The 53687-nt window shown below is 74.8% G+C and carries 57 protein-coding genes (2 of these 57 cut by a window edge); 25 read left to right on the forward strand and 32 right to left on the reverse strand.

What is annotated here, in order from left to right; genetic code table 11:
• On the reverse strand, window positions 1–579 hold the start of the coding sequence (locus tag BDZ31_RS02290) for an ABC transporter substrate-binding protein (protein WP_183338574.1). 828 nt of this gene lie to the left of the window's left edge; 579 of the gene's 1407 nt are visible here — the first part of the coding sequence; the start codon lies at window positions 577–579; the stop codon falls past the left edge of the window.
• A 199-nt stretch (window positions 580–778) separates the two neighbouring features.
• On the opposite strand from BDZ31_RS02290, the gene BDZ31_RS02295 reads away from it, so the two are divergent.
• The gene (locus BDZ31_RS02295) at window positions 779–1546 is read left to right on the forward strand and encodes an MBL fold metallo-hydrolase (protein WP_183338576.1); all 768 of its coding nucleotides are present in this window, start codon (window positions 779–781) and stop codon (window positions 1544–1546) included.
• Window positions 1543–2643 carry a pyridoxal-phosphate dependent enzyme gene (locus BDZ31_RS02300; RefSeq protein ID WP_183338578.1) on the forward strand — a complete coding sequence of 367 codons (1101 nt, stop codon included), beginning with the start codon at window positions 1543–1545 and terminating at the stop codon, window positions 2641–2643. The genes BDZ31_RS02295 and BDZ31_RS02300 overlap by 4 nt, the downstream gene beginning before the upstream one ends.
• Window positions 2644–2770: 127 nt before the next feature.
• Here the strand turns inward: BDZ31_RS02300 and BDZ31_RS02305 are convergent, their stop codons facing one another.
• A complete protein-coding gene (locus BDZ31_RS02305) occupies window positions 2771–3769 on the reverse strand; it encodes a Gfo/Idh/MocA family protein (protein ID WP_183338580.1) in 999 nt (332 codons plus the stop codon).
• A gap of 107 nt (window positions 3770–3876) precedes the next feature.
• Between BDZ31_RS02305 and BDZ31_RS02310 the strand changes: the two genes are divergently transcribed.
• A complete protein-coding gene (locus BDZ31_RS02310; protein WP_183338582.1) occupies window positions 3877–4776 on the forward strand; it encodes a hypothetical protein in 900 nt (299 codons plus the stop codon).
• Here BDZ31_RS02310 and BDZ31_RS02315 read toward each other — a convergent pair.
• The 3 genes from BDZ31_RS02315 to BDZ31_RS02325 form a co-directional block, all read right to left on the reverse strand.
• On the reverse strand, window positions 4762–5769 hold the full coding sequence (locus BDZ31_RS02315) for a M48 family metallopeptidase (RefSeq protein ID WP_183338584.1): 1008 nt from the start codon (window positions 5767–5769) through the stop codon (window positions 4762–4764). The genes BDZ31_RS02310 and BDZ31_RS02315 overlap by 15 nt on opposite strands.
• A gap of 66 nt (window positions 5770–5835) precedes the next feature.
• The gene (locus tag BDZ31_RS02320) at window positions 5836–6261 is read right to left on the reverse strand and encodes a VOC family protein (RefSeq protein ID WP_183338586.1); all 426 of its coding nucleotides are present in this window, start codon (window positions 6259–6261) and stop codon (window positions 5836–5838) included.
• 10 nt (window positions 6262–6271) lie between these two features.
• Entirely contained in the window at window positions 6272–6877 is a 606-nt protein-coding gene (locus BDZ31_RS02325; RefSeq protein WP_183338588.1) for an HXXEE domain-containing protein, read from the reverse strand.
• 203 nt (window positions 6878–7080) lie between these two features.
• Between BDZ31_RS02325 and BDZ31_RS02330 the strand changes: the two genes are divergently transcribed.
• Window positions 7081–7848 carry a class I SAM-dependent DNA methyltransferase gene (locus tag BDZ31_RS02330; protein WP_183338590.1) on the forward strand — a complete coding sequence of 256 codons (768 nt, stop codon included), beginning with the start codon at window positions 7081–7083 and terminating at the stop codon, window positions 7846–7848.
• Window positions 7826–8398 carry a gamma-glutamylcyclotransferase gene (locus tag BDZ31_RS02335; protein ID WP_183338592.1) on the forward strand — a complete coding sequence of 191 codons (573 nt, stop codon included), beginning with the start codon at window positions 7826–7828 and terminating at the stop codon, window positions 8396–8398. Before BDZ31_RS02330 ends, BDZ31_RS02335 begins: the two co-directional genes overlap by 23 nt.
• A gap of 7 nt (window positions 8399–8405) precedes the next feature.
• Here BDZ31_RS02335 and BDZ31_RS02340 read toward each other — a convergent pair whose 3' ends face one another.
• On the reverse strand, window positions 8406–8948 hold the full coding sequence (locus BDZ31_RS02340; RefSeq protein WP_183338594.1) for an NUDIX domain-containing protein: 543 nt from the start codon (window positions 8946–8948) through the stop codon (window positions 8406–8408).
• A gap of 54 nt (window positions 8949–9002) precedes the next feature.
• On the opposite strand from BDZ31_RS02340, the gene nudC reads away from it, so the two are divergent.
• Window positions 9003–9935, forward strand: a complete 933-nt coding sequence (gene nudC / locus BDZ31_RS02345) for an NAD(+) diphosphatase (protein WP_183338596.1) — start codon at window positions 9003–9005, stop codon at window positions 9933–9935.
• 120 nt (window positions 9936–10055) lie between these two features.
• On the opposite strand, the gene hemQ is transcribed toward nudC, so the two are convergent.
• Window positions 10056–10760, reverse strand: a complete 705-nt coding sequence (gene hemQ / locus BDZ31_RS02350; protein ID WP_183338598.1) for a hydrogen peroxide-dependent heme synthase — start codon at window positions 10758–10760, stop codon at window positions 10056–10058.
• 326 nt (window positions 10761–11086) lie between these two features.
• Here hemQ and BDZ31_RS02355 point away from each other — a divergent pair, with 326 nt between their 5' ends.
• A complete protein-coding gene (locus BDZ31_RS02355) occupies window positions 11087–12802 on the forward strand; it encodes a hypothetical protein (RefSeq protein ID WP_183338600.1) in 1716 nt (571 codons plus the stop codon).
• 185 nt (window positions 12803–12987) lie between these two features.
• A complete protein-coding gene (locus tag BDZ31_RS02360; RefSeq protein ID WP_183338602.1) occupies window positions 12988–13395 on the forward strand; it encodes an FHA domain-containing protein in 408 nt (135 codons plus the stop codon).
• Between the two features lie 9 nt (window positions 13396–13404).
• On the opposite strand, the gene BDZ31_RS02365 is transcribed toward BDZ31_RS02360, so the two are convergent.
• The 3 genes from BDZ31_RS02365 to BDZ31_RS02375 form a co-directional block, all read right to left on the reverse strand.
• A complete protein-coding gene (locus BDZ31_RS02365) occupies window positions 13405–13749 on the reverse strand; it encodes a cupredoxin domain-containing protein (RefSeq protein ID WP_183338604.1) in 345 nt (114 codons plus the stop codon).
• Window positions 13750–13822: 73 nt separating this feature from the next.
• Window positions 13823–14593: a hypothetical protein gene (locus BDZ31_RS02370; RefSeq protein ID WP_183338606.1), complete on the reverse strand. Its 771-nt coding sequence runs from the start codon at window positions 14591–14593 to the stop codon at window positions 13823–13825.
• A 10-nt stretch (window positions 14594–14603) separates the two neighbouring features.
• The gene (locus BDZ31_RS02375; RefSeq protein WP_183338608.1) at window positions 14604–15140 is read right to left on the reverse strand and encodes an RNA polymerase sigma factor; all 537 of its coding nucleotides are present in this window, start codon (window positions 15138–15140) and stop codon (window positions 14604–14606) included.
• 109 nt (window positions 15141–15249) lie between these two features.
• Here BDZ31_RS02375 and BDZ31_RS02380 point away from each other — a divergent pair, with 109 nt between their 5' ends.
• The 5 genes from BDZ31_RS02380 to BDZ31_RS02400 all read left to right on the forward strand — a co-directional run bounded on the left by BDZ31_RS02380 (window position 15250) and on the right by BDZ31_RS02400 (window position 18472).
• Window positions 15250–15831 carry a COG4315 family predicted lipoprotein gene (locus BDZ31_RS02380; protein WP_183338610.1) on the forward strand — a complete coding sequence of 194 codons (582 nt, stop codon included), beginning with the start codon at window positions 15250–15252 and terminating at the stop codon, window positions 15829–15831.
• Between the two features lie 82 nt (window positions 15832–15913).
• Window positions 15914–16570 (forward strand): hypothetical protein, encoded by a 657-nt coding sequence (locus BDZ31_RS02385; RefSeq protein WP_183338612.1) that lies wholly within the window; start codon window positions 15914–15916, stop codon window positions 16568–16570.
• A 73-nt stretch (window positions 16571–16643) separates the two neighbouring features.
• Entirely contained in the window at window positions 16644–17351 is a 708-nt protein-coding gene (locus BDZ31_RS25760) for an iron dependent repressor, metal binding and dimerization domain protein (protein WP_183338614.1), read from the forward strand.
• Between the two features lie 134 nt (window positions 17352–17485).
• Window positions 17486–18088: a biotin transporter BioY gene (locus BDZ31_RS02395; protein WP_183338616.1), complete on the forward strand. Its 603-nt coding sequence runs from the start codon at window positions 17486–17488 to the stop codon at window positions 18086–18088.
• Window positions 18089–18220: 132 nt separating this feature from the next.
• A complete protein-coding gene (locus tag BDZ31_RS02400) occupies window positions 18221–18472 on the forward strand; it encodes a LapA family protein (protein WP_183338618.1) in 252 nt (83 codons plus the stop codon).
• A 7-nt stretch (window positions 18473–18479) separates the two neighbouring features.
• Here the strand turns inward: BDZ31_RS02400 and BDZ31_RS02405 are convergent, their stop codons facing one another.
• Entirely contained in the window at window positions 18480–18896 is a 417-nt protein-coding gene (locus BDZ31_RS02405) for a PIN domain-containing protein (RefSeq protein WP_183338620.1), read from the reverse strand.
• Window positions 18893–19159, reverse strand: a complete 267-nt coding sequence (locus tag BDZ31_RS02410) for a type II toxin-antitoxin system HicB family antitoxin (protein WP_183338622.1) — start codon at window positions 19157–19159, stop codon at window positions 18893–18895. Before BDZ31_RS02410 ends, BDZ31_RS02405 begins: the two co-directional genes overlap by 4 nt.
• Window positions 19160–19273: 114 nt before the next feature.
• Here BDZ31_RS02410 and arfB point away from each other — a divergent pair, with 114 nt between their 5' ends.
• From arfB to BDZ31_RS02440, 6 genes are all read left to right on the forward strand, one after another.
• Window positions 19274–19690, forward strand: coding sequence for an alternative ribosome rescue aminoacyl-tRNA hydrolase ArfB (gene arfB / locus BDZ31_RS02415; protein ID WP_246344387.1), 417 nt, complete (start codon window positions 19274–19276; stop codon window positions 19688–19690).
• Window positions 19691–19714: 24 nt separating this feature from the next.
• A complete protein-coding gene (locus tag BDZ31_RS02420) occupies window positions 19715–19960 on the forward strand; it encodes a hypothetical protein (protein WP_183338624.1) in 246 nt (81 codons plus the stop codon).
• Window positions 19888–20883, forward strand: a complete 996-nt coding sequence (locus BDZ31_RS02425) for a DNA glycosylase AlkZ-like family protein (RefSeq protein WP_183338626.1) — start codon at window positions 19888–19890, stop codon at window positions 20881–20883. Before BDZ31_RS02420 ends, BDZ31_RS02425 begins: the two co-directional genes overlap by 73 nt.
• Before the next feature lie 9 nt (window positions 20884–20892).
• The gene (locus BDZ31_RS02430; protein ID WP_183338628.1) at window positions 20893–21243 is read left to right on the forward strand and encodes a DoxX family protein; all 351 of its coding nucleotides are present in this window, start codon (window positions 20893–20895) and stop codon (window positions 21241–21243) included.
• A gap of 94 nt (window positions 21244–21337) precedes the next feature.
• On the forward strand, window positions 21338–22168 hold the full coding sequence (locus BDZ31_RS02435) for an SGNH/GDSL hydrolase family protein (RefSeq protein ID WP_183338630.1): 831 nt from the start codon (window positions 21338–21340) through the stop codon (window positions 22166–22168).
• 111 nt (window positions 22169–22279) lie between these two features.
• Window positions 22280–24571, forward strand: coding sequence for a putative bifunctional diguanylate cyclase/phosphodiesterase (locus BDZ31_RS02440; protein WP_183338632.1), 2292 nt, complete (start codon window positions 22280–22282; stop codon window positions 24569–24571).
• Window positions 24572–24580: 9 nt separating this feature from the next.
• Here the strand turns inward: BDZ31_RS02440 and BDZ31_RS02445 are convergent, their stop codons facing one another.
• The gene (locus BDZ31_RS02445) at window positions 24581–25507 is read right to left on the reverse strand and encodes a polysaccharide deacetylase family protein (protein ID WP_183338634.1); all 927 of its coding nucleotides are present in this window, start codon (window positions 25505–25507) and stop codon (window positions 24581–24583) included.
• A 47-nt stretch (window positions 25508–25554) separates the two neighbouring features.
• On the opposite strand from BDZ31_RS02445, the gene BDZ31_RS02450 reads away from it, so the two are divergent.
• On the forward strand, window positions 25555–26184 hold the full coding sequence (locus tag BDZ31_RS02450) for a protein-L-isoaspartate(D-aspartate) O-methyltransferase (RefSeq protein WP_183338636.1): 630 nt from the start codon (window positions 25555–25557) through the stop codon (window positions 26182–26184).
• Window positions 26185–26262: 78 nt separating this feature from the next.
• Here the strand turns inward: BDZ31_RS02450 and BDZ31_RS02455 are convergent, their stop codons facing one another.
• The gene (locus tag BDZ31_RS02455; RefSeq protein ID WP_183338638.1) at window positions 26263–27276 is read right to left on the reverse strand and encodes a LacI family DNA-binding transcriptional regulator; all 1014 of its coding nucleotides are present in this window, start codon (window positions 27274–27276) and stop codon (window positions 26263–26265) included.
• 130 nt (window positions 27277–27406) lie between these two features.
• Here BDZ31_RS02455 and hisD point away from each other — a divergent pair, with 130 nt between their 5' ends.
• Together hisD and BDZ31_RS02465 are read left to right on the forward strand one after the other, a co-directional pair.
• Complete coding sequence (gene hisD / locus BDZ31_RS02460) at window positions 27407–28768, forward strand: histidinol dehydrogenase (protein ID WP_183338640.1); 1362 nt, start codon at window positions 27407–27409, stop codon at window positions 28766–28768.
• Between the two features lie 68 nt (window positions 28769–28836).
• Complete coding sequence (locus BDZ31_RS02465; protein ID WP_183338642.1) at window positions 28837–31620, forward strand: PKD domain-containing protein; 2784 nt, start codon at window positions 28837–28839, stop codon at window positions 31618–31620.
• A gap of 134 nt (window positions 31621–31754) precedes the next feature.
• Here BDZ31_RS02465 and BDZ31_RS02470 read toward each other — a convergent pair whose 3' ends face one another.
• Genes BDZ31_RS02470 through BDZ31_RS02525 form a run of 12 tightly spaced genes read right to left on the reverse strand, consistent with a single transcriptional unit; the run spans window position 31755 to window position 43243 of the window.
• Window positions 31755–32096 (reverse strand): nuclear transport factor 2 family protein, encoded by a 342-nt coding sequence (locus BDZ31_RS02470; RefSeq protein ID WP_183338644.1) that lies wholly within the window; start codon window positions 32094–32096, stop codon window positions 31755–31757.
• The gene (locus BDZ31_RS02475) at window positions 32089–32859 is read right to left on the reverse strand and encodes an SDR family NAD(P)-dependent oxidoreductase (RefSeq protein ID WP_183338646.1); all 771 of its coding nucleotides are present in this window, start codon (window positions 32857–32859) and stop codon (window positions 32089–32091) included. Before BDZ31_RS02475 ends, BDZ31_RS02470 begins: the two co-directional genes overlap by 8 nt.
• A gap of 22 nt (window positions 32860–32881) precedes the next feature.
• Window positions 32882–33844, reverse strand: a complete 963-nt coding sequence (locus BDZ31_RS02480; RefSeq protein ID WP_183338648.1) for an MBL fold metallo-hydrolase — start codon at window positions 33842–33844, stop codon at window positions 32882–32884.
• Entirely contained in the window at window positions 33841–34674 is an 834-nt protein-coding gene (locus BDZ31_RS02485; RefSeq protein WP_183338650.1) for an SDR family NAD(P)-dependent oxidoreductase, read from the reverse strand. The genes BDZ31_RS02480 and BDZ31_RS02485 overlap by 4 nt, the downstream gene beginning before the upstream one ends.
• Complete coding sequence (locus BDZ31_RS25765; protein WP_221242789.1) at window positions 34659–35828, reverse strand: enolase C-terminal domain-like protein; 1170 nt, start codon at window positions 35826–35828, stop codon at window positions 34659–34661. Before BDZ31_RS25765 ends, BDZ31_RS02485 begins: the two co-directional genes overlap by 16 nt.
• Window positions 35825–36580: an SDR family NAD(P)-dependent oxidoreductase gene (locus tag BDZ31_RS02495; RefSeq protein ID WP_183338652.1), complete on the reverse strand. Its 756-nt coding sequence runs from the start codon at window positions 36578–36580 to the stop codon at window positions 35825–35827. The genes BDZ31_RS25765 and BDZ31_RS02495 overlap by 4 nt, the downstream gene beginning before the upstream one ends.
• Window positions 36577–37986, reverse strand: a complete 1410-nt coding sequence (locus tag BDZ31_RS02500) for a hypothetical protein (RefSeq protein ID WP_183338654.1) — start codon at window positions 37984–37986, stop codon at window positions 36577–36579. The genes BDZ31_RS02495 and BDZ31_RS02500 overlap by 4 nt, the downstream gene beginning before the upstream one ends.
• Window positions 37983–38852 (reverse strand): ATP-binding cassette domain-containing protein, encoded by an 870-nt coding sequence (locus BDZ31_RS02505; protein WP_183338656.1) that lies wholly within the window; start codon window positions 38850–38852, stop codon window positions 37983–37985. The genes BDZ31_RS02500 and BDZ31_RS02505 overlap by 4 nt, the downstream gene beginning before the upstream one ends.
• Window positions 38839–39831, reverse strand: coding sequence for an ABC transporter ATP-binding protein (locus tag BDZ31_RS02510; protein ID WP_183338658.1), 993 nt, complete (start codon window positions 39829–39831; stop codon window positions 38839–38841). The genes BDZ31_RS02505 and BDZ31_RS02510 overlap by 14 nt, the downstream gene beginning before the upstream one ends.
• Window positions 39828–40691 (reverse strand): ABC transporter permease subunit, encoded by an 864-nt coding sequence (locus tag BDZ31_RS02515; protein ID WP_183338660.1) that lies wholly within the window; start codon window positions 40689–40691, stop codon window positions 39828–39830. Before BDZ31_RS02515 ends, BDZ31_RS02510 begins: the two co-directional genes overlap by 4 nt.
• A complete protein-coding gene (locus tag BDZ31_RS02520; RefSeq protein WP_183338662.1) occupies window positions 40684–41649 on the reverse strand; it encodes an ABC transporter permease subunit in 966 nt (321 codons plus the stop codon). Before BDZ31_RS02520 ends, BDZ31_RS02515 begins: the two co-directional genes overlap by 8 nt.
• A gap of 4 nt (window positions 41650–41653) precedes the next feature.
• A complete protein-coding gene (locus tag BDZ31_RS02525; RefSeq protein ID WP_183338664.1) occupies window positions 41654–43243 on the reverse strand; it encodes an ABC transporter substrate-binding protein in 1590 nt (529 codons plus the stop codon).
• A 320-nt stretch (window positions 43244–43563) separates the two neighbouring features.
• Here BDZ31_RS02525 and BDZ31_RS02530 point away from each other — a divergent pair, with 320 nt between their 5' ends.
• Together BDZ31_RS02530 and BDZ31_RS02535 are read left to right on the forward strand one after the other, a co-directional pair.
• Window positions 43564–44562: a C-terminal binding protein gene (locus BDZ31_RS02530; protein ID WP_183338666.1), complete on the forward strand. Its 999-nt coding sequence runs from the start codon at window positions 43564–43566 to the stop codon at window positions 44560–44562.
• 93 nt (window positions 44563–44655) lie between these two features.
• Window positions 44656–45339, forward strand: coding sequence for a GntR family transcriptional regulator (locus BDZ31_RS02535; RefSeq protein ID WP_221242790.1), 684 nt, complete (start codon window positions 44656–44658; stop codon window positions 45337–45339).
• Between the two features lie 303 nt (window positions 45340–45642).
• On the opposite strand, the gene BDZ31_RS02540 is transcribed toward BDZ31_RS02535, so the two are convergent.
• Genes BDZ31_RS02540 through BDZ31_RS02560 form a run of 5 tightly spaced genes read right to left on the reverse strand, consistent with a single transcriptional unit; the run spans window position 45643 to window position 50135 of the window.
• Window positions 45643–48033 carry a heparinase II/III domain-containing protein gene (locus tag BDZ31_RS02540; RefSeq protein WP_281381531.1) on the reverse strand — a complete coding sequence of 797 codons (2391 nt, stop codon included), beginning with the start codon at window positions 48031–48033 and terminating at the stop codon, window positions 45643–45645.
• A gap of 21 nt (window positions 48034–48054) precedes the next feature.
• The gene (locus BDZ31_RS02545; RefSeq protein ID WP_183338671.1) at window positions 48055–48258 is read right to left on the reverse strand and encodes a hypothetical protein; all 204 of its coding nucleotides are present in this window, start codon (window positions 48256–48258) and stop codon (window positions 48055–48057) included.
• The gene (locus BDZ31_RS02550; protein ID WP_183338673.1) at window positions 48228–48887 is read right to left on the reverse strand and encodes a hypothetical protein; all 660 of its coding nucleotides are present in this window, start codon (window positions 48885–48887) and stop codon (window positions 48228–48230) included. The genes BDZ31_RS02545 and BDZ31_RS02550 overlap by 31 nt, the downstream gene beginning before the upstream one ends.
• A gap of 34 nt (window positions 48888–48921) precedes the next feature.
• The gene (locus BDZ31_RS02555) at window positions 48922–49794 is read right to left on the reverse strand and encodes a DNA-methyltransferase (protein WP_183338674.1); all 873 of its coding nucleotides are present in this window, start codon (window positions 49792–49794) and stop codon (window positions 48922–48924) included.
• 59 nt (window positions 49795–49853) lie between these two features.
• Window positions 49854–50135 carry a helix-turn-helix domain-containing protein gene (locus BDZ31_RS02560; protein WP_183338676.1) on the reverse strand — a complete coding sequence of 94 codons (282 nt, stop codon included), beginning with the start codon at window positions 50133–50135 and terminating at the stop codon, window positions 49854–49856.
• A gap of 231 nt (window positions 50136–50366) precedes the next feature.
• Here BDZ31_RS02560 and BDZ31_RS25770 point away from each other — a divergent pair, with 231 nt between their 5' ends.
• Complete coding sequence (locus BDZ31_RS25770) at window positions 50367–51839, forward strand: DUF5715 family protein (RefSeq protein ID WP_183338678.1); 1473 nt, start codon at window positions 50367–50369, stop codon at window positions 51837–51839.
• Window positions 51840–51842: 3 nt separating this feature from the next.
• On the opposite strand, the gene tkt is transcribed toward BDZ31_RS25770, so the two are convergent.
• Window positions 51843–53687, reverse strand: the 3' portion of a protein-coding gene (tkt, locus tag BDZ31_RS02570) for a transketolase (RefSeq protein ID WP_183338680.1). It continues 150 nt past the right edge of the window; only the last 1845 of its 1995 coding nucleotides appear in the window; its start codon lies beyond the right edge, outside the window; it ends in the stop codon at window positions 51843–51845.

Genomic DNA, 53687 nt, shown 5'->3' on the forward strand with positions numbered 1-53687 from the left:
TCTGAGCTGCGCGGCGTTGTACATCGGCAGGTGGACCGCCGAGAAGTACGGGACCGAGACGATCCGGCCGTCGGGCAGCTTGTGCCGCGCGGCGGAGGTCTCGAACATGTCGTCGAGCATCTCCTCGACGCCCGGGAGGTCGTTCAGCTCCTTCGCCCAGCCGGCGTCGACGAACTTCGTCGAGTTGTACGCGAAGTTGTAGTAGGCGTCGATCTCCTGACCGCCCTGGAGGCGCGTCTGGAGCGCCGGGCCGTAGCCGATGTTCGGGATCAGCGTCAGGTCGACTCTGTTGCCGTACTGCTTGGAGAAGGCGGCGAGGTTCGCTCTGATCTGGTCCGGATAGGCCTCCCACGCGGTCATCGCCAGCGCGCCCGCGTACGCCTCGCCGGAGCCGCCGGAGCCGCCGCTCGTGCCGGTCGAGCCCTCGTCGTCGCTGCTGCCGCAGGCGGCCAGCAGACCCATCGCCGGAAGCGCGACGCCGGCCGCCATCGCCCCGCGCAGCAGCGATGCGCGCGAGACCTTCAGGCCTTCCTCGTCGCCACCGCGCTCAGGCGCGCCGGCGTCCCGATCCTCGTGCATCCCTCATCCCTTTCCTTGGTCCTCGTCGCTCTTCCCGGGGGCCAGACTCAATTCACATACGTGAATCTGAGTTCCTGTATGCGTATTGTTACGGTGACGCCGCCGAGGAGTCAAGGGGTGAGAGCGAAATTTGTTCTCACTCGGGAATCGGCGTACTCATACTTGAACCCGATCGGGATGTCGAGATAGGGTCGCCGCCATGCACCACGCGCTGACCGCCTGCCCGGTCGCCGTCCACGAAGTGCCGACCTCGAAGTGCTTCTTCGGCCGCGACGACGACCGCGTGATCGACCTCTGGTTCTACGTCTGGCTCGTCCGCTCCGAGGACGGCGGGATCGGCCTGATCGACAGCGGCCTGCCGCCCGACGCCGACGACCTCGCCGCGCTGCGCACGACCGGCGTCTACCGCGACGTCGTCGGCCTCGCCGACGCGCTCGCCGCCCACGGCGTGGCGGCCGAGCAGGTCGACTGGTGCTGCGTCACGCAGCCGGTCACCTACCACTCGGGCGGCCTCGTCCCCGAGCTGCTGCCGCGCGCCGAGGTGTGGCTGTCGAAGGCCGGCATGACCGAGCTGCTGTGCGACCCGCCCGGCCACCCGCCGACCGAGTTCTTCTTCACCGCCCGCTCGTGGGCCTACCTGCGCGAGCTGGCGATCGAGGGACGGCTGCACGTCGTCGACGAGCCGACCGAGGTCGTCCCCGGCGTCGTCTTCGAGACGACCGGCGGCCACCATCCCGGCTCGGCGGGCGTCAGAGTCCGGACCCGCGACGAGGGCGTCGTCGGCATCCTCGAGACCGCCTTCCTGCAGGAGAACGTCGACGCCGAGATCCCGATCGGGATCGCCGAGCACGTCGCCGAGTGCCGCCGCGCGATCAGGCGCTGGAAGCGCGACTGCGACGTCGTCCTCGCCGACCACGACCCGTCGCTGGCGCGGCGATACGGCGGCGCCGCGGCGGCGGCGCGATGAGCGTCGCCGGCGCGCCCGGCGCGATCGGGCCCGAAGCGCTGGCCGAGCGGCTGGCCGCCTTCCCGCGCGCCGGCCTCGGGACCTTCCCGACGCCGCTGGAGCGGTGGGACCGGCTCGCCGGCCAGCTCGGCCTCGGCGACCGCCTGCTCGCCAAGCGCGAGGACCTCTCCGGGCTCGCCTTCGGCGGCAACAAGGTCCGCCAGCTCGACCTGCTGCTCGGCGACGCGCTCGCGCAGGGCGCCGACACGATCGTCCACGGCGGGGCGCTGCAGTCGAACTACTGCCGCATGCTCGCCGCCGCCTGCGCGCGGCTCGGGCTCGACTGCCAGCTCGTGCTCAGCCGCGCCTACGGCCAGCCCGACGACCAGGGCAACGTGCTGCTCGACCTGCTCGCCGGCGCGACGGTCCACACGATCGACGGCCCGCTCGGCGCCGACCACGAGGCGGTCAAGGCGCGGCTGGCCGAGCGCCTGCGGGAGCGCGGCCGGCGGCCGTACCTGATCACCTATCCGCGCTCGGAGACGCTCGGCACGGTCGCCTTCGTCGAGGCGGCGCTGGAGACGCTGGCGCAGTGCGACGACCCGGCCGGCCCGACCGGCGGGCGGCGGCCCGAGCTGCTGGTGACGGCCGCGGTCGGCTCGGCGCAGGCCGGCTACCTGCTCGGCTCGCGCGCGCTCGGCTGGGAGCTGCGCGTGCGCGGGATCGCGCCGCTCGGCGCCGAGTACCCGGTCGCCGAGACGATCGCGGCGGCCGCCGGCGCCGCCGCCGAGCTGCTCGGCCTGCCCCGCGCGCTCGTCGCGCGCGCCGACGTCGACAACAGCGCCGCGCACGTCGGCGGCGGCTACGCGGTGCCGACGCCGGAGGGGCTGGCCGCGATCCGCCGCGTCGCGCGCGCCGAGGGCGTCTTCCTCGACCCGGTCTACACCGGCAAGGCGATGGCGGCGCTGATCGCCGACGCGGAGGCCGGCGCGCTCGCGCGCGAGCACGAGCGCGTCCTCTTCCTCCACACCGGCGGCAACGTCGCGCTCTTCGCCTACGCGCCGCAGCTGCTCGACGACCTGCGCGCGGCTGACGGCGCGCTGCTGCGGCCGCTGTAGCGCAGGCGCCCGCCGGCGGCATCTCCTGCGGCGGCCGCCGCCGGCGCGGGCGCGGCGCCGACGCGGCCGCCGCCGCGCGCACGCCTGCAGCGGCGCCCGAGCTCCGGCGCGGCCGCCGCCGCACCCCCTACGGCGCCACGTCGACCGCGCTCCCCGTCCGCGCCGACTCCTTCACGGCGAGCGCGACGCGCAGCGCGCGGTGGCCGTCGCGGCCGGTGACGGAGGGGTCGCGGCCCTCGCGGATCGCGGCGACGAACTCGGCGACCTCGGCGCCGAGCCAGTCGTCGCGGCGCTGGCGCTGGGTGAAGGCCGAGCGCGCCGTCTGCGCCTCGACGTGGCTCCACGTCTCCAGCCGCACGTGGCCGCGCGTCCCCTGGATCACCAGCTCGACGACGCCGTCGCCGTCGTAGCCGGTCACGAACGACGCGGCGGAGGTGCCGACGGCGCCGTTGGCGAAGGTCAGCGTGACGGCGGCGGCGAGGTCGACGGCGCCGGAGGGGCCGACCTCGCGCTCGTGCAGCTCGGCCTGGACGCGCACGATCGGGCTGCCGAGCAGCCACGCGAGCCGGTCGAAGCTGTGGTGCATCTGGAGCTGGACGACGCCGCCGCCGGCGGCGCGGTCCCAGTACCAGGCGGGGCCGTTCGGAGCGCTGTCGACGATCTGGTCGGTCGCCAGCACGACGTCGCCGAGCTCGCCGGCCTCCAGCAGCCGCTTCGCGGTCGCCAGCTCGACGTGGAAGCGGTGGCTGAAGCCGACCATCAGCCGCACGCCGGCGCGCTCGACCGCGGCGAGGATCCGATCGCCCTCCTCGAGCGTGTTGCAGAGCGGCTTGTCGAGCAGCAGGTGGAGCCCGGCGTCGGCCGCGGCGCAGGCGGCGTCGGCGTGGAGATGGTGCGGCAGGCCGACGTACACGGCGTCGATCCCGCCGGCGGCGATCAGCTCCTCCCACGTCGCGAAGGCGGCCGCGCCGAACCGCTCGGCGAGGCGGGCGCGGCTGTCGGGGTTCGCGTCGGCGACCGCCCGCACCTCGACGCCCGCCAGCGCCGCGGCCGCGTCGGCGACCCGCTCGCCCATGATCCCGCCGCCGGCGATCCCGAGCCGGATCGCCTGCTCGCTCCCACCCATCTCACCACTCCATTTCCATATGTGAACATGCCGTCACGAGTGAGAACCGAGCGTAACGAACCTCAACATTTGACCGCAAAACGGAAAATTGATTAGGCTCGAACGCGATGAGACCCGCCTTCCTGGGAGAGCTGCTCGCCGACCCGGCCGAGTGGTCGCCGGCGCTGCTGCGCCTGATCGGCGACCCGGGCACCAGCCCGGCGGTCAGACGGGCGGCCGTGACCGGCCTCGGGCGCAGCGGCCTCAGCGCGCTCGTGCTGCAGCCGGCGCTGCTCTCCGACGAGGAGGCGCTCGCGCTGCACGCCTGGAAGATCGTCGCCGGGCTCGCCGACGCCGCCGAGCTGGGCGTGCTCGCGGCGCTGCCGCCGCACCGCTCGTCGTCGGTCGCCGCGCAGGCCCGCTTCGGCGTGGCGACGGTCGCCCACCGCCACGGCCTGCCCGGCTACGAGCTGATGCCGCCGCAGCACCTGCTCGCCGCCGCCGACGGATGCGCGACGGCGCCGATCGCGCTCGCGCCGGCCAGCGCTGCCGACGCGGTCGCGCTGGCGCGGCTCGACCGCGCCGACCTCCACGGCCTGCGGCCGTCGACGCGCGCGACGTGGCGGCTGGACTGCGCCGGCCGCTCGCTGCTGCTCGCGCTCGACCCGGCGCTCTCCGGCGACCCGCGCCGCCACCTCTCCGTCCCGCGCCTGCTCGGGGTCGTCGCGACGACCGACGCCGTCAACCGCCACGCCGCGGTCGAGCTGCTCGTGCTCGCCGACCCGACCGGCCCGGCCAACTTCGACGTCGCCGTCTGCCGTCGCGACGGACGGGTCGTCTGCGCCGGTCACGGCACCGTCTGCGGCGAGCGCGCCGGCGCCCCGGCGCCGCACGTGACGCTGCGGCGCGTCGCGCGCGCCGGCGCGACGCCGCTGGAGCTGCCGCTCACGCTCGACGACGGGCGGCTCGCCGCCACCGCCGCGGCGTGGGCCGGCCGCCGGCCGGCCCGCCGCTCACTCCTCCTCTGAGCCGCCGGCGCCGCCGATGTCCTCGCGCGCCTTGCGCAGCCAGTCGGCGATTCTCTGGCCGCCCTGGCCGAGCGTCTCGCCGGCGTCCTTGAAGGCGTCCCTGAAGCGGTCGCTGTAGAAGGAGACGGCGTCGCCGGCCTCGGCTCTGGGGCTGACCGGCTCCTCGCGTCGGACGTACTCGCCGCCGACGATCCGGTCGAACTCGCCGGAGCGGACCCACGTCATCAGCTCGCGGGTGCGCCGCACCGGCAGCGGGTGGGTCTGGTTGAGGTCGAGCATCAGCCGCGTCAGCCGCTCGAGCCCGTTGCCCGTCTCCGCGTACTCCATGCTCTGGGTCAGGAAGGCGTCGAGGTCGAGCTGCTCGACCATCGTCCCCGCCGCCATCGACAGCATCGTGCGGCAGACGGCGAGCGGGTCGCGCGTCACGAGCGCGGCGGCGCGGTCGCAGCTCAGCTCGGTCGCGCGGTACCACTCCAGCAGCGCCACCCGCACCGGCCGCAGCGGCAGCGGGACGGCGGCGTTGCTGAGCTGCAGCAGGATCAGCAGCGCGGTGCGGTAGAGCTGGTGGTCGGCGAGGATGTGGGCCGCCTCGTGGGCGAAGACGGCGCGCCGCTGGGAGGCGTCGAGCAGCTGCAGCAGCTCCGACTGGACGACGACGATCGGCCGCTTGGCGCCGATCGCGAAGGCGTTCGGCTGCGGGTACTGCGTGACGTAGAGCGGCGGGACCTCCGCGATGTCGAGCGTCGAGTACGCGAAGACGTGGTCGCTCCAGACCTCCGGCAGCTGCTGCTCGCCGAGCCGCACCGAGGCGCCGAGCGAGACCTGGCGCAGCGCCCGCTCGTAGCCGAGCTCGATCAGCGTCCTCACGACCTTGTCGAGGTACGGGACCGACGCCAGCGCCGCCGTCGCCGCCCGATCGGCCGGGTGCTGCCACGCACGCGGCGAGATGTCCTTCAGCTGGAAGCCCTTGACGGGTGCGTCGGAGGAGGTCATCCACGCACCTTATGTCCTCACCTCAAGCGGTCATAACCGGCAGGCCCGCCGCGCCCGCGGCCGGCGCTATCCCGCGGTCGACGGGTGCGGCGGGTCCTGCGGGGTCGGGAAGCTGCCGTCGATCAGCTCGACGCGGTAGCCGTCGGGATCGCTGACGAAGCAGATCCGCCCGACCTCCTCGCGGCCGCCGGGCGCGTACGGCGGCTTCTCGGGCTCGATCCCCGCTGCCGACAGCCGCGCCAGCAGGCCGTCGAGGTCGTCGACCGTCAGCGCGATGTGGTTGTAGCCGTCGCCGAGGTCGTAGGGCTCCTCGCGCCCGACGTTGACGGTCAGCTCGAGCGTGTCGGGGCCGCCGGGCAGGCCGAGGTAGACGTTGTAGGCGCTGTCGAAGTTGAGCCGGCCGCGCAGCTCGTAGCCGAGCAGCCCGTAGAAGCGCAGCGAGGCGTCGACGTCGCGGACGCGCACGCAGGTGTGGACGAAGGTGGTGGCCATGGCGATGAAGCTAGCGCCGCGCGAGCCGCGCGCGCATGGCGGCGAACGTCCCGACGGCGGAGGCGGCGCCGACCGCCAGGCCGACCGCGACCGGGCGCGCGCCGCCGCGAGGGTCGCGCGCGATCGCGGCGAGGCCGCCGACGCCGAGCGGCAGGAACAGCAGCGCCGAGGAGGCGGCGCCCGGGTTCCAGCGGCGGTCGCGCAGCGCGAGGCCGACGTGCATCAGGCCGTTGGCGACGTCGACCGCCAGCGCCGCGGCGCCGACCGTCGGCGTGCGCATCCCGCCGACCGCGGCGGCGCCGGTCAGGCCCCACCCGATCGCGACGTTGATGACGAGTCCGTCGCGACGCGTGATCGGGAACTCGTCGGCGCCGGAGCCGATCACCTCGCGGTTGAACCACGGCAGGAAGCCGCCGGGCAGGAACCACTCCTCGGTCTGGTGCCACAGCAGCGCGACCGGCGCGCTCCACAGCGCCCAGCGGTGGTCGACGCCCAGCTCACCGCGGCGGCCGGCGAGCGCGGCGGTCGCGAGCGGCGCCGCCGCCGCTGCGAGCCACGGCCAGCGGCCGTGCGTGCGATCGACGTCGAGCAGCGCGCTCATCTCGACGGGGAGCATGCACGATCGCACGTGCCCGCGCACCCCGAGTCGCGCGTGCGAACGCCTCCCGCACGCCGGTTCGCTACGGTCTTCGTGGCTCGTCGAACACGACCTCGCGTCCGCCGGCGAGCCACTCGTGCCGCGCAGCGCCGGCGACCCGGCGCCGCTCGCGGCGATCGGCCGCGTCGCGGCCGAGGGACTGCGGTTACCGAAGAGGAACGATGTCCACGCTCGACCACCAGGAGTACGTCATCCACATGCCCGCCGCCGGCGCGGACGGGCTCGACCAGCACGAGGAGTATTGCGAGGTGGAATGGGATGGCGAGCGCCGTCGCATCCGCTTCCACGACTACGACGAGATCTTCAAGGTCCCGGGCCTGTACGAGCGGCTGTTCGCCGACGCGCTCAGCTGCGACTCGCCGCGGGTCGTCGTCGACCTGCTGCACGACGCGCTGCGGCAGGAGGACGAGCGGCCGCAGGACCTGCAGGTGCTCGACTTCGGCGCCGGCAACGGCATGGTCGGAGCCGAGCTCGCGCGGATCGACAGCGGCGCGATCGTCGGCGTCGACCTGCTCGAGGCGGCGAAGGAGGCGGCCGAGCGCGATCGCCCCGGCGTCTACGACGCCTACCACGCGCTCGACATGACCGAGCTGGCCCCGAGCGCGCGCGAGGAGCTGGAGCAGCACGACTTCAACTGCCTCACCTGCGTCGCCGCGCTGGGCTTCGGGGACGTGCCGCCGGAGGCGTTCGCGAGCGCCTTCGAGCTGGTCGCCGACGAGGGCTGGGTCGCCTTCAACATCCGCGAGCGGTTCGTCGAGGAGGCCGACACGAGCGGCTTCTCGCGCACGTTGGCGACCGCCCTGGAGGAGGGGACGATCGTCGAGCACGCGCGCGTCACCTACACCCACCGCCTGTCGGTCTCCGGCGATCCGCTCCCCTACGTCGCCCTGGTGGGACGGAAGCAGGGTGAGCTCGAGCTCGTCGCCTGAGCAGTACGTCTTCGGCTACGGCTCGCTGGCGGCGGCGGCGGCCGCGACGGCGGTCGCGAACGGCGGCCACGTCGCCGAGCTGCGCGGCCACCGCCGCCGCTGGGGCGTCGCGATGGACAACGCCCGCGACCTGCCGGGCTACAAGTGGTACCGGCTGCGCGCGACCGGCGAGCGGCCGCAGGCGTTCGTCGCCTTCCTCGACGTCGTCCCTGGCGACGGCGCCGTCAACGGGCTCTGCCTGCCGGTGGACGCCGCGGCGCTGCGGCGGCTCGACGCGCGCGAGCGCAACTACGACCGCGTCGACGTGACCGAGCGGGTCGCCGGGGCCCGCGGTCGCGTCTGGACCTACGTCGGCAGCGCCGCCGGCCGCGCGCGGCTGGCGCGCGGGGTGCGCGAGCGGCGGACGCTCGTCAGCCAGGAGTACCTCGACGACGTGGAGCACGGCTTCCGCGCGCTCGGCGCCGATGCGCTCGCGGCCTACCGCGCCTCGACCGACCCGCCGCCGGCCGGCTGCGAGGTCGTCGCGCTGGAGCGGATCGACCTGCCGTAGCCGGCCGCTACGCGAAGCGGCCGAGCGCGATGCCCGCGAGCGCGAGCGCGGCGATCGTCTCGCCGTCGACGATCTCCCCGCCGGCGATCTTGCGCAGCACCTCGTCGAACGGGACGCGCAGCACGGCGGTGATCCCCTCGGCGTGGCGCTCGTCGCCCTCCGGCGCGGACGACAGGCCGGTCGCGAGGAAGACGAGCTCCGGCGCGTTCGCGATCCCGTTGAGCGCGTTCATCCGCCCGAGCGGGCGCCAATCCTCCGCGACCAGCCCGGTCTCCTCGCGCAGCTCGCGCTGGGCGGCGTGGAGCGGGTCCTCGCCGTCGGTCGCGCCCGCCGGGACCTCGAGCGAGCGCTCGCCGGTCGTGTAGCGCTCCTGCTCGACGAGCACGACCTCGTCGAGCGCCGACAGCGCGACGACGAAGACGGCCGGCTGGACCATCTCGACGACGCCGTAGATCCCCTGCTCGCCGTCGGGCCGCACGACGGCGTCCTCGCGGACGCGGATCCATCTGTTCTCGTAGACCGTGCGCGACCGCAGCGCCTTCCAGCTCACGCGCCCAGACTAACGCGGTCGCGCCCCGGCGGCCCGGTCTGCGACAGTCAGGGCATGCGCGCTCCGAACACCTTCGCCGGCTCGACCCTCGACCGCGCGGGAGGGCGCCGGACCGATGCCGGCTGGGTGCAGGAGCGGCTCGCCGACCCCGGCAGCCGCGCGCTGGCGCTGACGCGCGACGGCATCCTCGTGACCGGCGACCCGCCGGCGCTGGTGCGGATCGCGCTCGGCCAGATCCCGGGCGGCGCGCCCGAGCCGGCCGTGCTGCTCGGCGTCGGGCCCGACGGCGACGCGCTGTTCGCGGTCGACGTCGAGCATCTCCACGCCCGCCGGCCGCTGATCCCCGGCGCCCGCGCGCTCGGCCTGCGCGAGGTCGGCGCCCGGCTGCCGGCCGAGGAGGCCGGCCTGGCGGCGCAGGCGGCGGCCCTGCTCAACTGGCACCGCTCCCACCCCCACTGCTCCCGCTGCGGCGCGGTCACCGACGCCACCGCGGCCGGCCACCTGCGCTGCTGCCCGGTCTGCGGCGGCGAGCACCACCCGCGCACCGACCCGGTCGTGATCATGCTCGTGCTCGACGGCGACCGCGTGCTGCTCGGCCGGCAGGCGAGCTGGCCGGCCGGCCGCTACTCGGCGCTCGCCGGCTTCGTCGAGGGCGGCGAGTCGCTGGAGGAGGCGGTCGCGCGCGAGGTGATGGAGGAGGCCGGCGTCGCCGTGCGCGACGCCCGCTACGTCAGCAGCCAGCCGTGGCCGTTCCCGAGCTCGCTGATGCTCGGCTTCACCGCGCGCTACGCCGGCGGGGAGCCGGAGGTGCGCGACGGCGAGCTGGAGGACGTGCGCTGGTTCACCCGCGCGCAGGTCGCCGCGGCCGCCGCGCGCGAGGGCTCGGCCGACTGGGCGGCCCCGCCGGGCGACGCGGAGCTGCTGCTGCCGCCGCCGATCGCGATCGCCCGGCGCCTGCTCGACGGCTGGCTCGCCGACACCGCCTGACCCGCTCCGCTCCTACGGCAGGTCGGCCACCACCTCGGCCAGCGGCTTGCGGATCCGCGGGATCCGCTACGGCAGGTCGGCCACCACGTCGGCCAGCGGCTTGCGGATCCGCGGGATCCGCTACGGCAGGTCGGCCACCACCTCGGCGAGCGGCTTGCGGATCCCGGTGAAGAACGGCAGCTCCTCGCGCGTGTGGCGGCGGGCGTCGGCGGCGCGCAGGTGGCGCATCAGGTCGACGATGCGGGTCAGCTCGTCGGCCTCGAAGGCGAGCAGCCACTCGTAGTCGCCGAGCGCGAAGGCGCTGACCGTGTTCGCGCGCACGTCCGGGTACTCGCGGCCCATCATGCCGTGCTCGCGCAGCATCTCGGCCCGCTCCTGCGGCTCCAGCAGGTACCACTCGTACGAGCGCACGAACGGGTAGACGCAGACGTACTTGCGCGGCTCCTCGCCGGCGAGGAAGGCGGGGACGTGCCCCTTCGCGAACTCGGCCTCGCGGTGGACGCCGATGTTGGTCCAGTGGGCGTCGAGCGAGCGGCCCAGCTCGGTGTGGCGGAAGGCGACGAGCGCGTCCTGCAGCGCGTCGGCCGTCGGCCCGATCAGCCACAGCAGCAGGTCGGCCTCGGCGCGGAAGCCCTGCAGCGAGTAGCTGCCGCGCACGACGACGCCGGTCGCGACGAGCGCGGCGTCGGCCTCGGCGGCCGCGGCCGCGCGGCGCTCCTTGGGCAGGCGGCGCGCGGCGGGCGCGCTGAAGGCGGCGTAGAGCGTGTACAGGTTCTGATCGGTCGTCACGGTCGTCTCCAAGCGGGGTCTGAGCGGTCCGGCCATCGTAGGCGACCGCTCCCGCGTGCCGGTCGTGGCGCCGCGACGCGCCCGCCGGCGTCGAGATCCGAGCGCCGATCCGCCAGAACGGCGCGAGACGGGCCGCCGTTCCTACCCAAAGCCGTGCAGAAGCCGCAGTGCGCCTACAGGAAATCTGACCATGGCCGACAGTTCGATCGCTCAAGGGAATTCACGTCGTGCGCTGTGGGAGGCGCTGGCAGGGCATCGGGGCGGGCACGACCCGCCCTCGCCGTCGGGACGACGGCCGATGAAGGCGCGGACAGGGCCGCGTCCAGCTCCCCCATGCCGCACCCGGACAAGGAAGGCGGGAGATGGACCTCAACCTCTCGACGAGGCGGTCGCTCGGAGGGCGGCCGCTGATGCTCGCGCTGCTCGCGCTGCTGGCCGCGATCGTCGCCGCCGCGGCGACCGCTCCGGCGGCCTCGGCCGACGGCTTCAGCTGCCGCGGCAGCGCCCTGCGCGCCGAGGCGCTGGTCGCCGGCATCGGCGCCGACGCCGAGCCGGTCGTCGCCAACGCCGCGAACGACCCGTGCGCGGCGGAGGACAGAAGACTGGTGACGCTGCCGGCGACGCTCTCGACGCTGCTCGACGGCGGCGTCGCGGAGGCGTCGACGGCCGCCACCGCCGACGGCGGCGTGACCGCGCGCGGCGCGATCACCGGCGTCAGCCTGCTGAGACTGCTCGGCGGCGGCATCGGCGTCACCGCGACGGAGGCGACCGTCGGCTACCAGTGCGTCGCCGGCGATCCGGTCGCGCGCAGCGACGGCCGCGTCGTCGGGCTGTCGCTGTTCGGCCAGACGATCGCGGACACGAGCGAGCCGACGACGCTCGACCTGACCGTCGACGTGCTGCTCGCGCGCGTGCGGATCGGCGAGATCGCGCTCAACCAGACGACGACGACGGCCGACGCGGTGACGCGCACCGCCGTGCGCGTCAGCATCGATCCCAGACTCGACCTCGGGCTGCTCGGGCCGATCCTCAACCCGACGCTCAACGCGCTGCTCGGCAGACTGCTCGGCAGCGACATCGTGCTCGGCGAGGCGCGCGCCGGCATCGCCGGCAACCCGTGCCCGCCGGTGACGACGCCGCCGCCGACGCCGAGAACGCCGCTCGAGAACCCGATCGACACGACGATCGGAGCGCCGGTGATCGACGACGGCCCGCCGGCGAGAACGCCGCTGAGCACCGCGACGCTGCGCTACCACACGACCCAGAGCGACGTGACGCTCGAGTGCCGGATCGACGGCGGCGCCTGGGCGGCCTGCAACGGCCGCAGCGACTACCGCGGGCTGTCGCTCGGCGAGCACTGCTTCGAGGTGCGCGCCCGCCGCGGGGCCAACGTCGGCCCGGCGACGCGGTACTGCTGGACGGTCGTCGAGCTGCCGACCGGCTGCATAGCGACCTACCGCCACGGCTACTTCGTGAAGGCCGGCAACGCCGCGCTCGGCCGGCGCCAGGCGGTCTTCCACGCGACCTCGCGCGACGGCAAGCTGGTGCTGTCGACGAGATCGGCGCGCGGCGTGCTGCGGCAGGTCGTCTACCGCCTCAACGGCAAGGTCGTCGCGAAGCGAGCGCGCGCGACGATCCCGTTCGCGCAGCTCGACCGCGACGCGCAGCAGACGCTGTCGGTGCGCGTCCGCGGCAACGGGAAGGCGCGCACGATCACGCGCACCTTCCGCTACGTCAACTACGTCGCGCTCGACTGCGAGGGCCGCGAGGTCGTCGACGGGATCGCGCCGCGGACGGTGAAGGTCGGCGGGACGCGGGTGACGATCCGCCCGCAGGTCCCGAACGAGATCCGCGGCACGACGAAGCTGCGCTTCTTCGTGCAGCCCGCCAGACGCCACGCGCTGCGCGCCGTCTCCTTCTCGCTCGACGGCAGAGCGCGCCGCGAGCACGCCCGCAGCACGGTGATGACCGCGCCGCAGCTGAAGGCGAACGGCAGCCAGACGCTGACCGTGCGGCTGGCGCCGAAGCGGGGCGCCGTGAGGGTCGTGCGGATCACGTTCAGAACGGTCAGAACGTGAGCTGACCCGCGTCGGGCACCCCCGCGGATCGACGCCCCGGCCGGCTCGCCCGGCCGGGGCGTCGTGCGTTCGGGGCCGATGGCGCTGGCTTCGAAGCGCCGGTCCTTCACCAGAAGTTCATCGTTCTCCCGGCGATCTTCGGTTTCGTTGAGGTTCTCTTGAGGAAAGCGCGCTGAGGTGAAGCGATGACCACCACGCCGACGGAACACACGGTCGCGTTCGAGCCCACGGTGGCGATCGACCCGGTCGACGAGCTGGCGCACGGCGAACGCCCGGACGGCACCGGCGAGCCGCAGCCCGGCCGCTGGTTCGCGATCGAGGAGGACGGCGGCGTGCGCCTCGTCCCGCTCGAGCGCACGATCACCCACATCGGCCGCGGCTTCACCGCGGACCTCCAGCTCGAGGACGTCAGCGTCTCGCGCCGCCACGCGATCGTGACGCAGCGCAAAGGCGCGGTCCGCATCCTCGACGACCGCAGCTCCAACGGCACCTTCGTCAACGGACGGCAGGTGCAGGAGGCGCAGCTGCACGACGGCGACGTCGTCGTGATCGGCCGCGTCGTGATGCAGTACCGCGACGTCCCCGGCGAGTGAGCCGGGCGCTCACCGCCGCACGACGACCGTCCCGTCCATCCCGGGATGGAGCGTGCAGCGGTAGCGGAAGGTCCCGGCTCTGCGGAACGTGACGCCGTAGCTGCCGCTGCTGCGCGCCCCGGTCCCCCGGAAGGAGCGGCTGACGACGTTGTGGCGGATCCCGCCGTCGCGCCAGCGCCAGACGACGCGGTCGCCGCGCGCGATCGTCACCCGCGCGGGGTGGAAGGCGATGTCGCGCAGGGTGACCGTACGGGTCGCCGCCTGGGCGACGCCGCCGGGCAGCGTCGCGGCGCCGCCGGCCGCGGCCACGAGCGCGAGCGCGAGAAGGGGTCGGTTCCTGCGGCGTGCGGACATCGCTCCAGCTCCTCCGTCGACGGGGTCCTCGCCCGCACAGACGCCGGCCGGCCGCGATCCTTCCCGGCGCGGGTCAGGCCTCCCGCGGCGCCGCGAGGTCGAGCAGCGTCTCCTCGTCGACCCCTCTCCCGGCGACGACGCAGGTGCGCCCGTCGCGCAGCCACATCACCGCCTTCGTCCCGTCGTCGAGCTCGTAGACCCACATCGGCTCGCCGCCGCGCTCGACGTAGCGGCCGCCGATCGGCAGCCGCGGCGCCGCGGCGATCGCGTAGCCGACCCGCTCGCCGGCGTCGTTGGCGTAGACGACCGTCGTCACGTCGCGGTCGCCGACGCGGTCGCTGCGCGTGCCGGTCGCGCGCCAGCCGCCGGCCTCGGCGGAGGACCAGTCGGGGAAGGGGATGCCGTCGCCGGCGACGTCGAGCCGGCCGTTCGGCAGCGTCGCGGGCGCCGGCGCGGCCGGCCGCTTCAGCGCGACCTCGGCGACCTGCGGCACGGTCGGCGCGCCGGCCTCGCCGCCGGGGAGCGCGAGCACGAGCAGCAGCGCGACGACGGCGGCCGCCGCGAGCGCACCGCCGGCCCAGACGAGCGGACGGCGGCGCGACCGCCCGAGCGCATCGCCGGCCCAGGCGAGCGGACCGCCGAGCAACCGCCCGAGCGCACCGCCGGCCCACGCGAGCGGACCGCGGCGCGACCGCCCGCCCCGGCGCCCGGCGGCCTCGGCCGCGGCGACCGCCGCCGCGACCGACGAACGCAGCCGCTCGGGCGCCGGCGCGTCGAGCGCCCGCAGCCGCGCGACCAGCCGCGCGACGCGCTCGTCCTCTCTGTCGTTGCGTTCGCGCTCCATCGCGTCCTCGCTACCTCAGACTCCTCCGCTCCCCCGACCCTTCCCGGCGCCCCGGCGGGCCCGGCGCCTCGAGCGCCTGCGCGACCCGTCCGCGGGCGCGATGGAGCCGCGTCGTGATCGTCGCCTCGCGCGTGCCGAGCAGGTCGGCCGCCTCGCGGTAGGAGAGGCCGACGAGGTCGACCGCGACGAGCGCGAGCCGGAACTCCTCCGGCAGCGCGGCGATCGCGGCGAACAGCTCCTGCGTCTCCAGCGCCGCCTCCGGCTGGCCGCCGGGCCGCGAGTCGGCCGCCGCGACGTCGTCGAGCGTCGCCGCCTCCCGCGGCCGCCGCGACGCGGTCCGGCGCGTCGTCAGGAAGGTGTTGCGCAGCGCGCCGAGCAGATAGGCGAGCTCCTCGTCGCCGTGCAGCCGCCGCGGCTTCGCCAGCACGCGGACGACCGTCTCCTGGACGAGGTCCTCGGCCTCCTCCCGCGACCCGCAGAGCGCCCACGCGGCCCGGTAGAGCCGATCGAGGTGACGGACCAGCGCCTGCGGGTCGAGGCGCGTCATCGCCGGACTGTAGCGCCGTGCCGGATTCGCATGGGAGGGGAAGGAGCGGGTCCATACCGGCGTCCTCTCATGCGGAAGGCCCCGACCCTCACGCGACGCAGGAGGACCCATGCGACGCCTCATCATCCTCGCGGCCGCCCTCGCGGCCGCGGCGCTCATCGCTGCCGGCTGCGGAAGCAGCGGCGGCTCCTCGACCGGCGGCTCCACGACCGGCGGCGGCTCGTCCGGCGCGGGCACCTCGAGCGCCGCCTCCGGCGGAGGCTCCTACGGCTACGGCGGCGCGATGACGCAGTCGACGACGACGCGGCCGGCATCCGGCGGCGCCGCCGTCGTCAAGACCGCCTCGACGCCGCTCGGCACGATCCTCGTCGACGGCGGCGGCAGGACGCTCTACCTGTTCGAGAGAGACACGACCTCGACGAGCACGTGCGACGGCGCCTGCGCCGCGGAGTGGCCGCCGCTGACGACGAGCGGCAGAGCGACGGCCGCCGGCAAGGCGAGCACGGCGCGGCTCGGCACCACGAGACGGGCCGACGGCACGACCGAGGTGACCTACGCCGGCCACCCGCTGTACCGCTACGCCGGCGACGCCGCGCCGGGCGACACCCACGGCCAGAACATCGACGCCTTCGGCGCCGAGTGGTACGTGCTCGCGCCGAGCGGGACGGCGGTCACCGGCCACGGTTCGTGATCGAAGCCTCTCGCGACCGGCTTGCATCGCGATATCCGACCATGGCAGTATGTATTAGGTCACCCTAAAACGACCCTCCCTCATGCTCCCATTCGCTCTCCAAGCCGTCTCGGAATGCCCCGCTCACGCCGACCTCGCGCTCGCGCTCGGGGCGGAGTTCGAGCCGCTCGCGGTCGATGACGCGCGCGCCGAGATCGAGGCGCTCGCCGCCTCGATCTCGCCGCTGCGCCATGCCGTCCCCGCCCAGCAGCTGGCCGGTTGCGCCGCGGCCGTCGCCGAGCGCTACGCGAGCGTCGAGGAGCCGCAGAGGATCGCGCGCGACTGCGTGCTCGACGACCTCCTGCTCCACCGCGTGCTGGCGCACGGCCACGGCCACCGGCTGCCGCTGACGGTGATCGCCGTCGAGGCCGGCCGCCGCGCCGGCATCCCGCTCGGCGTCGTCGGCGCCGGACGCGAGCAGTACCTCGCGCACGCCGGGCTCGCCGACCCGCACGTCGCCGATCTCGGCCGCGACGGCGCGATCGTCGACCTCGCCGGACGCGAGCAGTCGGTCGGCTGGCAGTGCGCCCACCAGGTCGCCGCGCTGCTGCTCAACCGGATCGCCGCGCGCGCCGAGCGGATCGGCCACATGACGTGGGCGCTGCAGGCCGCCGAGCTGCGGCTCGCGCTGCCGGCCGGGCCGGAGACGCGCGAACGGATGGAGCGCGACGTCGAGCGCGTGCGCGCACGCCTCAACTGAGCGCCGCGCGGCGCGGCCGGACCGCGCCCGCGACGAGCCGCGCAGCGCCGAGCGGGCATCGTATGATCGCCCGGTGCCCAACCCGCGCGGACATACCGCCGACGACTACCTCGAAGCGATCTACGCGCTCGTCTTCCCGGTCGGCGAGTACCGGCCGGCCGACGCCGCGACGCCGATCGCCGCCCGCGTCGCCGACCGCCTCGGCGTCTCGCGCGCGGCCGTCGGCGAGACGCTGAGACGGCTGGAGGACGAGGGGCTCGTCGAGCGGCTGCCCAACCGCTGGATCAACCTGACGCCCAAGGGCATCGCGCGGGCCGAGCAGGTCGTGCGCCGCCGCCGCATCTTCGAGCGGTTCCTGACCGACTTCCTCGACTACGAGCCGGCGGAGGTCCACGACGCCGCCGCCGGCGTCGGCGACGCCTTCAGCGACGAGATGGTCGAGCGGATGCACGAGCGGCTCGGCCGTCCGGAGCGCGATCCGCACGGTTGGCCGGTCGCGCCGCAGGTCGAGCAGGCCGAGAACGAGCAGCTGCTGACGCTGGCCGAGCTGACGGCCGGCGAGGGCGCCGAGATCGTCCGCGTCGCCAAGGACGACCGCGACCTGATCGGCTGGCTGTACGCCGAGGGATTCCGCCCCGGCGCGCACGTCCACGTCGAGGACGTCCAGCCGGCGGCCGGCCACCTGCGGGTGCGGATGAGCGGCGACGGCCCGAGCGGCGACGAGCGACTGATCGCCGAGAAGGCGGCGCGCAGCCTCTTCGTGCGGCGCGCCGTCGACTGACGGCCACCCCCCGGACCGGGGGCCTGCTCCGCCCGGGTGCCCCACAATGGGGAGCCGCACGCGGCGGAGGCGGTCGCCGATCCAGTAGACCCGTCGCGTCGCACGCCGTTCCGACTGAACCCAAAAGGAGCTTCATGGCAACCGCATCCGCGCCCACCCTGCCGCGTCGCGGCCTCGTCCTCGCCGACGCGATCCCCGGTGCTCGCGTGCGCGACGCCGTCCTGGTGCTCGCCGGCGCCCTGCTCACGGCGCTGCTGGCGCAGGTCGCGATCCCCGTCCCGCCGTCGCCGGTGCCGGTGACCGGCCAGACGCTCGCCGTCGGCCTCGTCGGCGCGACGCTCGGCGCCCGCCGCGGCACCGCCGCGATGGGCCTCTACGTCCTCATGGGCCTGTTCATGCCGGTCTACTCCGACGGCGGCCAGGGCTGGGACGTCCTCACCGGCGCCAGCGGCGGCTACATCTTCGGCTTCATCGTCGCGACCGGCGTCGTCGGCTGGCTCGCCGAGCGCGGCGCCGACCGCAAGGCGCTGACGGCGTTCGTCTCCTTCTGCGCCGCCCAGCTGATCGTCTTCGCCTTCGGCCTCGTCGGCCTCAAGCTGGCCGTCGGCCAGGACTGGAGCTGGACGATCCACAACGGCCTCACGATCTTCATCGTCGGCGGCCTGATCAAGGCGCTGATCGGCGCCGCGGTCCTGCCCTCCGCCTGGAACCTCGCCAGACGGTTCGAGCGCGGCTGACCGTCCGCGCGGATGCCGGAGCCCGCACCGGGCTCCGGCACCGCCCGCCGGCGGCCGGCCGCCGGCCCTCCTCGACCCCCTCGCCCGCGCCGCCGAGTTGACACGACCGGCAGGTCGGGGATGATCCGGACCATGTCCGACTCTCCGACCCACGGGCACGGCGGCGCTCCCGCCGAGTCCAAGCGCGACCGCAACCGCACCATCGCGGTCGGCATCCTCGCCACGCTCGCCGCGGTCTTCGCTGTGGCCAACCTCGACGAGGTGAAGGTCAGCTTCCTCTTCGGGTCGGTGCACATGCCGTTGATCATCGTGATCGTCGGCTGCCTGCTGATCGGCGCCGCGATCGGCGCCTTCCTGACGCGGCGCGGCTCCAAGCGGGGCTGAGCCGCGGCTACAGCGTCGCCGCCGCCTCCGCGAGCGGTCGCGCGAGATCGGCCGCGAGGGCGACGATCTGCTCGTCGGCCGTGACGAGCAGCGCGCCCGCGCCCTCGGCGACGGCGACGTACGCGGCGTCGTACGCGGTCAGCCCGGCCGCCGTCCAGCGCGCCACCGCCGGCAGCGGCGGCTCGATCAGCTCGAACCGAAGCCCGCCGAGCGCCTCGACGAGCGCGTCGAGCCGCTCGGCCGGCCAGCGCCATTTGCGACCGGCCGCGTTGACGACCTCGAGTGGCAGGAGCGACGGGGCGAGGAAGCGGAGCCTGCCGGCCTCGAAGGCGGCGAGCACCGCCTCCGCCTCCTCGACCTGCGCCTCGCCGTCGGGCCGCAGCCACTTGACGACGACCGACGCGTCGACGACGACGTCGTTCACGGGAATCGCTCCCCGCGCTCGTCGCGCATCCGCCGCACGAGCGCGGTCGTGTCCTCGGTCGTCGCGGCCGGCGCGCCGGCGAGCGAGCGCAGGCGCGCGATCGCGCCGCGGACCTCGGGCGTCGCGCCCGGGCCGAGCCGGCGGTCGATGTCGTTGCGCGCCAGCTCGGAGAGGTAGGCGCTGCGCGTGAGGCCGCGGTCACGCGCGGTGCGGTCGATGCGCCGCAGGAGGGGGTCTTCGATCGTTACGAGCACCTTTGCCATGCAGCCAGGATATGCGGGATATCTCAAGGGGGCAAGCGAGTGTTTGTTGTGATTTGCAGGGAAGATGTGGCGGTCCCGCACACCGCTGTGACGGGATCGCGATACTGAGGCGCGATGGACGACCCGATGCCGATCACGCGCGACCTCGCGCTGCCGCTCTCGGAGATCGCGCTGCGCGCGAGCCGCTCGTCGGGCCCGGGCGGCCAGCACGCGAACGTGACCGCGTCGCGGATCGAGGCGGTCTTCGACGTCGCCGCCTCCGCGACGCTCGCGCCGTGGCAGAAGGAGCGGATCAGAGCGCGCTGCGGACCGCGCGTCACCGCCGTCGCGCAGGAGGCCCGCAGCCAGCTGCGCAACCGCGAGCTGGCGCTGGAGCGGCTGCGCGAACGGCTCGCGGCGGCGCTGGCCGTGCCGCGCCATCGCACGCCGACCAGACCGACGCGGGCGTCGAGAAGACGGCGGTCGGAGGCGAAGCGCCGGCACTCCCAGCGCAAGCAGGCCCGCCGCCGGCCGGGCGGCGGGTGGGAGTAGCCGGGCGGCGCTAGGCTGCCGCCGATGACGACGAGAACGCCCGCTCCCGAGGCCGAGCTGACGCTGGAGCAGGCGGTCGGCCTGCGGCTGGCGCGGCAGCGGCTCGACCGGCCGGCGCCGCCCGCGGAGGCGCTCGGCGTCGTCTCCGGCCTCTGCGGGCTGCATGCGCAGCTGATGTCGAGCGCGGAGCTGACGCTGTGGGCGCGCGTCGACGGGCTCTCGACCGCGACGCCGTCGCGACGGCGCTGTGGGAGGAGCGCACGCTCGTGAAGACGTGGGCGATGCGGGGGACGCTCCACCTGCTGCCGGCCGCCGAGTACGGCGCGTGGATCGGCGCGCTCGCCGCCCGCGCGCCCCGCGCCTACCTCAACGCGAGCCGGCTGCGCTACTTCGGCGTCACACGCGAGCAGGTCGAGCGGATCGCGGGCGCGCTCGACGCGGTCCTGCGCGACGGCACGACGCGCAGCCGCGCCGAGCTGGCGGAGGCGGTCGCGCGCGAGAGCGGCGAGGCGGCGCTCGGCGAGCAGGTGCGCGAGAGCTGGGGCTCGCTGCTCAAGCACGCCGCCGCCGTCGGCGCGCTGATCTTCGGCCCCGGCGACGGCCAGCAGGTCCGCTTCACCCACCCGACCGCATGGCTCGGCGGCTGGGAGCCGGAGCCGGCCGAGACGGCGCTCGCCGCCGCGGCGCGCCGCTGGCTGGCGCTCGCCGGCCCGATGACGCGCGAGGAGCTGGCGCGCTGGTGGGGCGTCTCGCCGGCCGACGGCAGACGGCTGCTGCGGGGGCTCGGCGACGAGGTCGCGCCCGTGACCGTCGGCGGCGAGCCGATGTGGGCGCTCGCCGCCGACCTTCCGGCGCTCGCCGCGGCGGCGCCGACCGAGGGCGTCGTGCGCCTGCTGCCGGCCTTCGACCAGTGGACGATCGCCGCGACGCGGCATGCCGAGGCGCTGCTGCCTGCCGGCGTCGGTCGGGAGCGGATCTACCGCGCGCAGGGCTGGATCTCTCCGGTGCTGGTCGTCGACGGCCGCTTCGCCGGCCTCTGGAGACACGAGCGGGCCGGCGGCGAGCTGCGCGTCGCGATCGAGCCGTTCGGCAGAACGCCGCGCGCCGTCAGAGCGGCCGCGGAGGCCGAGGCGCGCCGGCTCGGCGCCTTCCTCGGCTCCGAGCCGGCGCTTCGCTGGGGGCCGCTCGACTAGGGTCGGCCGATGCGCCGCCTGTTCGGCCCGCTCTTCATCGCGACGGGCATCCTCCACTTCGTCATCCCGCGCGTCTACGAGGCGATCATGCCCGACTGGCTGCCGGCCCACCGCGAGCTCGTCCACGCCAGCGGCGTCGCCGAGATCGCCGCCGGCGCCGCGCTGCTGCACCCGCGCACGCGCCGCCTCGGCGGCACGCTGAGCGTCGCGACGCTGGTCGCCGTCTTCCCCGCGAACCTGCACATGGCGCTCAACGCCGAGCGCTACGAGGCGGTCCCGGGCGGGCGCGCGGCGCTGCTGGCGCGGCTGCCGCTGCAGCTCGCGCTGATCGCCTGGGCGCGCGCCGCCGCGCGCGACTGACGCGAACCGCAAATCGGCACCTGGACACGTTCTCCCACATACCGGTCCGTTCCGCGTAGGGTCGGACGGTCAACGGACCTTGGGAGGAGAGGTCATGGGGAAACACTCGCGCCGCGCTCGCCGCGGCGCCGTCGCGCCGCTCGGCGCGACGGCCCGTCGCGCGCTGGTCGTCGTCCTGCTCGCCGCGCTCGCGTCGCTGTCCGCCGCCGGCGCGGCCGCGGCGGAGAAGTACGTCGCGCTCGGCGACTCGTACGCGTCGGGCACCGGCACGCGCCAGTACACCGACGCCGGCTGCCAGCGCAGCGTCTACGCCTATCCGTCGCTGATCGACGCGCAGCGGCCGGACACCGACCTCGTCTTCGCCGCCTGCTCGGGCGCGACGACGAGCAGCGTGCTGAGCGGCCAGGTCGCGTCGCTGACCAGCGACACCGACATCGTCACCATCAGCGTCGGCGGCAACGACGCCGGCTTCTCGAGCGTCATCACCCAGTGCGCGCTGCCGTGGCCGTGGTCGTGCACCTCGCACCTGAACGACGCGCAGGCGTTCATCAGAGGCACGCTGCCGGGCCGCCTCGACAGCGTCTACGCCGAGATCGCCAGACGGGCGCCGGCCGCGACCGTCGTCGTGCTCGGCTACCCGCGCCTGTTCATGGGCGTCGACTGCAACGCCGGCACCTTCTTCAGCGGCGACGAGCTGACGCGGATGAACCAGACCGCCGACCTGCTGCGCGACGTCACCAGAGCGCGCGCGACGGCCGCCGGCTTCGCCTTCGTCGACGCGATCCCGGCCTTCACCGGGCATGCCGTCTGCTCCAGCAGCGAGTGGATCAACGGGCTCTCCAACCCGGTCGGCGAGAGCTACCACCCGAACAGAGCCGGGCACAGCGCCGGCTACGCGCCGCTCGTGCGCGCGGTGATCGGCTGACGTGAAGCACTGAATTCCGACCGCGACATCACGGTGAACGTGGCGCGTTGGCGTTTACCGTGAGACGCGCACGTACTTCACTCTCACGCCGTCGGAGCCGATGAACGGGCCATGGACCCCGCCTCGCACCCGGTCGCCGGTGCGGTGCGCGCGTCGGCCGATCGTCTGCGCGCATGGCTGCCGCACGGCTCATCGCTGCCCGACGAGGTCTGGCGCCGCCGGCACGCCGGCCTGCTCGCGCTGCTGTGGGCGCACGTCCCCGCGCTCTTCGTCTTCGCGCTCGCCAGCGGCGTCTCGACCGGCCACGCGCTGCTGGAGCTGGTGCCGATCGTCTCCTGCGCCGCGGTCGGGCACGCCGAGCGGCTCGGCCGCAGCGGCCGCGCCGCCGCCGTGACGATCGGCCTGCTGACCTGCTCGGCGCTCCTCGTCCACCTGTGGGGCGGCACGATCGAGGCCCACTTCCACTACTTCGTGATGGTCGCCGCGCTCGCCGCCTACGAGGAGTGGTTCCCGTACCTGCTCGCGTTCGGCTACGTCGTCCTCCAGCACGGGCTGATGGGGATGATGGAGCCCGGCTCGGTCTACGCCCACGGCGAGGGCGACGAGCGCAGCCCGTGGCTGTGGGCCGCGGTCAACGGCGGCTTCATCGCCGCGCTCGGGATCGCGAGCATGGTGACGTGGCGGGCCAACGAGGACGTGCGCGCCCACATGCGCGCGAGCGAGCGCCGCTTCCACAGCGCCTTCGACGACGCGCCGATCGGGATGGCGCTGCTCGACCGCGACGGCCGCTTCCTCGACGCCAACCGCTCGCTCGCGCGCCAGTCGGGCTACTCGCGCGAGGAGCTGCTGTCGCTGCACGTGTGGGCGCTGTGCGAGGCGAAGCTGCGGGAGGAGCACGCGGCCCGGTGGCCGCCGGCCGCGGACGTGCGCGTCCTCGAGTACGCGCTCGAGCGCAAGGACGGCTCGCTCGGCTGGGCGCTCTGGAGCGTCTCGCGGATGCACGGCGCCGACGACGCCGTCGACAGCTACGTGATGCAGATCCTCGACGTGACCGACCGCCGCCGCGCCGAGGAGCAGCTCGCCTACCAGGCCCACCACGACCCGCTGACGGGACTCCCCAACCGCACGCAGCTGTCGGAGCGGCTGACCGACGCGCTCGCCCGCGGCGCCGAGCATCGCCGCGGCGTCGCCGTCATCTTCGTCGACCTCGACAACTTCAAGGTCATCAACGACTCGCTCGGCCATGAAGCCGGCGACCGGCTGCTGCGCGACGTCTCCGAGCGGCTGCGGCGCGTGTTGGGCCCCGGCGACCTGCTCGCCCGCTTCGGCGGCGACGAGCTGGCGGTCTGCGTCGAGCAGGTCGACGACGAGGGCCGCGCGCTGAGGATCGCCGACCGGATGGCGACGGCGCTGCGCGCGCCGTTCGTGCTCGACGGCGAGCAGCGGTTCGTGACCGCCAGCTTCGGGATCGCGATCGCCGGCCCCGACGACGTCGACCGCTCGCCCGAGACGTTGCTGCGCGACGCCGACGCCGCGATGTACCGCGCGAAGGAGCGCGGCAAGGCCCGCTCGGAGGTCTTCGACACGACGATGCGGCGGCGGGCGGTCGAGCGGCTCGAGCTGGAGAGCGGACTGCGCGAGGCGCTCGCGCGCGAGCAGCTGCGGATCGTCTACCAGCCCGAGGTGTCGCTCGAGCACGGCCGGATCGTCGCGGTCGAGGCGCTGCTGCGGTGGGAGCACCCGCAGCTGGGCCCGGTCTCGCCGGCGCGGTTCATCCCGATCGCCGAGCAGAGCGGCCTGATCGTCCCGATCGGCGCCTGGGCGCTGCACGAGGCATGCCGCCAGGCGGCGCGCTGGAACGCGCAGCCGGGCGGCGAGGAGGTCGTCGTCGCGGTCAACCTCTCACCGCGCCAGCTCGGTGCGAGCGACCTGGCCGCGACGGTGCGCGGCGCGCTCGCCGGCTCCGGCCTGTCGCCCGAGCGGCTCTGCCTGGAGATCACCGAGAGCGCCGTGATGGCCGATCCCGACGCGGCGATCGAGTCGCTCCACCGGCTGAAGGCGCTCGGCGTGAAGCTGGCGATCGACGACTTCGGCGTCGGCTACTCGTCGCTCAGCCATCTGCGCGAGCTGCTGCCGGTCGACGTGCTGAAGATCGACAGATCGTTCATCGACGGCGTCGTGCGACGCGGCGAGGACAAGGCGATCGTGACGGCGATCGTCGAGCTGGCCCGCTCGCTCGGCGTCGACGCCGTCGCCGAGGGCGTCGAGACGGCCGAGCAGGCGTCGCTGCTGCACGAGCTGCGCTGCCACGTCGCGCAGGGCTTCCACTTCGCCAGACCGCAGGCGGCGGCCGACGTCGCGCAGCTGCTCGACGTCCACCAGCTCGGCGAGCTGCTCGGGTAGCGCGAGGCGTCAGGCGCCGAGGTCGCGCAGCTCCGCGACCAGCGAGGCGCCCGAGCGGCCGGAGCTGACGCGGACCCGGTTGAGCACGAAGCGGGCGCCCGCCTCGGGCGAGGCGAGGCCCGGGTTGACCGTCGTCGCGCCGAGGTAGCCGGCCTGCTCGACGGCGGCGATCACGGCGTCGTCGTATCTGCCGGCGGGATAGCAGAAGAAGTCGACCGGGACGCCGAAGGCGCGCTGCAGCCGTCTGCGCGACTCGCCAACCTCGCGCGCGAGCGCCGCGGCGTCGACGGTCGTCAGGTCGGGATGGTCGATCGTGTGCGAGCCGATCTCCCAGCCGAGCGCGATCAGCTCTCTCACCTGACCGGGCGTGACGCCGTAGTCGGGCTCGTGGAGGTTGCCGAGCTTGAGGTTGAGGACGGCCGGCCAGCCCAGTCTCGCGAGGATCGGACGGGCGTTGAGGTAGTTGGAGCGGTAGCCGTCGTCGATCGAGACGACGACCGCTCTCGCCGGCAGCGGGCCGCCTCTGTGCCACGCCGCCCACACCTCGCTCTGGGTGACCGCGACGTAGCCGGCGTCGCGCAGCGCCGTCATCTGATCCTCGAACTCCGACCGGCTGACGTACAGGTCGGGGAAGGGCGCGTCGGCCGGCGGGTCGGTCGTGACGTGGTACATGAGGATCGGCACCGGCCGCGGCGGCCCCGGTCTGCCCATGTCGCGTCTCGTCGTCGGGTCGGCCGGCCCGCTCGGAGGCGCTCTTCTCGCGTTCGCGCGGACGCCGTCCTCGCGCGCGGCGGTCGTCGCGACGGCGTGCGCCGTCGGCGTGTCGTCGCCGGCCGTCACGGCAACGACGAGCGCGACGACGGCCGCGATCGCGGCGGCGATCACGAGCAGCGCCGCGACGCGCCGTCGCATGATGTGCGGCGGGGTCCCTGACATTCCCAAGAGGCAGCATGGTGCCAGAAGCGGACGGGAAGCTTCCCTCCATGGACGAGGCGCGGAAGCTCGCGCGGTCGCTGCGGCCGCTGGTGCGCGACGAGCGCGTGCTGGAGGCGGTCGCCGCCGTCCCCCGCCATCTGTTCGTGCCGGCCGGCCTGCGCGAGCGGGCGTACGAGAACGTCCCGCTGCCGATCGGCAAGGGCCAGACGATCTCCCAGCCGCTGATCGTCGCGCGGATGCTGGAGCTGCTCGCGCTGCGGCCGGGCGACCGCGTGCTCGACGTCGGCACCGGCTCCGGCTGGCATGCGGCGCTGCTCGCCGAGCTCGCCTCCCGCGTCTGGACGATCGAGCGGCTGCCCTCGCTCAGCCGCTGGGCCGAGCGGAACCTGCGCGCCGCCGGCTTCGGCCCCGAGCGGGTGACGGTGATCGCCGGCGACGGCTCGCGCGGGCTGCCCGACGAGGCGCCGTTCGACGCGATCAACGTCGCCGCCGCCGCATGGCCGGCCGTGCCGGAGCCGCTCGAGCGCCAGCTCGCGCCGGGCGGGCGGCTGGTCGCCCCGGTCGGCGCCAGCGGGCAGCAGCTCGTGCTCGTCGAGCGCAGCGCCGAGGGCGCCGCGCTGGAGCGCACGCCGCTGGAGGCGGTCCGCTTCGTGCCGTTGATCGAGGGGGAGGCGTAGCGCCGCGGCGGCCGCCCGCAGCGCGCGACGGCCCCGCGCACGGAGCGGGCGCGATCGCGGTCGACGCGGGAGGGCGGCTCAGCCCGCGGGCGCCGCGGTCGTCTCGCGCTTGACGAGGTGCGGCGGGAAGACCTCGCGCCGCGGCGGGGCGGCGGGCGGCGGGGAGCCGCCGGCCGGCCGCAGCCGCTCCAGCAGCAGCCGCACCGACCGCTTCGCCATCTGCGCGAGCGGCTGGCGGATCGTCGTCAGCGCGAACGCCTCCCAGCCGGCCATCGCGATGTCGTCGTAGCCGACGATCGACAGCCGCCGCGGCACCTCGACGCCCAGCCGCTTGGCGGCGTCGAGCGCGCCGAAGGCGACGACGTCGCTGGCGCAGACGACCGCCGTCGGCGGCTCCGGCAGCCGCAGCAGCTCGACGCAGCCCTGGTAGCCGGAGTGGTGGGAGAAGGAGCCGGCGCGGCGCAGCTCGGGCGCCAGCGGAAGGCCGCGCGCGGCGAGCGCGGCGCGCATCCCCTGCTCGCGGTCGCGCGCGGTCGACGTGTTCGGCGGCCCGGCGATCAGGCCGATCCGCCGGTGGCCGAGCTCGAGCAGGTGGTCGACGACGAGCGCACCGCCGGCGACGTTGTCGGAGAGGACGCGGTCGGCGGCGATCTCGTCGAGGTCGCGGTTGAGCAGCACGAGCGGGACGCCGAGGCGGGGCAGCCGCGCGGCGAGGCCGTCGTCGAGCGTCGCGGAGACGACGATCAGCCCGTCGACCGAGCGGCCGCGCAGGTGGCGGGCGAGGTCGTCGGCGCGCGGGTCGTTGAGCAGCACCGTCGCGTAGCCCTCGCGGCCGAGCTCGGCGTGGAGCACCTCGACGATCTCGGGATAGAAGGGGTTGGTGATGTCGGCGACGACGACCCCGACCGTGAGCGTGCGGCCGGTCGTCAGCCAGCGGGCCGCCGCGTCGGGGACGTAGGCGAGCCGCTCGGCCGCCGCGCGCACGCGCGCGAGCGTGTCGGGCGCGACGCGCGGATCGCCGCGCAGCGCGCGGGAGACGGTCGTCTGCGAGAGGCCGACCTCGCGGGCGATGTCGCGGCTGGTGACCGACATGACTCAGCCGTGCAGCATATGCGACGAGCGGCGTCGCGAGCGCGTTCGCCTGTGCGAACGGACGATGCCGCGCTTGCCGACTGATCGCATATGCTATAGCGTGACTCCGGAGTCATCAAAGGAGTCATCGATGTCAGTCGTTCTGAAAGCCGCCGCCCGCGCCAAGGAGGGCGACGAGCCGGCAGCGCCCGGCGGGGGCGCGACCGCGCCGGGAAGCCACGGGGGAGCCGCGGCGGCCGCGACCGGCGACGGGGTCGCCGCCGTCGTCGCCGGGATCGTGCGCGACGTGCGTCAGCGCGGCGACGCCGCCGTCCGCGAGCTGTCCGCCCGCTTCGATCGCTGGGCGCCGGAGTCGTTCCGGCTGACCGAGGAGCAGATCGTCGCCTGCCTCGCGCAGGTCGACGAGCAGGCGCTCGCGGACCTGCGCTGGTGCCAGGAGCAGGTCCGCGCCTTCGCGCTCGCGCAGCGGGCGACGCTCGGCGACCTCGAGGTCGAGACCCAGCCGGGCGTCCGGCTCGGTCACCGCCACGTCCCGATCGAGCGCGTCGGCGCGTACGTCCCCGGCGGCCGCTACCCGATGCTCGCCTCGGCAGCGATGTCGATCGTCACCGCCAAGGCGGCCGGCGTCGACCACGTGATCGCCTGCACCCCGCCGCTCGACGGCGCGCCGCCGGCGATCACCGTCGCCGCGATGCACGTCGCCGGCGCCGACGAGATCCTGGTCCTCGGCGGCGTCCAGGCGATCGCGGCGATGGCCGTCGGGACCGAGACCGTCGCGAAGGTCGACTTCCTCGCCGGCCCGGGCAACAGCTACGTCGCGGAGGCGAAGCGACAGCTGTTCGGCGAGGTCGGGATCGACCTCTTCGCCGGCCCGACCGAGATCCTCGTGATCGCCGACGACGGCGCCGACCCGGAGATCGTCGCCGCCGACCTGCTCGGACAGGCCGAGCACGGCCCGACCTCCCCGGCCGTGCTGATCTCCACCAGCGAGCGGGTCGCGCGCGCGACGCTCGCCGAGATCGACCGCCAGCTCGAGACGCTGCCGACCGCCGACGTCGCCGGCCCCGCCTGGCGCGACTTCGGCGCGGTCCACGTCGTCGGCGGCGACGAGGAGGCCGCGGCGCTGGCCGACGACTACGCCTACGAGCACGTCGAGATCCTCACCGCCGATCCGCGCTGGTACCTGGAGCGGCTGCGCAACTACGGCGCGCTCTTCCTCGGCGAGGGCACGACCGTCGCGTACGGCGACAAGGCGATCGGCACCAACCACGTCCTGCCGACCGCCGGCGCCGCCCGCTACACCGGCGGCCTCTGGGTCGGCAAGTACCTCAAGACCGTCACCTACCAGGAGTGCGACCCGGAGGCGAGCGTCCGGATCGGCGAGATCTGCGCCCGCCAATGCCGCCAGGAGCGGTTCGAGGGCCACGCGCGCAGCTGCGACGTGCGCGTGCGCAAATACGCCGACGCGCTGACCGGCGCGCGGCAGCCGTGACCACCCGCGTGCGCGGCGGCGGGCGGGCACGCGCCGCCGCCGCGCGCGCCAGAGCAAGGAGAGAGCCGATGTCCATCTGGTCAGCCGCGCGCCGCGCGGCTCCGACCGCGCTCGCCGCCGCCGCCGTCGCGTGCGTCGCGAGCGCCCAACCCGCGGCCGCGGCGCCGGGCGACCCCTCCGCCGACGTCACCGCCGCGCCGTACCACGCCGCCGGCGACGACGCCACGAACGACCGCGCCGCGATCCAGCAGGCGATCGACGACATCGCCGCCAAGGGCGGCGGCGAGGTCGTGATCCCGTCCGGCAGGACGTTCCTGACGGGAAGCCTGATGCTCAAGTCGGGCGTCACGCTGCGGCTCGACGGCACGCTCAGACAGAGCCAGGAGATCGGCGACTACGCGAAGGCGCCGGTGCCCGGGCTCGACATGCCGACCGACATCCCGTGGCATCGCGCGTACTTCCACAACGACCCGCTGATCGGCGCGGTCGGCGTCCGCGACGTCGCGATCGTCGGCAGCGGCATGCTGCAGATGACCCACCAGGCCGACCACGCGAGACGGATCGACGTGATCCCGGTCGGCTTCTTCGAGGCGAGACGGTTCGCGGTCCGCGGCATCACGATCCGCGAGGCGCGCACGACGATCATCACGATGCTGCACAGCAGCGACGGCACGGTCGCCAACGTCGACGTCGCGACCTCCAGAGACCTCGGCGCCGACGGCATCGTCGTGAGCGGCTCCCAGCACGTGAAGGTGCTGCACAACAGGGTCCGCACGAGCGACGACGGCATCGTGCTGGAGACCAAGCACCTCGACCCGCGCGACGAGGGCTCGTGGTGGTCGTCGGCCACCTCGACGCCGCTGCACGACGTAGAGGTCGCGTACAACGACATCGAGAACTTCGGCGTCCGCAACGCGATCGCCTTCCTGCCGTGGGCCAGCACGCCGGCCGACAAGCGCGACGCGGAGATCTCCGACCTCTGGATCCACGACAACAGACTCGTGTCGCGCAACGACACCTGGGTCAACTGCGACTGCGACAACCCGTTCAACCCGGAGAGAAGACCGTTCGTCCAGCCGATCCGGCGTGGCGAGCAGGCGCCGATGACGCGCGTCGTGATCGAGAGAAACGAGGTCGACGGCCAGATGTGGCCGTTCTACTCGTGGGTGCCGCCCTACTTCACCGACTCGCGCCTGCAGGTCGACTTCCCGAACGTCCGCGCGCTGATGAACGGCGACTTCGAGCAGACGGCCGCCGTCTGGTGGAGCCCGGAGGGCAACGCCGGCGCGACCGACCGGGCGGCTGACGTGCCGGAGGCGGCCGAGGCGGCGTTCGCGCGGCGCGGCGGCGACTTCGCCGGCTGGCTGGAGACCCGCCGCAACGAGCCGGCCGCGCTCATGCAGGGCATCGCGCTCGAGGACGCCGCCGAGCTGCAGCTCAACCGCTTCGGCCTCGGCACGAGCATGACGTACACGCTCGAGGCGGACGTGGTCACCAGCGGCCACGCCTTCGCGCTCGTCGCGTACGACACCTGCGCCGACAGGGTCCTCGCCCGCCGGCTCGTCGCCCCGCGCGAGTGGCGCCGCGAGCGGCTGCTGATCCCGGTCACGGCGAGCTGCGACCTCGTCCGCGTCGGCATCGAGCGGACGGCCGCCGACGGCGCCTGGGCGATCGTCGACGACGTCGAGCTGCACATGCCGGTGATCGACTCCGAGGACCCGCGCTGGGTGCTGAGAGGGACGTGGGCGCGCGACTGGTCCGGCTGGGACGCCGGCGGCACCGATCACCACAACGGCGAGGCCGGCGCCTCGGCCGCGATCGCGTTCGAGGGCAGACGGGCGAAGCTGTACGGCGCGAACAAGCCGTTCGGCGGGATCGGCGAGCTGGCGGTCGACGGCGTCGTCGCCGGCACCGCCGACTTCTTCGGCGCGCAGATCGGCGGCCTGGAGAAGTTCGACACCGGCGAGCTGGGCGCCGGCACGCACACGATCAGGCTCACGACGACCGGCGACAGAGACCCCGCGTCGGAGGGCATCTACACGAGCTTCGACGCGCTCGTGCTGCCGGAGTGGGCCGAGCCGGCCGCACCGGACCCGCATCTCGACGAGCTGCGCCCGGACCTGACGGGGCTGGTCGTGCCGGCGAGAGCGCTCGTCGGCCACCCCGTCTCCTTCGACGCGCCGACGTGGGCGCCGCTCGGCGGGCCGGTGACGGTCGCGTGGACGCTCGGCGACGGCGCGACGGCGAGCGGCACCCGCGCGACGCACGTCTACGACGCGCCCGGCACGTACACGGTGACGGTCACGGCGAGCGACACGCACGGCGAGACGACGACCGCGACGCGCACGATCGCCGTCTCCTCCGGTCCGAGCGGCGACCGCGGGGCCGACGGGGCGCCCGGCGCCGACGGCGCGCCGGGCGAGCGCGGCGCCGACGGCGCCCCGGGGGCGACCGGACCGGCGGGCCCGGCAGGCCCGGGCGGATCGGTCGGGCCGGCGGGTCCGGCGGGCCCTGCCGGCGCGAAGGGCGACACGGGGGCGAAGGGGGCGAAGGGCGACCGCGGCGCGACGCCGCGGATCGCCGTCCGCTGCACGCTCGTGAAGCGCCGTACCGCCATCCGCTGCAAGGTCGCGACGACCACCGCCCGCGCCAAGCGGTCGCGCATCACCGCGACCTTCCGCGCCGGCGGCCGGACCGTGAAGGCGAGCGGCAGGGGCCGCGTCGCCGCGACGGTCCGACCGCGCAAGCTGACCGCCCGCACGCGCGTGTCGATCGCGCTGCGCGTCGACGGGCGGGTCCACAGGCTGGTCGTGCCGACGGACACGGCACGCCGGCTCGCGCCGCTCCGCTAGCCGCGGCGCGAGGCGCCGCGCGCGGCCGGTCCTCCCGGGGAGGGCCGGCCGCCCGGCGCAGGCGCCGCCGAGTGACGCGACGCGGGGTGCGCGCGACGGGACGGCGTGCTGGCGGCGCGCCCGGAGGACGGCCGCTACGCGACCGGGTGGCGCGCGGACATGTCGGCCCGCACGATCGCGCCGTCGGCGACCTCGAAGACGGCGACGAGCTCGTTCGTGCCGGCAGGCCCGGTCACCTGCTCGTGCGCGACCGCCCAGCGGCCGCCGATCTCGTGCAGCGCGCTGACCTCGCAGCGCAGCGGGCGCTGCGTGAAGCGCTCGGCGTAGAGCGCGCGCAGCGCCTCCTTGCCGGCGACCGGGTCGGGGCCGAGGCCGTTGACGACGGCGTCGTCGGCGTAGGTGGCGAGGAACGCCTCGAGGTCGGCGGCGTTGAACGCGTCGACCTGGGCGAGGAAGACCTGGGCGGGGTCAGGCATCGATGCGGAGCCCTCCGTTGACGTCGTAGGTGGCGCCGGTCGTGAAGCCGGCGGCGGGCGAGGCGAGCAGCGCGATCGCCGAGGCGGCCTCCTCGGGGCGGCCGAACCGTCTCAGCGGCACGGCGGCGGCGAGGTCGTCGTGGCGCGCGTCGCCGAGCTGGCTGGTGATGCCGCTCTCGACCGGGCCGGGCGCGACGACGTTGACGCGGATCCCCTCCGCCGCCAGCAGCCGCGCGTAGGTGCGCGAGAGCGCGAGGATCGCGCCCTTGCTGGCGGCGTAGTGGACGCTGGTCGAGACGCCGCCGGCCTGGCCGGCGAGCGAGGCGACGTTGACGACGGAGCGGTCGCCGGAGGCGGCGCGCAGCAGCGGCAGCGCGCCGCGCAGCATCAGGAACGTCCCGCGCGCGTTGGTCTCGTTGACCGCGTCCCACTCGTCGACGGTGATCTCGTCCGCGGCGGTGTAGGGGCAGATGCCGCCGTTGTTGACGAGCACGTGCAGCTCTCCCCAGGAGGCGCGCGCCTCCTCCAGCACCGCGTCGATCGACGCCGGGTCGCGCAGGTCGAGCCGCGCGACGCGCGGCGCCGCTCCGCGCTCGGCGCACGCCGCGGCGGTCGCGGCGGCGCCCTCGGCGTCGCGGGCGTAGGTGATCAGCAGCTCGCAGCCGGCCGCGGCAAGCGCGACGGCGGTCGCCGCGCCGATGCCGGAGCTGGCCCCGGTCACGAGCGCGCGGCGCGGGGCGGGCGGGTCGGTTCGATCGCTCATCGTTCTCGGCGTGTCCTCTCGGTCAGGGTCTGGCGTCGGGATCGGCGGCGAGGCGCCATGCGACCGGCCGTCCGCCGGCGCGCGCGACGAGCCCGCGCGCGGCGAGCTCCTCGAGGTGGCCGACGACCGGCTGCGCGAGCGTCCCGTCGGCCGCCGGCGGCCAGCTGCGCACCCGCTCCGCGACGGCCGCGATCAGCTCGGCGGCCGTCCGCGGCGCGCCGCCGGCGAGGGCGTCGAGCACCGCCCGCTCGATCGCGTCGCAGGCGCGCTCGCTCTCGTCGAGGAAGGCGGCGACCCGGTCGCCGCCCTCGACGACCGGGAAGTGCGAGGTCAGCAGCCGGCTCGGCGCGAGCGCCCGCAGGCGCGCGATCGTCGCGCGGTAGTCGGCGACGTCGCGGTAGGTCGGCGCGAACGCCGCCCTGCCGTCGCCGTCGCGCGCAGCGGCGCCGAGCACGGCGTCGGCGACGATCGCGGTGCCGTCGGCGGGGTCGTGCAGGGCGAGGTGGCCGGGCGTGTGGCCGGGCAGGTGGAGCACGTCGAGCGCCCAGCCGCCGCCGAGGTCGAGCCGGTCGCCGTCGGCGACCGTCTCGGTCACCGCGCCGTCGTCGGCGTTGTCGCGCACCCACGCGACGAACGCCGGCTCCTGGTCGATCGCGTGCTCGTCGCGGAACTCGCGGTAGCGGCGCGCGAGCATCAGCTCGACGGAGGCGATCTGCTCGCGGTCGCGTGCATGGGCCGCCGCCGGCAGGCCGGGGCGCAGCCGCTGGAGCGCGCCGAGGCCGCCGGAGTGGTCGACGTCGGCGTGGCTGACGACGACGAGGTCGAGCTGCCGGCCGAGCCGCCGCAGCGCCGGCGCGACGGTGCGCGCCGGGGTCGCGGCGACGCCGGCGTCGAGCAGCACCGTGCGCCCCTCGCCGGCGAGCAGGAAGCAGCACAGCTCGCGGCCGTCGAGCGGCTCGGAGAGGCGGTGGATCGTCCCGCTCACCCGGCGCCGCCGTCGTCGTCGTCGGAGCCGGCGGCGGCGGGGAAGCGGGCCGCGTAGGCGGGGTCGACCGGCGAGCTGGCGCAGGCTGCGGTCCAGCCGCCGTCGACCGCGATCGACTGGCCGCTCAGGTAGGAGGCCTCCTTGGAGAGCAGGAAGGCGGCGACCGCGGCGATCTCCTCGGCGCGCGCGATCCGCCGCAGCGGCGGACCCTCGCCCAGCTTCGCCTCGGCCGCGGCCGGGTCGGGGGCGGCGTCGATGTAGCGGCGCAGGTGCGGCGTCATCACGCCGCCGGCCGCGATCGCGTTGGCGCGCACGCCGACCGGCCCGTAGGAGACGGCGACGTTGCGGGTCAGCGCGTCGATCCCGCCCTTCGTGAAGTCGTAGGCGGCGTGGTCGGCGAAGCTCGCGCGGCCGTGGACCGAGGAGACGTTGACGATCGCGCCCGGCAGGCCCTGCTCGCCGAAGGCGCGCACCGCCGCCTCGCAGCCCCAGACGTAGCCGTAGCCGTTGAGGTCGACGATCTCGCGCACGACCGCCTCGTCGAGGTCGTGCAGCGGCGTCCGCTGCGTGATGCCGGCGTTGTTGACCCAGCCGCGCAGCGGCGCCAGCTCGCGCGCGGCCGCCGCGGCGCGGCCGTGGTCGGCGCGGACCGAGGCGTCGCCCTCGACGAGCGCGGCGATCGACGCCGCGACCTCGCGCGCCCGCTCGGCGCTGCGCACGAGGCCGACGACCTGCCAGCCGTCGGCGGCGAGCCGCTCGGCGATCGCGCGGCCGATGCCGGCGCCCGCGCCCGTCACGACGACACTGCGCTCCATCACGTCTGCTCCCATCGCTCGAAGCGGTCCCAGTCGAGGTCGAAGCCGAGGCCCGGCGTCCGCGGCGGGGTCGCGCGGCCGCGCTCGAAGCGCGGGCCGCCGTCGGCGATCAGCAGCGGCGCCGGGTCGTAGCGGTTGCCGCGCGGCGGCTCGCGGTCGAAGGTCTCCACCCCGACGCCGGGCAGGTGGACCGACACCTCCGGGTAGACGTGGCAGGAGACCGGCACGCCGGCGGCGGCCGCCCGCGCCAGCTCGCGCCGCGCGGCGGTCACCCCGCCGATCGCGACGACGTCGAGGCGCAGCACGTCGAGGGCGCCGGCGCCGAGCAGGTCCGCGTACGTGCGCCCGTCGGTGACCTCGTCGCCGACCGCGACCGGCAGGCCGCTCTCGCGCCGGATCCGCGCCGCGCCGGCGGCGTCCTCGGGCGGCAGCGGATCCTCCAGCCAGGCGAGCGCGCCGGCCGGGACCTCCCACTCGCGCAGCTCCGCCAGCGCCTGCTCGGCGTCGCGCCAGCCGAAGCCGACGTCGACGACCGGGCGCGAGCCGGACGACAGCTCCCGAGCCAGCCGCGCGATCAGCTCGCGCATCAGCGCCGCGTCGGGCGAGCGGGCGACCTTCAGCAGCGGCCAGCCGCCGGAGCGGGCGTGGCCGAGCACCTCCTCGGCGAGGTCGGCGGCGGTCCGGCCCGGCGTGCCGTAGGCGGCGACGAGCATCGCCTCCTTCGCCGCGCCGGCGGCGGCGCGGGCGGGATCGCCGAGCGGCGCGCCGCCGGTCGCCTCGCGCGCGAGCAGCTCCCACAGCGGCAGACCGGCGCGCTGGGCGGCGACGTCCCACAGCGCGACGTCGACCAGCCCGAGCGCGCGCACGAGCAGGCCGACGCGGCCGACGATCGCGGTCGCGCGGAAGGCCTGCTCCCAGGCGGCCGCCACGTCGGCCGGCGACTCCAGCGCGAGGCCGGTCACCTGCGGGGCGACCATGCGCGCCACGAGCGCCGCCATCGGCGCCTCGCGCGTGAGGCAGTAGGCCTTCCCGACCAGCCCCTCCTCGGTCACGACCCGCACCGCCGCGTACTCGCGCCGGCGCACCGTCATCGCCCCGAGCTGGAGCGGCTCGGGCAGCGGCACGACGGCGTGCGCGGCCTCGACCGCGCGGATCCGATCGCCGGTCACGACGGCTTCGCGAGCGGCACGCCGTAGTCGGCGAGGAAGCCGCCGTCGACGAACAGCACCTGGCCGTTGACGTAAGCGGCCTGGTCGGAGACGAGGAAGGAGACCATCTGGGCGATCTCCTCGGGCCGGCCGAGGCGGTCGGCCGGGATGCGGTCGAGGATCGCCGCCGGGTCGAGTCTGCCGGCGGCGACGCCCTCGTGGTAGACGCCGGTCTCGATGTAGCCGGGGCCGACGGCGTTGACGCGCACCCCCCGCGCCGCCCACTCGACGCCCGCGGCGCGCGTGAGGCCGATCACGCCGGCCTTCGTCGTCGAGTACGGGGCGCGGCCGGGCGAGCCGCGCTCGCCGGCGATCGAGGTGATGTTGACGATCGCGCCCGCGCCGGCCGCGAGCATGTGGCGGCCGGCGGCCTGGAGGCAGTGGAAGACGCCGTTGAGGTTGACGTCGACGACCTTGCCCCATTCCTCCGCGGTGAGGTCGACGAGCGGGCCGTGGCGCTGGATGCCGGCGTTGTTGACGAGCACGTCGAGCCGGCCGCGGTCGGAGACGATCGCGTCGAACAGCGCGGCGACCGCGTCGCGGTCGGTGACGTCGAGCGCGCGCCACTCGACGCCGCTGCCGGGCGTCTCGCCCTCGACGAGGTCGGCCGCGATCACATGCATGCCGTCGGCCTGCAGGCGCCGCGCGATCGACCAGCCGATCCCCGCCGCGCCGCCGGTGACGACGGCGACCCTCTGCTGCTGCCCGCTCATCGAGCGATCTCCTTCTCCACGTTGCCGACGGCTTCCAGCCCCTCCTTCATCGCCGCGTGCAGCCGCTCGAGCGAGCCGGCCGCCAGCGGCGTCTGCCACGCCGCGTAGGCGCCGCGGTCGTAGGCCGCCTGCGTCGGCAGGTAGACGAAGCCGGGCCCGTTGACGAGGTTGGCGACCAGCAGCGGGCGCTCCGGCAGCTCGGCGCGCAGCGTCCGCTGGAGCCACTGGAACGCCTCGCCGGGGTGGGCGGCGAGCAGCGCGTCGCCGATCCGCCACAGCCAGATCGGATGCCGGACGGTCGGCCCCTCGACGTAGCCGTCGCGCAGCGCGCGCGCCCGCCGCAGCCGCTCGTCGCGGCTCTGGGGGTCGATCCCGGCCCACTCGGCCGCCAGCTGCGCGAGCGTCGGCAGCTCGCGGAAGGCGAGCTCGACCTCGCGCCGCTCGGCGGCGAGCGCGCGCGAACCGGCGTGCGGGACGGCCTCCCACAGCGCCAGCGGCGCGCCCGACTCCTGCACGCCGGACAGCTCCAGCGCGCTGCCGGGCGGCGGCAGCGTCTCCAGCGCGGCGAGCACGGCGTGCGCGACGGCGCGGCCGTGGCGGTCGGCGACCTCGACGTCGCCGACGTACTGCTCGCGCGGGGCGAGGTCGCCCGAGGCGCCCTGCAGGAAGAGGCACGGCGCGCCGGTCGCCGCCTCGACGGTCGCGCGCATCGCGCCGGGCCAGTCGGGCGAGATCAGCCGGCACTGCCAGGCGAGCGTCGTCGGGTGGCAGGCGTAGTTGACGAGCGTCCCGAGCGGCGTACGGCGCTCGTCGGCCGCGGCGATCCGGCCGATCAGCAGCGTGTCGTCCGCTGCGCCGGCCGGGTTGAAGCCGACCAGCGCACGGCCCTCCCGCAGCAGCTCGCGCTCGGCCGCGAGCGCGCACCGTCCGGTCGCCCACTCGATCGTCGCCGGCCGCAGCGCGCCGATCGCCTCGCGCGCCGCCTCGGTCGCGGCGGCCAGCAGGCGGCCGCGGTAGCCGGCGATCTCACCGCCGCCGTCGAGGTCGGCGTCGCCGAGGTCGGTCGACGGGCCGGCGTGGGTGTGCGAGAGCGCGAACAGCAGCCGCTCCGGCGGCAGGTCGAGCGCCTCCAGCAGCGCCGAGCGCAGCGCCCACTCGGAGTCGACGCCGCGCCACCAGCCAAGGTCGGCCTCGATCAGCACGAGCGGCCGCTCGCCGGCGGCCGGCGCGCCCTCCTCGCCGGCGGCGGCCAGCGCGAGCGCGCTGAGCGTCAGCGGCCGGTGGACGCCCGCGGCGACGTCCCACGTCGCAGGCCCCCAGTTGCGCGCGCGGATGCCGGGCGGCGGGGTGATGTCGCGGCGGGCGACGCCGGCCAGGCCGGCGAACGACGGGGTCTCGACGATCACGCGCCGACCCCCTCGGCCAGCGCCGCGCTGCGGCGGCGGTGGCGCTCGGTCGCCGGGTCGGCCGACGGGATCGCGGCCATCAGCCCTCTCGTGTACTCCTGCCGCGGGTCGCCGAACAGCTCGTCGCGGCTTCCCTGCTCGACGATCCTGCCGTGCTGCATGACACAGACCGTCTGCGCCATGTAGCGGATGACGGCGAGGTCGTGGCTGATGAAGAGGTAGGTGAGGCCGAGCCGCCGCTGGAGGTCGCGGAGGAGGTTGAGGATCTGCGCCTGGATCGAGACGTCGAGCGCGGAGACCGATTCGTCGAGCACTACGAAGTCGGGGTCGAGCGCGAGGGCGCGCGCGATCGCGACGCGCTGGCACTGGCCGCCGGACATCTCGCGCGGGCGGCGGTCCCGGTAGGCGGGGCCGAGGCCGACGAGGTCGAGCAGCTCCGCGACGCGCGCGGCGCGGGTCGCGCGGTCGCCGACGCCGTGCGCCTCCAGCGGCGCGGCGACGATCTGGGCGACCGACTGGCGGCGGTTGAGCGCCGCGAACGGATCCTGGAAGACCATCTGCATCCGCCGCCGCAGCCTGCGCATCTCCCCTCTGCCCAGTCTCGTCACCTCCTGGCCGTCGAACCTGACCGAGCCGGAGTCGAGCGGGAGCAGGCCGAGCAGCGCGCGTGAGACGGTCGACTTGCCCGAGCCGGACTCGCCGACGAGGCCGAACGTCTCGCCGCGGCGGATCGTCAGCGACACGTCGTCGAGCGCCTGCAGCTGCTCGCCGTGGCCGAGCCGGAACGTCTTCATCAGGTGCTCGGCGACGACGAGCGGGGCGCCGGCCTCCGGCGCGGCGGCGGGCGTGGCGTCAGGCGCCGACATGCGTGTCCTCCTTCGCGGCCGCGGCCCGCTCGTCGGCGAGATGGCACTCGACGAGCCGGCCGGCGACCTCCTCCAGCAGCGGCGCCTGCGCCGTGCAGACGTCGCGCGCGTAGCGGCAGCGCGGATGGAAGCTGCAGCCCTGCGGCAGCCGGCCCGCGAGCGGCGGCTGCCCGCCGATCGTCGGGATCGGCTGGTCGAGGTCGAGCGTCAGGTCGACCGCGGCGCCGAGCAGCGCCTCGGTGTACGGGTGCAGCGGGGTGCCGTAGAGCGGCTCGGCCTCGGTGCGCTCGACGATCCGGCCGCCGTACATCACCTGCACGGTGTCGCAGAAGCCGGCCGCGACGCCGAGGTCGTGCGTGATCAGCATCACCGCCGTCCCGCGCTCGTCGACCAGCCGGTCGAGCAGGTCCATGATCCGCGCCTGCGTCGTCACGTCGAGCGCGGTCGTCGGCTCGTCGCAGATCAGCACCGCCGGGTCGGCGCACATCGCCATCGCGATCATCACGCGCTGCCGCATGCCGCCCGAGAACTCGTGCGGATATTGCTCGACCCGCCGCGCCGGGTGCGGGACGCCGACGTCGTCGAGCAGCTCGATCGCCCGCTCGCGCGCGGCGCTCCTGTCGGCGATCCCGTGCAGCCGGATCGCCTCCTCGAGCTGCCGGCCGATCGTGAAGACCGGATTGAGCGCCGACATCGGGTCCTGGTAGACCATCGCGACCCGGCCGCCGCGGATCCGCTCCATCTCGCGCGGCTTCAGCTTCAGCAGGTCCCTTCCCTCCAGCAGCACCTCGCCCCGCAGCGTCGCCCGCCGCGCCAGCCGCATGATCGCCAGCGCGGTCAGCGACTTGCCGGAGCCGGACTCGCCGACGAGGCCGAGTCGCTCGCCCCTGCGCAGCGCGAAGGAGACGCCGCGCACCGGTTCGATCTCGCCGAACGACACGCACAGGTCGCGCACGTCCAGCACGGTCTCGGTCGTCATCCGGTCCGTCCTCGCAGGTCGTCGGTGCCGCCGAGCTGATCGGCGAGCAGGTTGAGCATCCAGATCGTCACGAAGATCGCGAGCGCGGGGAAGATCACGTACGTCGTCGACTGGTACATCTTCTGGTAGCCCTGCTGGAGCAGCGTGCCCCAGGAGGCGTCCGGCGGCTGGATGCCGAGGCCGACGAAGCTGAGCGCGGCCTCCAGGATCAGCGCGTTGGCGGCGTTGATCGCCGCCTGCACGCCGAGCGGCGCCGAGATGTTCGGCAGCAGCTCGCGCAGCATCAGCCGCGGCGTCGAGGCGCCGTAGGCGACCGCCGCGGTGAAGTAGTCGGCCTGCAGCTCGCCGAGCACCGCCGAGCGCACCATGCGCGCGGTGACCGGCGTCAGCAGCGCGCCGATGATGATCGCCAGGCCCGGGCCGGTGGCGCCGAAGGCGGCGACGAAGACGAGCGCGAACAGCATCTGCGGGATCGCCATCGTCACGTCGGCGAAGCGCATCAGCAGCTCGTCGACCAGCCCTCTGCCGAAGGCGGCGGCGAAGCCCCACACCGCGCCGGCGAGCATCGCCACGAGCGTCGCGCCGAAGGCGATGCCGAGCGAGTAGCGGCCGCCGTAGAGGACGCGGCTGAAGAGGTCGCGGCCGAGCTCGTCGGTGCCGAACGGGTGGGAGCCGCTCGGGCTGAGGAAGCGCTCGGTCGGCGCCAGTCTCGTCGGGTCGTACGGGGCGACCGCCGACGCGAGCAGGCAGGCGAGGACGATCGTGCCGAGCACGCCGAGCGCCACCTTCGTGACGACCGGCCGGCGGCGCCCAAGGGTGCGGCCGCGGCGGCGCAGGCCGATGGCGGAGACGCTAGCCACGGGAGCCACCTCCCACGCGCAGGCGCGGGTCGAGCACGCCGTAGAGCAGGTCGACGACGAGCGTGGTGAAGATGAACAGCGCCGAGATCAGCAGCACGACCGACTGCAGCACCGCGTAGTCGCGCTTGAAGACCGACTCGACGGCGAGCGATCCGAGGCCGGGGATGCCGAAGACGTACTCGATGATGACGGCGCCGCCGAGCGTGTAGCCGACGATCATGCCGAGCATCGTCAGGCCCGGGATCAGCGCGTTGCGGAGCGCGTGGCCGATCACGACGCGCCGTCTCGGCACGCCCTTGCCCTCGGCGGTGCGCACGTAGGAGGAGGCGAGCGCCTCGATCATCGACGCGCGCAGGAAGCGCAGCACGAGCGGGGAGGCCGCGAACGCGAGCGTCAGCGCCGGCATCACCATCCGCTCGAGGTTGCCGACGGGATCGTCGGCGAACGGCACGTAGCCGCGTGCCGGCAGCACTCTCAGCTGCACGGCGAAGACCATGATCAGCAGGACGCCGAGCAGGAACTGCGGCAGCGCCATGCCGGCGGTCGAGAGCCCCGTCGCGAAGCGGTCGAAGGCGCCGCCCGGGTTGAGGGAGCACTTGACCGCCGCCGGCACCGCGATCAGCAGCGAGAACAGGATCGCGATGAAGGTCAGCTCGAGCGTCGGCCCGATGCGGCGGCTGATCAGCTCGGTGACCGAGAACTGCGAGAAGTAGGACTGGCCGAAGTCACCCGTCAGCGCTCCGCCGATCCAGCTGAAGTACTGCGAGAGGATCGAGTCCTCGAGGCCGGCGTCGCGGCGGAGTCTGTCGAGCAGCTCCGGGTTGGCGCCGGCGGTCGCGCCGAGGCGCGTGATGACGGGGTCGCCGGGCAGGAGCCGCAGGACCGCGAAGACGAGGACCGACGCGGCGACCAGCATCAGGATGCTGGTCGCCACACGGCGGAGCACGAAACGGGTCACGTCGCTACCCGGCCAGGCCTGCGTTCTCGAGGTGAAGCTGGCCGCCGCCCTCGACCCAGGCGCCGGCGACGTCCGCGGTCTGCGCGGAGACGACGGTCGCCTGCAGCGGGACGATCAGCGGGACCTCTCTGTTGATGATCTCCTGGACTCTGCCCCACAGCTCCTGACGAGCGCTCTCGTCGGGCTCGGCGACCGCGGCGCGGTAGGCCGCCTCGAACTCGGGGCTGTCCCAGTTGCACTCGCAACGGCCCTTCAAGTAGAAGTTCAGCGAGTAGGCCGGCTCGGGCGGCGTCGACTGGAAGTTCGGGACGATCATGCCGGGGAACTTCTTGCCGGCCGGATAGAACTTGTCGGCCCACTTCGAGACCTCGTTGTTCTGGATCTCGAGCTCGATGCCGATCTCCTTCAGGCTCGCCTGGAGGATCTCGCCGCTGGTCTGCCACTCGGGGTTGGCGCCGGCCGTGCCCCACCAGATCAGCTTGTCGCCCGCTCTGACGCCGGCCTCGGCGAACAGTCTCTTCGCCATCTCGAGGTCGTAGGGGTACTCCTGCAGGTCGCCGCCGTAGGCCGGGTTGTCGGTCGCGAGCGCGTTGTTGGTCGGCGCCAGCAGGCCCTGGCCGAAGTAGGCGGCCTCGAGGATCGCCTCGCGGTCGGTCGCGTAGGCGACGGCCTGACGGGCCTTCGGGTCGTCGAACGGCGGGGAGGTCGCGTCCATCTCCCACGACGGCCACTGGCTCGGCAGCTCCGGCTTCAGCAGCTTGACGGCGGTGTCGCCCTCGAACTGCGCGGCGTCGGAGGCCGGCATCGACCAGAGGACGTTGAGGTCGCCGGAGCGCAGCGAGTTGACGGCTGCGGTCGGGTCGGAGGTCTTGACCAGTCTGATCTCGTCCAGCGGCGCCGGGTCGCCGAAGTAGTCCGGGTTTCTGACGAGTCTGACGCTGTCGTCGGGCAGGAACTCGGCGACCGTGTACGGGCCGGTGCCGACCGGTCTCTTGTCGATCGTTCCGAGCGATCTCGTGTCGAGGATCTTGACGTTCGTGATCGCCGACGGGAACAGCGCGTTGGCCGTTCTGAGCTGGAATACGACGGTGTCGTCGCCTCTCGCCGTCACCTTCGCGATCGGGGCGAGCTTGTTCGCCTCCTGCGTCGGCGTGTCTCTGTCGGTGTAGTAGTCGAAGACGCTGACGACCGACGCGGCGGTGACCGGCGTGCCGTCGTGGAATCTGACGCCGGAGCGCAGCGTGAAGGTCCACGTCCGCTGGTCGGCCGAGGCCTCCCATCTCTCCGCCAGGTCGGGCTCGACGGCGCCGCTCTCGGTCACCTTCGAGAGGCCGTTCCAGACCAGCGGGAAGAGGACCTCCTCCCACGCGAACGTGCGGATCGCGGGGTTGAGCTGGGGGATGCCCTGGGCGGCGCCGACCGTGATCGCCCCGCCGCTGGAGGCCGGTGCCGCGGTCGTCTCGCCGCCGTCGGCGCCCATGCCGACGTCGGTGTCGGTGCCGTCGGAGCCCGATCCGCCGCAGCCGGCGATCGCCACTGCCGCCAGCACCGCCGCGAGCACGCTCGCGAGCCAGGTGATTCGTGTCCTTCTCATCTCTGCAACGCCTCTCTTCTCCCGGGGAGTCGCCTGTCGCCGGACGGACCCGGCGTCTCTCTCGGCCGGACGTCCCGACCGTCTCGCCGGGCCCCGCCGGCCTGGTCGCCGACGCCGCCCGACGCCTTCACACTGCGCACACTAGACGCTATAGTATGTAGCGTCAAGCGTGGCGAGTGGGGCCGCTTTCCCAGGCGCCACGGGGGATCGGAGTCGGGTCCGCGTGCGCCAACACGCGGACCGCGCTCCACCCGGACAGGCGCTCGCCGTTCCACCCCGCCGGCCTCCCAGGGCGTCGGCGGGACCGCAGAAGAGGAGACATGACCGAACCGCTCGTCGTCGTGACCGACATCGATTTGCCCTCCGACGGCGGGGCCGCCGACCTGCTGCGCGCGGCCGGCTGCCGCGTCGAGGTCGCCGCCTGCACGACGGCGGATGAGGTCGCCGCGGCGGCCGCGGGCGCGACCGCGCTGATCGTCCAGTGGGCGAACGTTGACGCCGCTGCGCTCGACGCGCTGCCGGAGGTCCGGTTCATCAGCCGACTCGGGATCGGCTACGACATGATCGACGTCGACGCCGCGACGGCGCGCGGCGTCGCCGTCGCGAACACGCCCGACTACTGCGTCGAGGAGGTCGCGACCCACACCGTCGCGATGGCGCTCTCGCTGCTGCGGGCGCTCCCGGGCCTGGAGGCCGGCATGCGCGCCGGCCGCTGGGCGCCGACCGCCGACGGCAGCGGCGCCGTCCGCCCCTCCGAGACGACCGTCGCGATCGTCGGCTTCGGGCGGATCGGCTCCAGTGCCGCGCTGGCGCTGCGCGCCGCCGGCTTCCGCGTGCTCGTCAGCGACCCGTTCGTGAGCGCCGAGCGGATCGCCGCCGCCGGCCTCGAGGCGGCGCCGCTCGACGAGGCGCTGGCGCAGGCCGACCTCGTCTCGCTCCATACGCCGCTGACGGCCGAGACCCGCCACCTGCTCGACGGCGAGCGGCTCGCGACGATGAAGCCGGGCGTGCGGATCGTCAACACCTGCCGCGGCGGCCTGATCGACGAGCAGGCGCTGATCGCTGCGCTCGCCGGCGGCCAGGTCGGCGGCGCCGCGCTCGACGTCTACGAGGACGAGCCGCTGCCGGCCGACAGCGGCCTCCGCCACGCGCCGAACCTGATGCTCACGCCGCATGCGGCATGGTTCTCGCCCGCGGCGCTCGCCGAGCTGCCCCGCCGTGCGGCGGAGAACGTCGTGGCATTCCTGGCGAACCATCCCGTCCCGTCGATCGTCAACCCGGCGTACGTGGCGAGTGCAGGAGCACGCCAACCCGTCTAGCGACCGGAAGGGCTGCCGCGCCGTCTGCTATTTGCCATACCATGTAGCAAACCTGCGCAAGAAGCAACCGTCCGATCGAGGGGGAGAACCGCATTGCCGGGCTTGGAACCGGTCACCGACAAGAGCCTTGCCGACCGCGTCGTCGACCAGCTGCGCGACGCGATCCAGAACGGCGCCTACGCACCGGGCGACCGCCTCGTCGAGCGCAGACTGGCGGCCGAGCTCGGCGTCAGCCACATCCCCGTCCGCGAGGCGCTGACCCGTCTCGCCGAGGAGGGCCTGGTGGAGCGGCTGCCGCGCCGCGGCTCGCGCGTCGCCGCGATCGACGCGAAGGAGCTCGACGACCTCTCGAGCCTCCGCGTCGTGCTCGAGCAGTACGTCGTCGAGCGGGCGATGCAGAACTGGACCGCCGAGGCCGACGCGACGCTGCGCGCGATCGTCGCCGAGATGGAGGAGGCCGCCGAGGCCGGCGACACCTCGCGGCTGTTCGACCTCGACGTCCGCTTCCACGAGCAGCTCTGGGCGTTGACCGACCACGCGATGCTCGTCGACCTCGTCGCCCAGCTGCGCGGCCGCATCAGCCTCTTCCTGCGCGCGGCGACCGTCGCCCTGGAGCCGCAGGCGCTGAAGGCGCACGCCGCCTCCCACGCCGCGCTCGTCGACGCGATAGCGGGCGGCGACCGCCCGACCGCGCGCGAGGCGATGGCCGCCCACATCCAGGTCGCCGCCGAGCGGATCGAAGCGGGCCTGCCGGCGCCGGCCGACGGCGACGGGTAGCGCGGGCGGGCGGCCCGCGCCGCCTCGCCCGCGCCGCCTCCCGCGCCAGCCGCGCCCTCGCCCGGGCCGCCTCGCCGCGCCGCCTCGCCCGCGCCGCCTCCCGCGCCAGCCGCGCCCTCGCCCGGGCCGCCTCGCCGCGCCGCCTCGCCCGCGCCGCCTCCCCGCGCCAGCCGCGCCCTCGCCCGGGCCGCCTCGCCGCGCCGCCTCGCCCGCGCCGCCTCCCCGCGCCAGCCGCGCCCTCGCCGGGCCGATTGCGGCCGCGCCGGCGACCGCGTCCGCGGGGACGCGGTCGCCGAGCGGCGGTCAGCGGCGGCCGCGCACGATCGCGCTCGCCCGCAGGCGCGCGGCGCCGTCGCGGCGCGGGAGGAAGACGACCGAGACGGTGAGGCGGGCCGACGGCCGGCGCAGGCGGCGGGCCTCGCCCGGCCGCAGCCGCACGTGGAGCCGGTGGACCGCGGCCCGTCGCACCGCCGTGCGCTGCGCGACGACGCCCCGGCCGTGAACCCGGAGCCGACCGGCGCCGGGCGTCCGCACCGACAGCAGCAGTCTCCGCCCGCGGACTCTGGCGCCGACGACGCGCAGCCGGACCGTCCGCGACGCGACGCCGGCCGGTCCCCGCGCGCCACGCGGCCCCGCGGCGCCGGCCGGACCCGTCGGTCCGGCAGCGCCGGTCGGGCCGGTCGGTCCGGCGGCACCGGTCGGTCCGGCCGGCCCAGCCGGCCCCTGCGGCCCTTCCGGCCCCGGTCTCGCTCCGCCGTCCGGCGTCTCCGACGGCGCCCGCGACGGGTCGACCACGAGGAGCGCGCCGTCGCGCTCGACGGCGACTGCTCTGCCGTTCACGGTCGCGGCGACGACCGCCGTCGGCGCGGCGATCCGCAGCTCGCCGGGCAGCGCCGCCGCCTCCAGCGCCAGCGTGCCGCCGACGACACGGCCCGACAGTCGCTCGATCGGGGCGTCCGTCCGCACCAGCTCGACGCCGTCGGCGCCGACGATCCGGCTGCCCTCGACGAGCGCGAAGGCGCGCAGGCCCGCAGCGCCGACCGACCACCACGCCCGTCTGCCGTCGGAGGCGGCGCCGCCGAAGCGCAGCGTCGTGCCGGGGAGGTCGGAGCTGAGGAAGCGGTCCTCGGCTCCGGCGCGCCGGATCGCGAGCGCCGAGGCGGCGGCGGGCGCCAGCGCGCCGCCGTCGGCGCGCGCGACCGCGAGCCGCGTCGCCGACACCGGCGGCGCGGTCACGCCGGCGAACGGGTGGACGAGCGTGCTGGCGACGTGGGGCAGCGGGCCGGTGCGCAGGAACGAGGCGACCGGCGCCGCGAACTTGACGTTGTAGGTCGGCGAGTACCAGCCGCGGATCGGGTCCTCCTGCCCCTGCGCGACGCTGACGGCCGCGTCGTCGCCGCTGTCGACGACGACGCCGGCACGGGGCTTGCCCTCCTCCTCGGCGGTGACGAACGTGACCGCGCTGCGCGTGCGCGAGACGGTCGCGCGGCCGGGCGCGAACTGGAACTGCGCCGCGGTCTGCGCCGGCCGCTCGCCGACGACCCGGTCGGTGACGATCCAGTAGTCGGGCTTGGCGAAGAAGACCTCGCGGCGATGGGTCGCCGATCTGTCGCGCGCCGCTCCGTAGCCGTCGGCGTAGACGCCCGCGGCGTCGTCGAAGGTCGCGTCGCTCTTCCACCCCATGTCGAGCGGCGTCTCCGTCTCGTAGGTCGCCGTCAGCCCGAGCCGCCGCTGCCCCTCCCCGTCGACGAGGACGGTGCTGTGCGCCGCTGTCGAGGCGAAGAACGGCCGCCACGGCCCGGTCGCGGCGTAGGTGTAGCGCCCCGGGTCGACGATCAGCTCGCGGTCGTGCGCGTAGAGGTCGATCGCGAGCTTGTCCTCATGCTGATGGGCGATGCCGAACGGCCCCGCGTCGAAGATCAGCGACGCCGAGCCGGCCCGCTCGACGGCCTGGCCGCCCCACGGGAACAGCCGCGAGTCCGCGGCCGGCACGAGCGTCGGGTCGTCGTAGATCTCGGCGGCGATCCGCAGCAGCGTCTCCGGCGTCTCGGCGAGCGTGTGGTGGGCCGGGTCGCGCTCGCCGATCTCGCGGTACGCGGGGATGCCGGAGCCGTCGAGGTAGGTCCCGCCGCCTCCGAGCGTCTGCTCGGTCAGGTAGCGGTCGGAGTCGCCGAGCATCGGGATCGTGCCGTCGGCGCGGACGAGCCAGCGGAGGTAGTCGACCGTCGCGCGACCGCGCGGGGAGCGCATGAAGCTCGCGTCGTGGCCGTTGCGCTCGGCGAGCAGGCCGAGCCCGAGCAGGTACTGCGGGAAGACGCCGTGGTAGTGGGTCGCGAGCTCCTTCTCGGTCCCGTCCGGATAGATGTCTCTCTCCAGGATCGCCTCGACGTCGGCGATGCCGTGCTCGCGCCAGGTCGCGGCATCCCGGAACTCGGGGAACATGATCCCGACGTGCGCGAGCGCGGCCGAGATCATCCAGGCGATGTTGCCGCGCGTGTAGGACGTCCAGCGCACGGCGTCGAGCTGCCGCGCCCGCGCGAGCATCGACTTGAGGAAGGCGATCCGCGCGTCGACGCCGAACTCCGGCGCCTCGCGCAGCGTCTGCCAGGCATGCATCCACGGGCCAACCTGCAGCGCGCTCGTGAGCGGGTTGAGCGCGTGCTGCGGCTGCCCCTCCTCGGCGCTCCTCCGCAGGTAGCCGGCGAGGCTGGTGGCTTAGAGGGCGTCGCCCGTCCACCAGTACGCGTCGGCCAGCTCGTACATGTAGATCTGGTTGCCGTTGAGCTGGCTGGTGCGCGTCGTCTGGCTGTAGGTGATCCCCGCGACGATGTCTTCGGCGACCGTCCGGTCGAAGCCGGCGAACGGGGCCGGGCGCGAGCCGTTGCGTCTCAGCCACCGCGGCGCGGCGCGGTCGCGCATGTAGTCGGACAGCGCCGACCGGGCGGCCGGCCAGTCGGCCGCGTCGACGCCGCGCTGACCGCTTCGAGGCCGGGCCGGTCGAGGTCGAGCGCCGCGAAGAGGGCGTCGTCGGAGAGCTCCGCGTCATGCGGGAGGCGCAGGCGCGAGCCGAAGACGAGCGCGTCGAACGGGATGAAGAATCCGCTCGCCGCAGGGTGCTTCTCGCCGGTGACGCGCAACGTCATCGTGTGTGGCCCCGGCTCCAGCGGGCCGCTGTCGAACACGACGGCGGGCGCGATGCCGGAGGACGAGTAGAGGTCGACCGTGGCGACGACGGCGCCGTCGATCGCGACCTCCATCTTGCCGAGGTTCGAGGCCTTCGCGCCGATCACCTGGACGCGCGTCGCCTCGAACGGGATCGTCGCGGTCGCGCCGGCGGTCCGGCCGACGACGCGCGAGCCGCCGATGTCGTTGGGGCTCGTGTAGGTCTGCCAGGTCCCGGTGTAGGTGATCGCGGGGTCGGCCGAGTCGACCGCCTCCGGGACGGTCTCTGCGACGGCGCTCGAAGCGCCGATTGCGGCGCCCGCGAACATGGCGATTGCGGCCAGCGCGGCGAGTGCCCCGCGCCGACGGATGCGTTCTCTCCTCATGGCGGAGACGCTATAGCATATAGACTAGCTCTCTCTACGACGTCTGCGTCGTCGACCCCAGCCGTCTGCGCATCACCTCGATCGCGTCGGCGCGCTCGTCGATCAGGACGTAGCGGCGGCCGAGCTCGCCCGCGACGGCGCCGAGCGTGCCGGAGCCGGCGAAGAAGTCGAGGCACCAGCCGCCCGGCCGCGAGGAGGCCGCGACCATGCGGCGGACGATCCCCTCCGGCTTCTGCGTCGGGTAGCCGGTCTTCTCGGCGCCGTTGGTCGGCACGATCGTGTGCCACCAGACGTCGGTCGGGCGCTTGCCGCGCGCCGCCTTCTCCGGCGTCACGAGGCCGGGCGCCATGTACGGCTCGCGGTCGACGGCCTCGGCGTCGAAGTGGTGCGCGCCGGGCGCGCGGACGTAGACGAGGATCGTGTCGTGCTTCGCCGGCCAGCGGTTTCTCGGCTTGCCGCCGTAGTCGTAGGCCCAGATGATCTCGTTGAGGAAGCAGTCGCGCCCGAACAGCTCGTCGAGCAGCAGCTTGCAGTAGTGGGCCTCGCGGTAGTCGATGTGGAAGTAGAGCGTGCCGTGCTCGGCGAGCAGGCGGCGGGCCTGCTTCAGCCGCGGCTCCAGGAAGGCGAGGTAATCGCCGAAGCGGTCCTCGAAGGCGAGCGCGGCGAGCAGCTCGGTGCGGTAGCGGCGGCCGCCGAAGCCGACCCGGTCGCCGTCCTCGTGCGGCGCCGTCGCGACCGTCCGCCGCCGCTGCGAGCGGCCGGTGTTGAACGGCGGGTCGATGTAGATCACGTCGAAGCTGCCGCCGGGCAGCCGTATCAGCGCGTCGAGGTTCTCGCCGTGGAGGACGAGGTCGTCGTCGCCGAGCGGCAGCTCGTCGGGCAGCTCGTCGGTCCGCAGCACGCGCATCGCGCGCGGGACGGTATCCGGCCGGGCGGCCGCGTGGGCCGGCCCGGCGATCGCGGCCGTCATCGGTGGGGCCGCCCGTGCGGCTCGGCGCGGCGCGCCTCGTAGAGCACGACCAGCTCCGACAGCGGCACGCCGAGGCCGCGGCTGAGCGCCAGCAGCGTTCTGAAGGTCGCGTTGATCTCGCCCCGCTCGATCGCGCCGACGTAGTTGCGGTGGAGGCCGGAGCGATGGCCGAGCTCCTCCTGGGAGCAGGCGCGGCGGGCGCGCAGCTCGCGCGCGGCGCGGCCGAGGACGAGGTGCTCGGACGAGATGACCGCGCTGGAAGTACGCTTGTCGTGCATGAGGAGTTCTGGTCCTTGTGCCGGGCCGGGGGCTGTGTGCGCAGCGCCCCGGCCGTTTTTCGGGGTGAGCAGCACCGTAGGCGGGGGGTCGGACGAGGACGGGGGGCGAACAGGCGTTCTGCGCGAAGTTGGTGCAGATGCTGCGCAGAGCGTGCGCGGAGCGGGGTCGCCGCGTTGCGTCTGCGGTGGGCGCGACGCCGCGCGAGCGCGTCTGTCACGGTGGAGGGAGTCGTGCCGCAGAGCCCCCGCCGCCGTCGCTCCTCCCCTTCGTCCGCGTCCGCCAGCCGCTTCCGGCTGCTGCTGGCCGTGCTCGCGCTCGCGGGGATCGTCGCGCTGGTGCTGACGCAGCGGGGCGACGACGAGCCCGGCCCGCTGCCGCCGGCCGGCCGCGTCGCCGGCAGCGACGACGATCCCTTCCGCTACGACCCGGCGCGGGCGCGGGAGCTGACCGAGCGGGCCGCGCGCGGCACCGCCCACCCGCTCTTCACCAGAAGCCCCGGCGGCGCGATCGCGACCGCCGAGCGGGTCGCGCGGCTGCGCCCGCTGGTCGACGAGGCGGCGCGCGCGAGCGGCGGCGTCGTCGACGCGGCGACGCTGGAGGCGATGGTCTTCCTCGAGAGCGCCGGCCGCCCCGACGCGCTCTCCTCGACCGACCTCGACGGCGCCGTCGGGCTGACGCAGATCCTCGCCGAGACCGGCAGCGGGATGCTCGGCATGCGGGTCGACGTCGCCGCCAGCACGACGCTGACGCGGCGCCTGCGGCGCGCCGAGGCCCGCGAGGACCGGCGCGCCGCCGAGCGGATCGCCGAGCGCCGGCGCGCGGTCGACGAGCGCTTCGACCCGCGCAAGGCGCTCGCGGGGACGGTCCGCTACCTCGAATTCGCGCAGGAGCGGCTCGGGCGCGACGACCTCGCCGTCGTCTCCTACCACATGGGCGTCGGCAACCTGCAGCGCGCGATCGCGGCCTTCGGCGAGGGCGATCGGCCGCCGTACGTGCAGCTCTACTTCGGCAGCTCGCCGACCGAGAAGCCTGAGGCGTGGGAGATCCTCGCCGGCCTCGGCGACGAGTCGGCGCTCTACTACTGGAAGGTGCTCGCGGCGCGTGAGCTGATGGCGCTCCACCGCGACGACCCCGAGCGGCTGGAGCGGCTCGCCGAGCTGCAGACGCAGAAGGCGTCGAGCGAGAACGTGCTCCACCCGCCCGACGGCGAGGAGGCGTTCGCCGACGCCGACGCGCTGCTCGCCGCCTACGACGACGGGACGCTCGAGCGGCTGCCGACCAACGCCGCCGCGCTCGGGCTGCGCTTCGACCGCCAGATGGGCGAGCTGGCGTCGAAACTGGGCCAGCCGCAGACGCTCTACCGCGGGCTGCGGCCCGACGCGCTGAGGCTGCTCGTCGAGCTGGCCGCCGGCGTCAGAAGGATCTCCGGCGTCGACGCGCCGCTGATCGTCACCAGCACCGTCCGCGACCAGGACTACCAGGGGCAGCTCGCCGACGGCAACGGCGAGGCGACCCGCGCCCACTCCGTCCACACGACCGGCTGGTCGTTCGACATCCTGCGCCGGTACGAGAACGACCGCCAGGCGCGCGCCTTCCAGTTCATGCTCGACCGGCTCCAGGCGATGAACCTGATCGCATGGGTGCGGGAGCCGGCCGCGATCCACGTCACCGTCGCCGGCGACGCGGACCGCTGGCTGCGCTGAGCGCTACAGCAGCTCGCGCACCTTCGCGGCGACCGCCGCGGGCGTGATGCCGTACTCCTCCAGCACCAGCGCGCCGGGGGCGGAGGCGCCGAATCGCTCGATCGAGACGACGCCGTCGACCCACCGCTCCCAGCCCTGCGAGATGCCGGCCTCGACGGCGACCTTCGGCTGCCCGGGCGGCAGCACGCCGTCGCGGTAGGCCTGGTCCTGGGCCGCGAACAGCTCCCAGCTCGGCATCGCGACGACGCGCGTCGAGATCCCGTCGGCGGCGAGCATCTCGCGCGCGGCGAGCGCGACGCCGACCTCCGAGCCGGTCCCGACGATCGTCGCGACGGCGTCGCCCGACTCGGCGAGCACGTAGGCGCCCTTGTCGAGGCCCTGCGCGGAGCCGAGGACCGAGCGGTCGAGCGTCGGCACGTTCTGGCGCGTGAGGATCAGCACGGCCGGCCCCTCGACCTCCTCGATCGCGACCCGCCACGCCTCGGCGGTCTCGTTCGCGTCGCTGGGGCGGATCACGGTCAGGTTCGGGATCGCGCGCAGCGCCGCGAGGTGCTCGACCGGCTGATGGGTCGGGCCGTCCTCGCCGAGCGCGACCGAGTCGTGCGAGTAGACCCACAGGACCGGCAGGTTCATGAGCGCCGAGAGGCGGATCGCCGGGCGCATGTAGTCGGCGAACTGGAGGAAGGTCGCGCCGTAGGGCTTGACGATGCCGCCGTGCAGCGCGAGGCCGTTGACGGCGGCGCCCATCGCGTGCTCGCGGATCCCCCAGTAGACGTTGCGGGTCGCCTGCTCGCGCGAGTACGGGCCGTCGGCCTTGATCCCGGTCTTGACGCTCTCGTTGAGGTCGGCCGAGCCGCCGACGTGCGTCGGCAGGAACGGCGCGATCGCCTGGATCGTCTCGCCGGAGGCGCCGCGCGTCGCCAGCGACGGCTTCTCGGCCGGGTCCCAGCTCGGCAGCGCGGCGTCGAGCCCCGGCAGCGGCTTGCCGGCCCAGGCGAGGTCCCACTCGCGCGCCCGCTCGGCGTCGGCGGCGCGCCACGCCTGGAAGCGCTCCTCCCACGCGGCCTGCGCGGCCGCCCCGCGCTCGACGGCGCCGAAGGTCTCGTAGACGCCGTCGGGGACGTGGAACTGCTGGTCCGGATCCCAGCCGAGCACCTCCTTCGTCGCGCGCACCTCGTCCTCGCCGAGCGCGGCGCCGTGGGCGCCCGGGGTGCCCTGCTTGTTCGGGGCCGGGTAGCCGATCGTCGATCTGACGCGGATCAGCGACGGGCGGCCGGTCTCGGCCTGCGCCGCGGCGATCGCGGCGCGCAGGGCGTCGAGGTCGTTGGCGTCGTCGACGTCCAGCGTGTGCCAGCCATAGGCGTCGAAGCGCTTGTTGACGTCCTCGCGGTCGAACGTCAGCGACGTTCTGCCGTCGATCGAGATGTGGTTGTGGTCGTAGAGGAAGATCAGGTTGCCGAGGCCGAGGTGGCCGGCGAGCGAGGCCGCCTCCGCGCTGACGCCCTCCATCAGGTCGCCGTCGGAGCAGATCCCGTAGATGCGGTGGTCCTGGACCTCGGCGCCGTACCGCTCGCGCAGGAAGCGCTCCGCGAGCGCCATCCCGACCGCGTTGGCGACGCCCTGGCCGAGCGGGCCGGTCGTCGTCTCGACGCCCGGCGTGTGGTGGACCTCCGGGTGGCCCGGCGTCTTGGAGCCCCACTGCCGGAACGCTCTCAGGTCCTCCATCGAGACGTCGTAGCCGGAGAGGTGCAGGAGCGCGTAGATCAGCATCGACCCGTGGCCGGCCGACAGCACGAAGCGATCACGGTCGGGCCAGTGCGGGTCGCGCGGGTTGTGTCTCATCACCTC

The sequence above is a fragment of the Conexibacter arvalis genome (assembly GCF_014199525.1).
Classification (GTDB): domain Bacteria; phylum Actinomycetota; class Thermoleophilia; order Solirubrobacterales; family Solirubrobacteraceae; genus Conexibacter; species Conexibacter arvalis.

Excerpts from the sequence above, each read along its gene's own strand:
- BDZ31_RS02510 (WP_183338658.1), bottom strand. The coding sequence starts at position 39,831 with ATGACGACCGAGACCGTGCTGGACGTGCGCGACCTGTGCGTGTCGTTC.
- BDZ31_RS02395 (WP_183338616.1), top strand. The coding sequence starts at position 17,486 with ATGGCAACCGCATCCGCGCCCACCCTGCCGCGTCGCGGCCTCGTCCTC.
- BDZ31_RS02310 (WP_183338582.1), top strand. The coding sequence starts at position 3,877 with ATGAGACCCGCCTTCCTGGGAGAGCTGCTCGCCGACCCGGCCGAGTGG.
- BDZ31_RS02505 (WP_183338656.1), bottom strand. The coding sequence starts at position 38,852 with ATGTCGGCGCCTGACGCCACGCCCGCCGCCGCGCCGGAGGCCGGCGCC.
- BDZ31_RS02400 (WP_183338618.1), top strand. The coding sequence starts at position 18,221 with ATGTCCGACTCTCCGACCCACGGGCACGGCGGCGCTCCCGCCGAGTCC.
- BDZ31_RS02445 (WP_183338634.1), bottom strand. The coding sequence starts at position 25,507 with ATGTCAGGGACCCCGCCGCACATCATGCGACGGCGCGTCGCGGCGCTG.
- BDZ31_RS02475 (WP_183338646.1), bottom strand. The coding sequence starts at position 32,859 with ATGAGCGATCGAACCGACCCGCCCGCCCCGCGCCGCGCGCTCGTGACC.
- BDZ31_RS02525 (WP_183338664.1), bottom strand. The coding sequence starts at position 43,243 with ATGAGAAGGACACGAATCACCTGGCTCGCGAGCGTGCTCGCGGCGGTG.
- nudC (WP_183338596.1), top strand. The coding sequence starts at position 9,003 with ATGCGCGCTCCGAACACCTTCGCCGGCTCGACCCTCGACCGCGCGGGA.
- BDZ31_RS02385 (WP_183338612.1), top strand. The coding sequence starts at position 15,914 with ATGCTCCCATTCGCTCTCCAAGCCGTCTCGGAATGCCCCGCTCACGCC.
- hisD (WP_183338640.1), top strand. The coding sequence starts at position 27,407 with ATGTCAGTCGTTCTGAAAGCCGCCGCCCGCGCCAAGGAGGGCGACGAG.
- BDZ31_RS02365 (WP_183338604.1), bottom strand. The coding sequence starts at position 13,749 with ATGTCCGCACGCCGCAGGAACCGACCCCTTCTCGCGCTCGCGCTCGTG.
- BDZ31_RS02420 (WP_183338624.1), top strand. The coding sequence starts at position 19,715 with ATGACGACGAGAACGCCCGCTCCCGAGGCCGAGCTGACGCTGGAGCAG.
- BDZ31_RS02545 (WP_183338671.1), bottom strand. The coding sequence starts at position 48,258 with ATGCGCGACCGCGCCGCGCCGCGGTGGCTGAGACGCAACGGCTCGCGC.
- BDZ31_RS02370 (WP_183338606.1), bottom strand. The coding sequence starts at position 14,593 with ATGGAGCGCGAACGCAACGACAGAGAGGACGAGCGCGTCGCGCGGCTG.
- BDZ31_RS02295 (WP_183338576.1), top strand. The coding sequence starts at position 779 with ATGCACCACGCGCTGACCGCCTGCCCGGTCGCCGTCCACGAAGTGCCG.
- BDZ31_RS02300 (WP_183338578.1), top strand. The coding sequence starts at position 1,543 with ATGAGCGTCGCCGGCGCGCCCGGCGCGATCGGGCCCGAAGCGCTGGCC.
- BDZ31_RS02435 (WP_183338630.1), top strand. The coding sequence starts at position 21,338 with ATGGGGAAACACTCGCGCCGCGCTCGCCGCGGCGCCGTCGCGCCGCTC.
- BDZ31_RS02485 (WP_183338650.1), bottom strand. The coding sequence starts at position 34,674 with ATGGGAGCAGACGTGATGGAGCGCAGTGTCGTCGTGACGGGCGCGGGC.
- BDZ31_RS02430 (WP_183338628.1), top strand. The coding sequence starts at position 20,893 with ATGCGCCGCCTGTTCGGCCCGCTCTTCATCGCGACGGGCATCCTCCAC.
- BDZ31_RS02305 (WP_183338580.1), bottom strand. The coding sequence starts at position 3,769 with ATGGGTGGGAGCGAGCAGGCGATCCGGCTCGGGATCGCCGGCGGCGGG.
- BDZ31_RS02410 (WP_183338622.1), bottom strand. The coding sequence starts at position 19,159 with ATGGCAAAGGTGCTCGTAACGATCGAAGACCCCCTCCTGCGGCGCATC.
- BDZ31_RS02440 (WP_183338632.1), top strand. The coding sequence starts at position 22,280 with ATGGACCCCGCCTCGCACCCGGTCGCCGGTGCGGTGCGCGCGTCGGCC.
- BDZ31_RS02455 (WP_183338638.1), bottom strand. The coding sequence starts at position 27,276 with ATGTCGGTCACCAGCCGCGACATCGCCCGCGAGGTCGGCCTCTCGCAG.
- BDZ31_RS02450 (WP_183338636.1), top strand. The coding sequence starts at position 25,555 with ATGGACGAGGCGCGGAAGCTCGCGCGGTCGCTGCGGCCGCTGGTGCGC.
- arfB (WP_246344387.1), top strand. The coding sequence starts at position 19,274 with ATGGACGACCCGATGCCGATCACGCGCGACCTCGCGCTGCCGCTCTCG.
- BDZ31_RS02495 (WP_183338652.1), bottom strand. The coding sequence starts at position 36,580 with ATGAGCGGGCAGCAGCAGAGGGTCGCCGTCGTCACCGGCGGCGCGGCG.
- BDZ31_RS02360 (WP_183338602.1), top strand. The coding sequence starts at position 12,988 with ATGACCACCACGCCGACGGAACACACGGTCGCGTTCGAGCCCACGGTG.
- BDZ31_RS02320 (WP_183338586.1), bottom strand. The coding sequence starts at position 6,261 with ATGGCCACCACCTTCGTCCACACCTGCGTGCGCGTCCGCGACGTCGAC.
- BDZ31_RS02355 (WP_183338600.1), top strand. The coding sequence starts at position 11,087 with ATGGACCTCAACCTCTCGACGAGGCGGTCGCTCGGAGGGCGGCCGCTG.
- BDZ31_RS02330 (WP_183338590.1), top strand. The coding sequence starts at position 7,081 with ATGTCCACGCTCGACCACCAGGAGTACGTCATCCACATGCCCGCCGCC.
- BDZ31_RS02325 (WP_183338588.1), bottom strand. The coding sequence starts at position 6,877 with ATGCTCCCCGTCGAGATGAGCGCGCTGCTCGACGTCGATCGCACGCAC.
- BDZ31_RS02465 (WP_183338642.1), top strand. The coding sequence starts at position 28,837 with ATGTCCATCTGGTCAGCCGCGCGCCGCGCGGCTCCGACCGCGCTCGCC.
- BDZ31_RS02375 (WP_183338608.1), bottom strand. The coding sequence starts at position 15,140 with ATGACGCGCCTCGACCCGCAGGCGCTGGTCCGTCACCTCGATCGGCTC.
- BDZ31_RS02530 (WP_183338666.1), top strand. The coding sequence starts at position 43,564 with ATGACCGAACCGCTCGTCGTCGTGACCGACATCGATTTGCCCTCCGAC.
- BDZ31_RS02315 (WP_183338584.1), bottom strand. The coding sequence starts at position 5,769 with ATGACCTCCTCCGACGCACCCGTCAAGGGCTTCCAGCTGAAGGACATC.
- BDZ31_RS02555 (WP_183338674.1), bottom strand. The coding sequence starts at position 49,794 with ATGCGCGTGCTGCGGACCGACGAGCTGCCCGACGAGCTGCCGCTCGGC.
- BDZ31_RS02470 (WP_183338644.1), bottom strand. The coding sequence starts at position 32,096 with ATGCCTGACCCCGCCCAGGTCTTCCTCGCCCAGGTCGACGCGTTCAAC.
- BDZ31_RS02380 (WP_183338610.1), top strand. The coding sequence starts at position 15,250 with ATGCGACGCCTCATCATCCTCGCGGCCGCCCTCGCGGCCGCGGCGCTC.
- BDZ31_RS02550 (WP_183338673.1), bottom strand. The coding sequence starts at position 48,887 with ATGAGGAGAGAACGCATCCGTCGGCGCGGGGCACTCGCCGCGCTGGCC.
- hemQ (WP_183338598.1), bottom strand. The coding sequence starts at position 10,760 with ATGGCCGGACCGCTCAGACCCCGCTTGGAGACGACCGTGACGACCGAT.
- BDZ31_RS02560 (WP_183338676.1), bottom strand. The coding sequence starts at position 50,135 with ATGCACGACAAGCGTACTTCCAGCGCGGTCATCTCGTCCGAGCACCTC.